The following is a 57,671-nucleotide window of genomic DNA, read 5'->3' on the forward strand; positions in this document are numbered from 1 at the left end:
AGGAAAAACAGGATATTGGGGAGGAAAAACAGGATATTGGGGAGGAAAAACAGGATATTGGGGAGGAAAAACAGGACATTGAAGAAGAAAAACAGGACAAAACAATTTACTTTGAGGTCTCTGCATTTTCAGAAAAAACCAAAAGACATATTCAAACGCTATATCAATGCGTTAAAGATAATGTTTTTTCACGTGCAGACGTGATCAAATATCTTTCACTCACCCCTTCCCCGGCCTCGGAATTGCTGCGCAAGATGCTGGCTAGCGGCATAATTAAAAAAGCCAACGGATTAGGAAAAGGGAAATATCGGTTTTAAACAAATTCCACTCAATTCGCCATTTTCAAAATCACTAAAATTTCAAACGCACTTACCGGTGCCCTCAAAAAATAGCACCGCATTGAAACGGCTTCAATGCGGTGCTATTTGAAGAGTTCAATGAGTCGGTGGGATTCGTAAAATCGTATCAGACGAATAATCGATATCAGTGAAAAATCGCTATCGTTTAACATTTCAAATTAAAAAAATTCATAAATTTTGTGAAAATAATGAATTTGCATAATGCGCTTAATTGACGCATTCTAAGTTCGCACGGACGTTTAGACGTCTAAATTATTTATCACCACATTTATGAGGAATTAACATGACAATATTTCATTTATCGGGTTTCCCACGTGTAGGAGCAAAACGTGAACTTAAATTTGCCCAAGAACGTTACTGGCGCGGTGAAATCGCTGAAGCTGATTTATTAGACATTGCAAAAAAATTGCGCGAAATTAACTGGCAACATCAAGCCAATGCGAATGCGGATTTCGTGGCGGTTGCTGATTTCACTTTCTACGATCACATTTTAGATTTACAAGTGGCAACAGGTGCCATTCCTGCACGCTTTGGTTTCGACAGCCAAAACTTAACCTTGGATCAATATTTCCAATTGGCGCGTGGCAACAAAACACAATTCGCCATTGAAATGACCAAATGGTTCGACACCAACTACCACTATCTTGTGCCGGAATTCCACAAGGACACCCAATTTAAAGCCAACCCGGCGCACTATGTGCAACAAATCCGCGAAGCTAAAGCCCTTGGTCACAAGGTAAAACCCACCCTCGTTGGCCCATTAACCTTCCTTTGGTTAGGGAAAGAAAAAGGTGCAGCATTTAATCGTTTTGATTTGTTAAACAAACTCGTGCCGGTTTATGTGGACATCTTAAACGCATTAACCGCTGAAGGTGTGGAATACATTCAAATTGATGAACCTGCTTTAACCCTTGATTTACCGGCAGAATGGATTGCCGCTTATAAAGCGGTTTATGCTACTTTTGCTGCACAAGTAAACGCCAAACTCTTACTTGCCACATATTTTGGCTCCGTGGCAGAACACGCTAATTTATTGAAAGCCTTACCGGTAGCCGGTCTCCACATTGATTTGGTGCGTGCACCGGAACAACTTTCCGCCTTTGCCGATTACGACAAAATCCTTTCTGTGGGCGTGATTGATGGACGTAATATCTGGCGTGCGAACTTAAACCAAGTGTTAGATGTGGTTGAACCACTAAAAGCGAAATTAGGTGAGCGTTTATGGATTGCACCAAGCTGTTCCCTACTCCATACACCTTATGATTTAGCGGTGGAAACCCAACTGCAAGCCAACAAGCCGGAACTTTATCAATGGTTGGCGTTCACCTTGCAAAAAATTCAAGAATTACGCGTAATTAAGACCGCACTTGAACAAGGTAGAACAGCTGTGCAAGCAGATCTTGATGCTAGCCAAGCAGCCGCTAACGCGCGTAAAAACTCTCGTGAAATCCACCGCACTTGTGTGGCGGAACGTTTGGCAAATCTGCCGAAAAATGCCGATCAACGTAAATCGCCATTTGCAGAACGGATTAAATTACAAAATGCGTGGTTAAATCTACCGTTGCTGCCAACCACCAATATTGGTTCCTTCCCGCAAACCACGGAAATTCGTCATGCCCGTGCCGCCTTCAAAAAAGGCGATCTCAGCTTGGCGGATTACGAAGCGGCAATGAAAAAAGAAATTGAATTTGTGGTACGCGAACAAGAAAAATTGGATTTAGACGTGTTAGTGCATGGCGAAGCGGAACGTAACGACATGGTGGAATACTTCGGCGAATTGCTTGATGGATTTGCGTTCACCAAATTCGGTTGGGTACAAAGTTACGGTTCCCGCTGCGTAAAACCACCGGTCATTTACGGCGATGTGACCCGTCCGGAACCGATGACCGTGCGTTGGTCACAATATGCCCAAAGCCTCACCAACAAAGTTATGAAAGGCATGTTGACCGGCCCGGTAACGATTTTACAATGGTCTTTCGTGCGTAACGACATTCCACGTTCCACGGTGTGTAAACAAATTGCTGTGGCGCTTTCTGATGAAGTGTTAGATTTAGAAAAAGTAGGCATCAAAGTGATTCAAATTGACGAACCGGCCATCCGCGAAGGTTTACCGCTTAAACGCGCCGATTGGGACGCTTACTTACAATGGGCGGGCGAAGCTTTCCGTTTAAGTTCAATGGGTTGCAAAGATGACACGCAAATTCATACACATATGTGTTATTCCGAATTTAACGACATTTTACCGGCAATCGCTGCCCTAGATGCCGACGTGATCACCATCGAAACTTCTCGTTCCGACATGGAATTACTTACCGCATTTGGTGATTTCAAATACCCGAACGACATCGGCCCGGGCGTGTACGACATCCACAGCCCACGTGTGCCGACCGCAGAAGAAATCGAACATCTTCTTCGCAAAGCATTACAAGTGGTGCCAAAAGAACGCTTATGGGTAAACCCGGACTGCGGCCTAAAAACCCGCGGCTGGCCGGAAACCATTGCCGCATTAAAAGTGATGGTAGATGTCACGAAGAAATTACGTGCGGAATTAGCCTAATTCACAGATAGTCGTTCACAAATAAAAGAAAAGCTGAATCTCAGAAGAAGTTCAGCTTTTTTGTTTTGCGGAAGAGAAAAGCGCTATTTTTTAAACATGTCGCTTCGCAGTGGAAGCAAAGGTAATTTTATCGGGACGATAACTAATGCTACCGAACTGAAATGGACGTCCGTCGGCTAAATAAGTGGTGCTGGTAACATTCACAACCATATTATATTCACCGAGGTCCATGGTGCTTTTTTCTTCTTCATTGGCATAACGAAACGCAATTTCACGCTGTGAATAACTAATTTTTAGACCTAGTTCACTTTCTAAATAGTGATAAATGGATTGCTCCGCAATCTCACGATTAATAAAAGGAACAATACGACGATCAAAGTAAGAGACTTCGTATTCGACCGCTTCCCCGTTAATTTCACGAACACGACCTATACGATAAAAATCAATTTGATCATTTACATTAAAGATCTGCATTAGTTCTTCTTCCCCTTGCACAATATATAAGCTGGTTAAAGTTGTTTTTACTTGATGGGTTAAAGGACGATTTAACTCGCCAACGGTTTTGATTTCGGAAAGCTGTTGAGGTGTAGATAAATTATGTTCGAGAACAATAGAAGTTCGCCCCTGTTGTTTCTGAATGTAACCATCCATTTCAAGCAGAGAAAGGGCTTTACGAATGGTATCTTTAGAAAAGCCATATTCTTGCATAAGCTCACTTTCACTGGGTAATTCTTGCTTTGGCAGTAAAATTCCATCGGTTATTTTGCTTTTTATATCGTTATAAACCGCTTTGTATTTACTCACTTTTTCACTCCATTTTTTACTTTTATTCCTTATTTAAACCTGCAATAGAATACCATAAAACCTCATAGTTATACGTATAGTTTTTGTGATTAAAATCACACTTTTACGAAAACATTTAAACTTTTACGTAAAAGTTATTGTGTAAAATAAAATTTAGATTAGAATCTCTACAACTTTTACTTCTGAAGGGAAAAATTATGCTTACTCGGTCAAGTGGTGTTTTAATGCATATCACCTCATTACCTAATGCATTTGGAATTGGTAGTTTTGGACAATCTGCTTATGATTTTGTGGATTTTTTAGTTGAAACGAAACAAACCTATTGGCAAATCCTTCCATTAACCACCACCAGCTACGGTGATTCTCCTTATCAATCCTTCTCTGCTATTGCAGGTAACACGCATTTAATTGATTTTGCTTTACTCACCCAAATGGGTTTATTGCAAGAAACGGATTATGCTTCGGTTAATTTTGGTGATGATCCGACAAAAGTAGATTACGAGCGCATTTTTCATGCACGTCGCCCGATCTTAGAAATTGCCGTCAAACATTTCCTCGCCGATAAAAAATACCAAGCAGCCTTCAAAAACTTTGAAAAAAGCAACCACACTTGGTTGGAAGACTATGCGGAATTTATGGCAATCAAAGAGCATTTCGGCAATAAGGCTCTACAAGAATGGGAAGATAAACAGATTGTTGCCCGTCAACCGAAGGCGCTTGCAAAATACCGTGCAATGCTGACGGAGCAAATTCAGTATTTCAAAGTAACGCAATATTTCTTTTTCCAACAATGGTTGGTATTGAAAAATTACGCTAATCAAAGAGGAATTAAAATTATCGGCGATATGCCAATTTATGTGGCAGCAGACAGCGTCGAAGTGTGGACAATGCCAGAACTCTTCCAATTAGATAAAGAACGCAATCCACTTTTCGTTGCCGGTGTTCCTGCCGATCAGTTTAGCGCCACCGGACAGCTTTGGGGCAATCCGCTTTATAACTGGGCTGAACATAAGAAACAAGGCTATGCTTGGTGGATTCATCGTATTGAGGAAAGCTTTAAAATTTATGATGTACTTCGTATCGATCATTTCAAAGGTTTCTCCGATTATTGGCAAGTGGATGGTAAAGCAGACATTGCCAAATATGGTAGCTGGCAGCCAGGCCCGGGATATGATTTGTTCAAAGCAGTAAAAGCACAGCTAGGTGATTTGCCGATTATTGCCGAAGATCTCGGGAATATTGATGAAAAAGCGAAGAAATTACTGGTTGATTGCGGTTATCCCGGTATGAAAATTTTGCAATTTGGTTTTGAGGATGTAAGTGGTGAAAGCCTGGATAGCCCACATTACTGCATTCCGCATTGCATCGCCTACACCGGCACGCACGATAATGATGTCACAAATGGTTGGTATGATGGCTTAACGTCGAAACAGCAACAATATATCAATGCTTATACCCATCGTGCTGTGGATGAATCTGTTTGTCAGGCAATGATTCGCCAATTATTTGCTACCGTAAGTAATACGGCGATTGCCACCATGCAAGATATTTTAGATTTGCCCGCCAGCTCAAGAATGAATATTCCTTCTACTATAGGTGGAAACTGGGAATGGCGAATGCAAGAAAGCGATTTAACCAACGCCAAAAAAGATTTCTTAACCCAAATAACCACGTTATATGGACGCGCCAATAAGGAAAAAAGAATGATTAAATTTAGTGAATTTGTACAGCAAACAACAAACAAAAAACTTGAAAAGTTAAGTGATCATGCCATTTACGTACAGTTATTAAACTATGTTAAAACCCTTGCTGAGAATAAAGGAAAAAATACGGCTAAACGTAAGGTTTACTATATTTCTGCGGAGTTTTTGATTGGTAAATTACTGTCTAACAATTTAATCAATCTTGGCGTATATCAAGAAATCAAAGATGAATTGGCGCAGGCAGGAAAATCACTAAGCCATATTGAAGATATTGAACCGGAACCGTCTTTAGGGAACGGTGGATTAGGTCGTTTAGCTTCCTGTTTTATTGATTCCATGTCCACACTCGGGCTAAATGCGGAAGGTGTAGGCTTGAATTACCATTGCGGTTTGTTTAAACAAGTCTTTAAAAACAATGAGCAACATGCTGAACCAAATGATTGGATTGAAAAAGAGTCTTGGTTAATCCCGACAAATATCCGTTATGAAGTACCATTTAAAGACTTCACTTTAACCTCTAAATTAGATCGAATTGATATTCTAGGTTACAAGAAAGACACCAAAAATTATCTCAACTTATTTGATATTGAGTCCATTAATCATAAATTGATTAAAAAAGGTATCACCTTTGATAAAACAAAAATCAAAGAAAATCTGACCTTATTCCTTTATCCGGATGACTCCGATAAAAACGGTGAATTATTACGTATTTATCAGCAATATTTTATGGTCTCCAATGCGGCGCAGTTATTAATTGATGAAGCCATTGAACGTGGCAGTAATTTACATGATTTAGCCGATTATGCCTATGTGCAAATTAATGACACGCACCCATCCATGGTAATTCCGGAATTGATTCGCTTATTAACGGAAAAACATCGTATTAAATTTGCAGAAGCGGTAGAAATCGTGCGCAATATGGTGGGCTACACAAACCATACGATTCTTGCCGAAGCCTTAGAAAAATGGCCTTTAGCTTATTTAGAAGAAGTGGTTCCACATTTAGTGAAGATCATCAAAAAACTGAATAAATTAGTGCAGAAAGAATATCCGAATCCTGATGTACAAATCATTGATAAGCAAAAACGCGTCCATATGGCGCATATGGATATTCATTTTTCAAACTCTGTGAACGGTGTGGCGGCATTACACACGGAGATTTTGAAAAATTCCGAACTCAAAGCGTTTTATGAAATATATCCTGAGAAGTTTAATAATAAAACTAACGGAATCACCTTCCGTCGTTGGTTAGAATTTTCTAACCAAGCGTTATCCGCTTATATTAAACAACTTATCGGCGATGAGTACTTACATGATGCAACACAATTAGAAAAACTGCTTGCCTTTAAAGATGACAAAAAAGTGCATCAAAAATTAGCTGAAATTAAATTCCAGAATAAATTGGCACTGAAAACCTACCTTAAAGAAAATAAAGGCATTGAATTAGATGAGAATTCCATTATCGATACGCAAATTAAGCGTTTCCATGAATATAAACGTCAACAAATGAATGCACTTTACGTGATTCATAAATACCTTGAAATCAAAGCAGGTAAACTGCCGAAACGTAAAATTACCGTGATTTTCGGCGGGAAAGCCGCACCGGCTTATGTGATTGCACAGGATATTATTCATTTAATTCTTTGCTTGTCTGAGTTAATCAATAACGATCCGGATGTGAATCAGTATTTAAACGTCTATTTAGTGGAAAACTACAATGTCAGTGTGGCGGAAAAATTAATTCCGGCAACAGATATTTCAGAGCAAATTTCCCTTGCCTCAAAAGAAGCTTCAGGAACGGGCAATATGAAATTTATGCTGAATGGCGCATTAACCTTGGGCACAATGGACGGTGCAAACGTGGAAATTGCAGAATTAGCCGGAGCGAAAAATATTTACACTTTCGGTAAAGATTCGGAAAGCATTATTAAACTGTATGAAACTGCCGGTTATGTTTCAAAAGATTACTATAAAAAGGATAAATACATTAAAAGAGCGGTCGATTTTATACTTGATTCTACGCTGGTAAAACTGGGCAATGAAGTGCGTTTAAAACGTCTATATGATGAATTGCTCAATAAAGACTGGTTTATGACCTTAATTGATTTTGATGCGTATGTGAAAGCAAAAGAACAAATTTTGGCGGATTATGAAGATCAAGATAGCTGGAACAAAAAAGTAATTCATAACATTGCCAAAGCCGGTTTCTTCTCATCGGATCGTACCATTGCGCAATATAATACCGATATTTGGCATTGTGAGGATTAAGGGGAACGTATGAAACTACTCACCCTCAACGTACACGCCTGGTTAGAAGATAACCAAGCGGAAAAAATCGACATTATTGCCGACACCATTCTTGAAAAGGGCTACGACATCGTTGCCCTACAAGAGGTGAATCAATTAATGTCAGCTCCCCTAATTTCACAAGCATTAAAGCAAGATAACTATGGCGTTGTGTTACTGAATAAAATCAATCAACGAGTGACACAAAAATATTCGCTATTTTGGAGCAATTCACATATTGGCTACGATAAATATGACGAAGGCATCGCCTTTTTAACCCGCTTGCCGGTTTATGACGTGGATGCTTTTTATTGCAGCCAACATCAGCGCCTCGATTCTATCCTCTCTCGCAAAATTATTGGCTTAACCGTGGAATATCAAGGCCAACTTGTAGATTGTTATTCCTGCCATATCAACTTGCCGAATTGCGCAGGTGAAAATCAACTGGACAACATTCGCAATATCCTAGAGCGCACCCAAAGCCGAAATCTTAAAATTTTGATGGGTGATTTCAATACGGATGCAATCAGCGCTCCAAACGCTTATCAGAAAATCAAATCTCTCGGTTTGCTTGATACTTTTGAGATTGCGGAACAGAAAGATAGCGGGATTACTGTTGAAAAAGCAATTGATGGCTGGAAAGGCCACAGCGAAGAAAAACGATTAGACTATATTTTTTTAAATCAAACAAAAAGGGTTTTATCGAGTCAGGTGGTTTTTAATGGCAAAAATAAACCGGTAGTTTCCGACCATTTCGGTTTGGAAGTCGAGCTTACATTGTAGGAGAACATACATGAAAAAATTGCTCAGTTTTGAATTTTGGCAAAAATTCGGCAAATGCCTGATGGTGGTAATTGCCGTGATGCCTGCTGCAGGTTTAATGGTGAGTATCGGTAACTCATTACCGTTAATTAGTGATGTCGAATGGCTGGCGCGTGTAGGTAATATCATCGCGCAAATCGGTTGGGGCATTATCGGTAACCTGCATTTGTTATTTGCTTTAGCCATTGGTGGCAGTTGGGCGAATGAGCGTGCAGGTGGTGCATTTGCCGCAGGCCTTGCCTTTATTTTAATCAACTTGATTACCGGTCATTTCTTCGGCGTAAAAATTGAAATGCTGACCGATCCGAATGCCCATGTCAGCACCATCTTGGCAGGTGACATTCCGGTAGCCAACTACTTTGTGAATATCCTTGGACAACCTGCATTAAATATGGGTGTATTTGTAGGGATCATCGCCGGTTTTGTAGGGGCTACCACCTTTAACAGCTACTACAATTTCCGCAAACTGCCTGAAGTACTTACCTTCTTTAACGGTAAACGCTTTGTGCCATTCGTAGTGATTTACCGTTCCGTTTTAGTATCGTTAGTGTTGGCGGTATTTTGGCCGGTGGTACAAACCGGGATCAATCATTTCGGCGAATGGATTGCTAACTCACAAGACTCCGCGCCTATCCTTGCGCCTTTTGTTTACGGCACATTAGAACGTCTTTTACTACCTTTCGGTTTACACCATATGCTCACTATTCCGATGAATTATACGTCATTGGGTGGTACCTATGAATTCTTAACCGGTATGCAACAAGGCAAACAAGTATTTGGACAGGACCCGTTATGGCTCGCTTGGATCAGTGATTTAATCAACCTGAAAGACGCGGGCAATATGACGCAATATAACGAGCTCCTCTCAACAGTGACCCCGGCGCGCTTTAAAGTGGGTCAAATGATCGGTTCAAGCGGTATTCTAATGGGAATTACGCTCGCCATGTACGTGAACGTTGATCCGGATAAGAAAACCATCTACAAAGGGATTTTCCTTTCTTCTGCCCTTGCCGTGTTCTTAACCGGCGTAACAGAACCTATCGAGTATATGTTTATGTTCGTTGCACTACCGCTTTACCTTGTTTATGCGGTCATCCAAGGTTGCGCATTTGCCATGGCAGATATTGTGAACTTACGCGTTCACTCATTCGGTAACATTGAGTTTTTAACCCGTACGCCAATGGCGATTAAAGCGGGCATCGGCATGGATCTTATCAACTTCATTTGGGTATCCGGTGTGTTTGCGGTCGCTGCCTTCTTAATTGCGAATTTCATGATTAAGAAACTCAACTTAGCCACCGCCGGTCGCAACGGCAACTACGATGCGAAAGGCACTGATGAAGCCCCTATTGAGGAGAAAAAAGTCGCTAATGCCAGTGCACAAGTGGTGCAAATCATCAACCTTCTTGGTGGACGCAACAATATTGCCGAGGTAGATGCTTGTATGACCCGTTTACGTATCACAGTGCATAATCCTGAATTAGTGGGCGATGTAGCAGCTTGGAAACAAGCAGGCGCAATGGGTTTTATTGTTAAAGGCACAGGCATTCAAGCCATTTATGGACCAAAAGCCGATGTACTGAAATCGGATATTCAAGACCTACTCTCTTCCGGAGTTGAAATTCCGAAAATGTAACAATATTTCAGTGCAGATAAACAAAAAGTAGGGTTAAAATGATCTGACCCTAAAAATCTAGACTATTAATTTAAGGGCGGAGTTCTATAATCTATAGAACTCCGCCCTTTCTATTTATCTTAAATATTTCACGGTGATAGTAATAAATTGTAGAAAATCAAACCTGATCTGACACTCCCCCATTTAAAAATTCGTGCCTCTCAGATTAATTTGAGCTTAAATTTGATAGTTATAATATAACAACGTTTAAATACAAAACCCCGCGTTGAGTTACGCGGGGCTTTGTTTAATGATTTGGTGCCTAGGGTCGGACTCGAACCGACACGGTTATTCACCGGCGGATTTTGAATCCGCTGCGTCTACCAATTTCGCCACCCAGGCTTGGGAACGCGGAGATTATACGTATATCGAAACACGTAGCAAGTAAAAATTTCAGGATTTTGATTGATTGATTTAAATTTAAACAAAACAGTTTATTTAAGATAAAAAATATCGCCAAATAAAAGCACCGATTAAAATACATAACATGATTAAAATTTGTACTAGTCTTTTCTTCGTTAATTTTTCCGTTGCCATCTTCTTAAAATGCCTATTTAGTGTTAAAATTCTTGCGTTAGATCAATTTTACATTATTTTTTAAATAAAATCTGAGGGCTAAATGAAAAATTTCGTTTCAGAAACTAAGGCAGGACGCCGAGTTCAATCGGGAGGTTGTGCTATCCATTGCCAGGATTGCAGTATTAGCCAACTATGTATTCCTTTCACATTAAATGAACACGAACTTGATCAACTCGATAATATTATCGAACGTAAAAAACCCATCCAAAAATCCCAAGTCTTATTTAAAGCCGGCGACTCGCTTAATTCAATTTATGCCATTCGTTCCGGCACCATTAAAAGCTACACAATCAGTGAAGCCGGCGAAGAACAAATCACTTCTTTCCATTTACCGGGAGATCTCGTGGGCTTTGATGCCATCAACAATATGCAGCATCCAAGCTTTGCCCAGGCTTTAGAAACGGCAATGGTGTGTGAAATTCCTTTCGATATTTTAGATGACTTGGCGGGCAAAATGCCTAAACTACGCCAACAAATTATTCGTTTAATGAGTAGCGAAATTAAAAGTGATCAAGAAATGATTTTGTTGCTTTCCAAAATGAATGCTGAAGAACGCTTGGCTGCATTTATTTATAATCTGTCCAAGCGCTACTCTGCCCGCGGTTTCTCAGCCAAAGAATTCCGACTAACTATGACACGTAGCGATATCGGCAATTACCTCGGTTTAACCGTGGAAACAATCAGCCGTCTTTTAGGTCGTTTTCAAAAACTTGGCGTACTTTCTGTACAAGGTAAATACATTATCATCAATGATATCAATGCCTTAGTTGAACTTACCGGCACCAACAAAACTAAAATTACCATGGCGGAATAGGAAAAAGCGTGAAACTTTCACGCTTTTTTATATCAACTTTCCGGGCTCATTCCTTGTTATCGAATCCATTTTTTCTTATGCTATCTGCGTCCATCACGGAGGTTATATGAAATTTAAAAATATCTTAGTCGTTCTCAATCCCGACAATGAAAAACAATACGCTCTCGCCCGCGCCGTACGTTTGGTAAAAGAGCAAGAAAATGTTGATAAAGTGAAAATCACGACGCTTCTCGCCGTTTACGATTTATCTTACGAAATGTCCGCCCTGCTTTCTTCCGAAGAACGTGAAGAAATGCATAAAACCGCCATTGAACAACATCGTCAAGCGGTGCAATTTTATTTGGATAAATACGCCGATCCCCAAATTGAATTTGAATCTCACATTGTTTGGAACAGCAATGAAGCAGAAGGCATTCGTGAAGATGTAGAAAAAAACGACTACGATCTCGTTGTGAAATATACTAAAAACGAAGAAAGTTTTACCTCGCTGATTTTCACGCCGGTGGATTGGCAATTATTGCGTAAATGCCCGGTGCCTGTGCTTATCGTGCGTGACGGCGACTGGAAACACCAACGTCGAATTCTCATTGCGGTAAACGTATCCGGTGAACAAGAATACCAAGACAAATTTAACCAAGAATTAGTCGAAACCGGTATGTCATTGGCCGAAAATCTCAACCGTGGTAACGTTCACCTTGTTGCAGCCTACCCCGTTACGCCAATTAATATGGCGATTGATTTACCGGAATTTAACACTTCGGGTTATGAAAACGGCATTCGCGGTCAGCATTTAATCAATATGAAAGCGCTTCGCCAAAAATTCGCGATCGATGAAGATCACACCCATGTACGCGAGGGTTTCCCTGAAGAGGTCATTCCCGAAGTCGCAAAAGAAATTGAAGCAGAACTTGTCATTCTCGGTACCGTCGGGCGCACGGGGTTATCCGCAGCGCTTTTAGGTAACACAGCTGAACACGTCATCAGCAAATTAAGCTGTAATTTGCTTGCGATTAAACCGTCCAAAAAAGAAGATTAATTGCCCGATAGATTATTGCATCAACTTGAAATGACGCAGGTTGAGCGAGTCTGAACCAAATTTGCTCTTCCCGATTCTTTACTCAAAATAGCACCGCATTGGAAGTAGTCCAATGCGGTGCTATTTTTACACTCCAACTTTTTACATCTCAATTTAGCGAGACAATGCGCAACAAGATGAACGGTTCTTTGGTTAAAAATGTATGAAAAACCCACTGCGCTTTTGTGATCATCCTCACAAATTTAATTATTCCTTGAAATAGTATTTTAATGTACGCACGCTTTTCCCTATACTTTTACGCCTACTCTCCAAGATTTACTTTCTACCATTTATTTCAACGTATTTTTAAAAGGAAAGAACACATGAAAAAAACATTTATTGCGGGATTATTACTCCTTGCCGGCACAGCTCAAGCGCATGAAGTTTGGGTTGCCGCACCATCGCAATTAAAAGCGGATACGGTTTTAAAAGCAGAACTGGCTTATGGCGATTATCCCTATGTAGAGAAAATTCCGGAAGCGCGTTTGCACATTTTTGCGCCACTGAAGATGATTAATCAAGATGGCGAACAACAAACTTTGCTACAAACCGGCGAGAATTATCAATATCAATCCGAAAAACCGTTAAAAGCGGGTTCTTATTGGGTAACTGCAACTTATCAACCGACCTTTTGGTCGCAAAATGCCGAAGGTTGGAAAATGGATAATTTACCAAATACACCGAACGCGGTTTATTGCGAACAAACCCAAATGTTCGGCAAAGGCTTAGTGAATGTTGGAAAACAGCCTGTAAATGCTGATATGGCGATGACCCGTGTGGGATTGCCGCTTGAAATCGTGCCGTTGAAAGATCCGAGTAAAGTCAAAGTGGGCGAGCCTTTCCCTGTTCAAATTTTTTATAACGATATGCCTCTTGCCGGCGAAACAGTAATCGCAACGGCGGATACGGTGGTTGTAAAAGATTTGGAGGCGTCAACCGGGCATCGCGAACCACAAGGTTTTTCCGGTAAAACTGATAGCCAAGGCCGCGTGAATATTATTCCGTTAATTGAAGGAATCTGGAAAATCAAAGTGATTCATAAAACACCATTTGCCGATCAAGCGGTTTGCCAACAATCCGCAAGCTACTCCACCTTGATTTTGCCGGTGGGCAAAGGACTCGCCAAACTACCGCCGAAGCCTGAGCATCATCATTAAAAAAAACATTAAAGAAAAAAAGTGCGGCTGATTTGCTCAACCGCACTTTTTTAATTCCGATTAGATTCGTCTCACCTGCCAGAAGGTTTTCGACCAAAACGGTGAGTTCATGGAAGAATAAATTACCCCGCCTTTCGTTGAGGCATGCAAAAATTTATCCTCTTTCACATAAATCCCCACATGATAACCGTTCGGCCCGAGTCCAGTTTTAAAAAATACTAAATCGCCGGTCTGAATCTCTTCTTTATGCACTAATTTGCCGTGATGAGCTTGCTCTTTTGTGGTGCGTGGAAGCGCAATGTTAAAGCGATCCATAAAAGTTTTTTGTACAAATCCCGAACAATCAATTCCCTTACGCGACTGCCCGCCTAATACATAAGGCGTGCCCGCCCAATCATATTGCTGTTCGCTCAACAAGGTGATTGCCATAATCGGATCATTAATACTGCCTTTGTAATTAATGGCATAGTCCTCCCCGCCGAAACGGTTTGAGGAACAGGCGAATAACAGCATACTTATAAAAAAACATAAAAAGCTATTGATAAATTTCATTTTCTTATCTCGACATATAAATAAAAAAGTATGATCCAAATAACCGAAATATACAACGCGGAAATTACTCTCATAAAATAGCACCGCATTGGAGGCGGTTCCAATGCGGTGCTATTTGGGCACATCAATTTATGCTTCTAATCGCCAATCGTTTTATGCATTTAAATGCATAAGCCCCGCAGATAACCGCGCTTTTTCCGGCTATTTTATTGATTATTCTTAATCGCTTTTTCCACTCGAGCTCGTAGTTTTTGTCCCGGTTTGAATGCAACGACACGACGTGCTGAAATCGCTACGCTTTCACCGGTTTTGGGATTACGTCCCGGGCGGGAAGATTTGTCACGTAATTCAAAGCTACCGAAACCCGATAATTTCACTTTATTACCGGATTCAAGGGATAGACGAATTTCTTCAAAAAAGTTATCTACCAAACTTTTAGCTTCCGATTTTTGTAACTGATATTTCTCAATCAGATATTCCGTAATATCGATCTTTGTTAGCGTCATAAGTTAATCCCTTAATTCAGCGTTAAAACGTTGTTTAACTTCATTTAAGACGGCAGAAATAACGGCATTAATATCCTCGTCTTCTAAAGTTTTTTGATTGTCTTGTACGATTAAACTGATGGCAAGACTTTTCGCCCCGTTCGGTATGCCGACACCTTTATAAACGTCGAATAAATTAACCTGCGTCAGTTTCTCACCACCGGCCTGTTTACAAGCTTCAAGCACATCACCGGCGGCAACATCGTCTGCCACTACAAGCGCTAAATCTCGACGGTTGGCGGGGAATTTTGAAATTTCCTTGGCCTGTACCAGATTACGCTTCGCAATAGCGCGCCATAAAATTTCAAAGACAATCGCTTTACCGTTTAAACCTAATTTTTGTGCGATGAACGGATGAATTGTGCCGATAAAACCGATTTCTTCGCCGTTTAATTCAATTGCGGCGGATTGACCGGGATGCAACGCGTCAAAGGCTTTTGCCACAAAGCGAATGTCGTCACGTACACCGGTTAAAGAAAGCAAACTTTCCAAATCGCCTTTTAAATCAAAGAAATCAACCGATTCCGCTTTGCTGTTCCAGCTTTCGTTTTTGGCTGATCCGCTAATGACTGCACTTAACACGAATTCTTGACGCACGCCAAATTCTGCCTTCGCATCGGGAATAAAACGTAAGCCGGTTTCAAATAAACGCACACGATTTTGTTGACGATTTTGATTATATAGCACCGCATTGAGCAAGCCACTGAGCAAGGAAACACGCATAGCCGACATTTCTAGCGAAATCGGATTCGGCAATATTAATGCCGCTTGGTTCGGATGTAATAAAGTTTGAACTTTTGGATCAACGAAACTGTAAGTAATCGCCTCTTGATAATCGGCGTCCACCAATGCGGTCTTAATGCGCGCTAAGTCCAGCTCCGCTTCTTTGTGCTCACGCATACGTAAATGCGCTAGCGGGGCGTTATTCGGAATACTGTTATAGCCATAAATGCGCGCCACTTCTTCAATGAGATCTTCTTCAATTTCAATATCAAAGCGCCAGCTTGCTGAAGTTACGGTCCAAACATCATCAGCGAATTGAACGCTAAAACCTAAACGTTGGAAAATTTCCGTAACGGTTTCGGTTTCAATGCGGTGCCCGAGCAAAGCATCTAATTTTTCGCGACGAAGTCGTACGGTTTTTACTGTAGGTAAGAATTCCTGGCTGACGGCCTCGTTAATTTCCCCTGCTTCACCGCCGCAAATCTCAAGCAATAAGGCCGTTGCGCGTTCCATGGCGTTACGCGCCAACTCAAAATCTACGCCGCGTTCAAAGCGGTGTGACGCATCGGTGTGTAAGCCATATTGTCTTGCGCGGCCGATAATGGCCAAGGGGGCAAAAAATGCAGCTTCTAAAATCACATCTTGGGTTTCGGCAGTAACGCCGCTCGCTTGTCCACCAAAAATCCCCGCCATGGCTAGCGGACCGTTTTGGTCTGCAATAAGCAAAGTATTCGGTCGTAATTTTGCGGTTGTGCCGTCGAGCAATACTAATTCTTCCCCTTCTTTAGCCAAGCGCACTTGAACCGGTTGAACCACTTTTGCCGCATCAAATGCGTGCATCGGCTGGCCTAACTCAAGCAAAATATAGTTAGTGATATCCACTACCGGATCAATTGAGCGAATGCCGCAGCGGCGTAATTTTTCTTGCAACCAAATCGGTGATGCGGCTTTTACGTTTACCTTTTTCACCACGCGTAATAAATAACGCGGACAGGCTTGTGGCGCCTGCAATTCAATTGCTACTTTAGCGGACGTCGCCACGGGCACCGCATTGAAAGATGGCGGATTGACAGGTTGTTTATTCGCAACGCCGATTTCACGTGCAATGCCGGCGATGCTTAAGCAATCCGCGCGATTCGGCGTTAAACTGATTTCAATCGCTTTATCATCTAAACTTAAATATTCGCGAAGGTTCGCGCCGATCGGCGCATCTTGCGGCAATTCGATGATACCATCAGCTTCAACATCAATGCCTAATTCGGAGAAAGAGCAAAGCATCCCTTCCGAAGGCTGGCCGCGTAATTTGGTTTTCTTGATTTTAAAATCACCCGGCAACACGGCTCCTTCGGTGGCACATGCCACTTTTAAACCTTGACGACAGTTCGGTGCACCACATACGATGTCCAATAAACGTTCGCCGCCCACATTAACTTTGGTAACGCGTAATTTATCTGCATCAGGATGCTGCGCGCATTCGACCACTTCGCCGACAACCACGCCAGTAAAATCGCCCGCCACCTTTTCCACGCCGTCCACTTCTAGACCGAGCATGGTAATTTGTTCGCATAATTGTTCGGTCGAAATTGCCGGATTAACCCATTCTCTTACCCACTGTTCGCTAAATTTCATTATTCTTTATCCTTCAAAATTGTGATTTCTATCGCTTTTGGCCGAAGTCATTATTTAAATTGTTTTAAGAAACGGAGATCGTTCTCAAAGAATGAACGCAAATCTGTGACGTTGTAGCGTAACATGGTTAAACGCTCTACACCCATACCGACGGCAAAGCCAGAATATTCATTCGGATCGATGCCTACGTTACGCAACACATTCGGGTGCACCATACCGCAACCTAACACTTCAAGCCATTTACCGTTTTTGCCCATGACATCCACTTCCGCAGAAGGCTCAGTGAACGGGAAATAAGACGGACGGAAACGCACTTGCAAATCTTCTTCAAAAAATGCGCGTAGGAAATCGTGTAACAAGCCTTTTAATTCGGTGAAATTAGCATTTTTATCTACATACAATAATTCAATTTGGTGGAACATCGGCGTGTGGGTTTGATCGTAGTCGTTACGATATACGCGTCCCGGCACCATAATGCGAATTGGCGGACGCATTTTTTCCATCGCGCGGATTTGTACGCCGGAAGTTTGCGTACGAAGCAATAATTCGGGATTAAACCAGAAAGTATCATGATCGGCACGCGCCGGGTGATGTTTCGGAATATTTAACGCATCAAAATTATAATAATCACTCTCGATTTCCGGCCCGTTTTCTACGGAAAAACCTAACTCAGAAAAGAATTGCGTCACACGATTAATTGTTATCGTTACCGGGTGTAAACCGCCTTTTTCCACTTTCTTACCCGGTAAAGTGACGTCTACACGCTCTTTTTCTAATTTTGCATTAAGTTCGGCTTGCTCCCACTCCGCTTTCTTGGCATTTAAAAAATCGAGTGCGATTTGTTTTGCTTCATTAATTTTAGCCCCTAATGCCGGACGTTCTTCTGCCGCAACGTTGCGAAGTTCTTGCATTAATTGAGTAAAATGACCTTTTTTACCAAAGTATTCAACGCGAATTTCATCTAACGCTGCTAAACTTTTGTTCTCAATCATATCAATCGCCGATTTTGCTTTTTCAACAAGATCTTTCAGATGTTGCATAATTTCCTCTGACTAATTTCCATTGCTTAAAATGGCGCTAATAATAATACCTATACATTAAAAAATCACGTTTTTATTTGAATTCCTTGGATTTAATCCGAGTCAATAAATAATGAAAATTTTGACCTTCATCACAGAAATCTTTATTAATTTCAATAGAATAAAAACGGAATTGTTGTATTTAGGAGGTAGCTATGTGGAAATCGATCTCTCAAGTCTTAGCGGATCAATTCGGTGCTTATTACTTGATTAAAGAAAAAGAATGCGTTCACCGCGGCGAAATTCATGAAGCTTGGATTATTAGCGACGGTATTCAAGCGGTATTCGTCAAAGCCAATGAGCGGTCCTATCGTTCCATGTTTCGAGCCGAGGCCGACCAACTTGAGATGTTACGAAAAATAAACGCATTTCGACTTCCTATGGTTTATGGCGTCGGGTGTTCGTCAAATCACAGTTTTCTTCTTCTTGAAGCACTTCCTATTTCGCAACAATCTTCATTAATCGAAGATTTCGGTACTCAGTTAGCCCGGTTGCATCAGGTTTCCGGTACAAAATATTATGGATTGGATTTTGATACTTGGTTAGGTTCCGTTCATCAGCCAAATAAGTGGCATGCCAGCTGGGCAAAATTTTTTAGTGAACAACGTATTGGTTGGCAATTGCAGCTTTGTAAAGATAAAGGTTTGGATTTCGGCAATATCGATCAAATCGTTCAATCGGTAGCTAAAAAACTAGCCAAACATAATCCGAAGCCATCTCTTTTACACGGCAATTTATGGATTGAAAATGTTTGTATTGTAAATGGCGAAACCGCTACTTATGATCCGGCTTGTTATTGGGGCGATAGAGAATGCGATCTCGCGTTCAGTGAACTTTTTGAACCATTCCCGATAAAATTCTACGAAAATTATGATCGCGCTTTCCCGATAGACCGAGAAGGTTACGCAGAAAGAAAACACATTTATCAACTTTATTATTTATTGAATTTCAGCCAACGTTTTTTAGGAAACTATGTTCATCTCACGCAAAAAACATTAGATAAGCTGCTAGAACGCTAATTAATTTGCAGATAAAAAATAGCACCGCATTGGAATGGGTTTCAATGCGGTGCTATTTTTGAGTTGGAATTATTTTTGATAGAGCAGACTCGGACCGCGTAATCCGCCGTTTACATTTGCCCCTTCTTGTTGCAATTTCAGAGAAGAACCGCTTGAAGTAATTTCTACGCGGCGATTAGGACGCAAGCAGTCTTTTTCTTCTTGGCTTAAATGCGCATATCCGTTGCAAACTTTCACTTGATAATTTTTACCGTAACCGATAGCTGTGATTTGTGCAACCACACCATCCTCTACCAAACGAGCTTTAACACGGTTTGCACGACGTTGCGAAAGCTCCATGTTATAGGCATCAGAACCTAAATGATCGGTAAACCCCGCAACCTTAACATCTTTTACATTTGATGTTTTCAATTGCTGCGCAATGTTATCAACCATTTCTTTACCTTGAGGGGTAAGACTATCCTCATTAAAATTGAATAAGAAATCACCACTCAAAGTAAATGAGGTGTTATCGTTACAGCCGTTTGGATACCAGAAGAAGCTTTGTGCCTGGTAATTTTTGTCAAATAAGATTTTATATTGACAGATTTTGTGTGCACCGTTTTCACGATAGTTAAATACGTAATTCCATTCTCTTACATTGTATAATCCTTCGGAGAAATGCGGTTGACCGATTAGCGCGTACAATTGTTTTTTGTTCATACCGCGTTCGATCATCCGAACATTATCCCAATTCGGCCAGGTACCGGATTGACCGCCATTAATTTTCGGCCATACCAACTGAGGAACCTCAACGCCATTAACATTTTTGTACTCCGGTATCCCTTCCGCAGTGACTTCACTTAAATTACCACAAGCCGCTAAACTCGCTATTGCCGCAGCAGATAATAAAATACGAGACAATTTCATGTTTTTACCTTCTATTTAACGATTAAAGTGTAATCCCTAATATTAAGGAAAACACCATTCAAGCTATTGAATTAGAATAAAGAAACTATAAAAGTTTCGGCGCTTATACTAATCATAAAAACTGATTTTGTAAATAAAAGCCTCATCTAACGCACTTCATTTACAATATTTTTGCAAAATTAACGCATAAAATCCTGTGTATTTTTGTGCATATAACGTTGAATCAACGCATCGGCACTTTCTTCTACTTGACGTCCGAGTTTCTGCAATAACGGTTTTTTCACTTTGTAAGCGATGCCAATCACAGATTTATCTTTCATCGCTTCTAACAAAATATCATCACCGGTCGAAATCTCGTCCACCAGTCCTAATTCCAAAGCTTGCGAACCAAACCAATGCTCACCCGTGGCCACGTGATCAATATTCAATTTTGGTCGATATTGACTAACAAATTGCTTAAACAATTGGTGTGTTTCTTCTAGTTCTTGCTGGAATTTTCGTTTACCTTTTTCGGTATTTTCACCAAGCATTGTCACCGTGCGCTTAAATTCCCCTGCCGTCATCACGTCAACATCCACATCATGTTTTTTTAATAAACGATGAATATTCGGTATCTGTGCCACCACGCCAATTGAGCCGATCACCGCAAAGGGGGCGGCAATGATTTTGTCCGCCACACAGGCCATCATATAACCGCCGCTGGCGGCCACTTTATCCACCGAAACGGTTAATTTAATCCCCTTTTGTTTTAAACGCGCCAATTGCGAAGCGGCCAAGCCGTAACCATAAACGATGCCGCCCGCACTTTCCAGACGCAGTAAAACTTCATCTTGCGGTTTTGCTACGCTGACAATCGCCGAAATTTCTGCTCTCAATGCGGTGCTCTGGGAGGCGTTCAGATCGCCTTTAAAATCTAAAACATAAAGACAGGGTTTTGTCTCATCAAGCACTTCGCCTTTTTTCAGTTTATCTTTTAATGCCTTATGTTTTTGTTTTTCCGCTTTCTTTTCGGCTTTTTCTTGCTGCTTTAATTCTTCTTCGGATAACTGAAAATCACGCAACTGTTTTACCGTATCTTGTAAATGCGCCGATAAGTCCGTTATAACTAATTCGCCTTGCTCATTGGCTCTGTGTCGACGTGCGGAAATAATAAACGCCGTAATCACCGCGATAACAACAAATAGCGTCAAAATTTCCAAAATAAAAATGCCGTAACCGACTAAAATTTCCGACCACATAAAAACTCCCTACAGATTGTTATTGATTATAGGCGCGCTATTCTACTTAAGTTGGTCATGAAGGCCATAAGTTTTTATGGAAAATTTTGCGATTTAAGGTAAACTAGGCGCATTTTTTTACGCCCTAATGAGTTGAGGTTTATATGTCTAAAGTTGCATCCGTTGTCGATGTGTTACAAGGAAACGTGGCGATTGGTGAAACCGTCACTGTGCGTGGTTGGGTGCGCACTCGTCGCGATTCTAAAGCCGGTTTATCCTTCTTAGCCGTGTATGACGGTTCATGTTTTGATCCGATTCAAGCGATCGTCAACAATGATATTGAAAATTACGAAAGTGAAATTTTACGCCTAACTACGGGCTGTTCCGTAATTGTTACCGGTCAAGTCGTGGAATCGCCGGCCGAAGGTCAAGCGGTCGAATTGCAAGCACAAAACGTCGAAGTAACAGGATTTGTTGAAGATCCCGACACTTACCCGATGGCAGCGAAGCGTCATTCTATCGAATATTTACGCGAAGTAGCTCATTTACGCCCACGTACCAATATCATCGGTGCCGTTGCCCGCGTTCGCCATTGTTTAGCGCAAGCGATTCATCGTTTCTTCCACGAACAAGGTTTTTATTGGGTGGCAACGCCGCTCATCACCGCATCGGATACGGAAGGCGCCGGTGAAATGTTTCGGGTTTCAACCTTAGATTTAGAAAACTTGCCTCGCGACGAAAAAGGCAAAGTAGATTTCAGTCAAGATTTTTTTGGCAAAGAATCTTTCTTAACGGTTTCAGGGCAATTAAATGGCGAAACTTACGCTTGCGCCTTAAGCAAAATTTATACATTTGGCCCGACTTTCCGTGCCGAAAACTCCAACACCACACGCCACTTGGCGGAATTCTGGATGATTGAGCCAGAAGTAGCTTTCGCAACACTCGCCGATAACGCCAAACTGGCCGAGGATATGTTGAAATACGTATTCCGCGCGGTTCTTAATGAACGCCGAGACGATTTAAAATTCTTTGAAAAACACGTCGATAAAGACGTGATTACGCGTTTGGAAAACTTTATTAATGCCGATTTTGCTCAAATCGACTACACCGATGCGATCGAGATATTATTAAAATCCGGTAAAAAATTCGAATTCCCGGTGTCATGGGGCATTGATCTTTCTTCCGAACACGAACGCTACTTGGCGGAAGAATACTTCAAATCGCCAGTAGTGGTAAAAAACTATCCGAAAGACATTAAAGCGTTCTATATGCGTTTAAATGACGACGGCAAAACTGTGGCCGCAATGGACGTTTTAGCGCCGGGTATCGGCGAAATTATCGGCGGTTCGCAACGTGAAGAACGTTTAGAAGTCCTTGATAAACGTATGGAAGAAATGGGATTAAACCCGGAAGATTACTGGTGGTATCGTGATCTGCGCAAATACGGTACCGTACCACATTCTGGTTTTGGTCTTGGTTTTGAACGTTTAATCGTTTATGTAACCGGCGTACAAAATATTCGCGATGTCATCCCGTTCCCACGCGCACCGAGAAACGCGAATTTTTAATTTTAAAACAGACCTAATTCTGACCGCACTTGTAATAAAGTGCGGTCAATTTTTTTCATGATTTTTAAGGAAAGCACCATGAACAAAATCGAGCAACTTTTCGCCAACAATTTAAGCTGGGCGCAACGTATGAAAGAGGAAAATTCCACCTATTTCAAAGAACTTGCCGATCACCAAACACCGCATTATCTCTGGATCGGTTGTTCCGATAGCCGAGTGCCGGCGGAAAAACTCACTAATCTCGAACCGGGCGAGCTTTTTGTTCATCGCAATGTGGCAAACCAAGTAATTCACACGGATCTAAATTGTCTTTCCGTGGTGCAATATGCGGTAGATGTGCTGAATATCGAGCATATTATCATTTGCGGACATACGAATTGCGGCGGTATTAAAGCGGCGATGGCGGATCAAGATCTCGGTTTAATTAACAACTGGCTATTGCATATTCGCGATATTTGGTTCAAACACGGGCATTTGCTCGGTAAACTGTCGCCGGAAAAACGTGCGGATATGTTGACCAAAATTAACGTAGCAGAACAAGTTTATAATCTCGGTCGCTCGTCCATCGTGAAAAGCGCATGGGAGCGCGGTCAAAAATTATCGTTGCACGGTTGGGTTTATGATGTGAATGACGGATTTTTAGTCGATCAAGGCGTAATGGCGACCAGTCGCGAATCCCTAGAGATTTCTTATCGCAATGCTATCGCGCGTTTATTAACGCTGGAAGAAGAGGATATTTTGAAAAAAGCACATAATGTTGAATAAAAAAAGTGCGGTAAATTTACCGCACTTCTTTTTTACTTAGTTTTTTACTTGCTTTTTCTACTTGACCTGTTCCGTTTGCATGTACAGTAAACGCTCAATATTGGTTAAATAATGTCCGAGCTCTTGAGTTTCCGGGCGATGAACGTAAGGAATTTTACCTAATAGCGGTGCATCAATATGATTTTCAAGAAATTCTACGATTTCCGCATAATGACTTAATAACGGATTAATACGATTTGCCACCCAGCCTAATAATGGTACGCCTAGATTCTGAATGGCTTGCACAGTTAATAATGCGTGGTTAATACAACCATCTTTAATGCCAACTACAAGCACCACGGGCATTTTGCGGGATTTCACCCAATCGGCAAAAGTTTTACCTTCAGCCATCGGCGTCAACAAACCAAACGACCCTTCCACCGCAACTGATTGATATTTTTGAGTTAATTCATCAAGCATTTGATTGATTTTAGCCAACTTTATACGTTCTTTGGCTTCAACCAACATTGGCAAAGTGTGATCAAAAGTATAAGCGTTAATTTCTTCGTAACTTACCGCCTGTTTGGTTGAATCCATCAAGGTCAGTACATCGTAATTTTCTTTATTATCGTAATCCGACGTGAAAGTTTGCTCGACAGGATAAACGCTCTCTTCCGAACTACAAGCAATCGGTTTAAAACCGACAATATTCACGCCTTTATTTTGCAAAGCTTGAATAATCGCGCGACAAGCCGTCGTTTTACCGACATTGGTATCAATCCCGGTAATAAAAAAGCTGCTCATTTTCCTCTCCTTTAAATTTTATTAGGCTTAAACTATGGCCTAAAAGAGCGCCGATTCTAAAAGAGTTTTTTTACGAGAAATTTGAGCTAACGCAAAATTTCGCGCCTTTCAGACAAGAATTAATCGATTATTTGATCTCACTCAAACTATTAAATAATCCGTCGTCTTGCTTAGGCACTTGTAAATAAAACCCTTGTGCCTCAAGTTTCTTGCAAACTTCCGCTTTATCGGCATTGTGAAGCGGTTTATTGCCGGCAAGATTAAACATCATAAGCAATTCGGGTTTACCGAAATGGCTTAGTAATGCATCCGGCACGGCGGAAAAATCATCACGCATCGGCACATAAAGATAATTTCCCGGTTTTTTGGGACTTTTATAAATACTACACAACATTTTGTTTTCCCTTTTCAACATCTCTACTGTTCGTTATAAAAATTCGCCGATATTACGCTAAAAACTAAAACTACTGTGCATTAGCGCGTCTATCGAAGTATCAAAATAGCACCGCATTGGAGCGGCTTCCAATGCGGTGCTATTTAGCAAGTTCAAATTCGACGCCAAGAGCAAGCCAAAACCGCTTGCCGCCTCAGAGTATTTTGTGCATTTTCGCCATTATTGCGTATCGATTTACAATATCTCCGTCGGGTAGTGATAATTTAAAATTTCACCCTTTCCGTCTTTATAATTGATTTGCGCGAGCGTCGCCGGATAAAAACTAATTGGATTACGCTTGCCGTAAAGCTCGGCGACGATCTCGCCGACTAAAGGCAAATGAGAAATGAGCAAAATATTTTTCATTCCCTCGTTTTCCAATACGGAAAGATAATCCGCCACCGATTCTGCGTTGCCGTAAGGCGTAATACCTTCCCAAATTTCTTGTAGCGACGAGAGTTCGCCGGCAAAAGCGCGATTAACTTGCTCGAAGGTTTCCTGCGCCCGCTGATAAGGGCTGACCAACACGCGTTCCAATGCGGTCGCGTTTAACTGCTTCGCAAGCCAAAGCCCTTGCGTAAAGGCTTGTTTTTTACCGTATTCCGTTAAACGACGCGCTTTGTCCGTTTTCGCCATTACTTCGGCTTCACCGTGACGCATAATAAAAATTTTCACGTAGCTTTCCTAACTTTAACCAAAAAATCGACCGCACCTTAAAGATGCGGTCAAAATGTATTAATTTGCTTTTACGGCTTCGGCGATTTGTTCCGCGCATTGTTGCGCTAATTCGCCGTCTTGGCATTCCACCATTACGCGAATCAACGGTTCAGTACCGGATTTGCGCAACAAAATTCGGCCTTTACCGGCCAAACGTTTTTCCGCATCGGCCGCCGCCACTTTCACCGCATTGCTGTCAAGTGGATTCGCACCGCCGGCAAAACGCACGTTAATTAATACTTGTGGGAATAATTTCACCGCGCCGGCCAATTCGTTTAACGAAAGTTTATGTTTTGCCATCGCCGCTAACACGGCTAGGGAGGCGACAATACCATCGCCGGTGGTATTTTTATCGGAAATAATGATATGGCCGGAATTTTCCCCTCCCAAGGTCCAATCGTTTTCCTGCATTTTTTCAAGCACATAACGATCGCCTACATTCGCGCGGAGAAAAGGCACACCAAGCATTTTAAGCGCGATTTCAAGGCTCATATTGCTCATTAAGGTGCCGACTACACCACCTTTTAATTGACCGGATCGCAAAGCTTCACGGGCAATGATGAAGAGAATTTGGTCACCATCCACTTTGTTGCCGAGGTGATCCACCATCATAATGCGGTCGCCGTCGCCATCGTAGGCCAAGCCGAGATCCGCTTTGGTTTCCAATACTTTTTCTTGCAATGCACGTACATCGGTCGCACCGCATCGTTCATTGATATTCACACCGTTCGGTTCACAGCCAATTTCGATAACATCCGCGCCTAATTCGCGCAATACATTCGGTGCGATATGATAAGTAGCACCATTTGCGCAATCTACCACGATTTTATAACCTTCCAAGCCTAAATGTGCCGGAAAAGTGCTTTTACAAAATTCGATATAACGTCCTGCCGCGTCATTAATGCGGCTGGCTTTCCCCAGCTCTGCCGACTCAACGCAATCCATCGGTTGTTCAAGCATGCTTTCAATTGCTTCTTCGATTTCATCCGGCAACTTTGTGCCTTGTGCAGAAAAGAACTTAATTCCGTTGTCGTAATAAGGATTATGCGAAGCAGAAATCACAATGCCTGCCTCTGCTCGAAAAGTACGGGTTAAATAAGCAATGGCTGGTGTCGGCATCGGGCCGGTGAATGCCGCGGATAACCCTGCTGCAGCTAACCCTGCTTCCAATGCGGATTCCAACATATAACCGGAAATACGCGTATCTTTTCCGATTAACACGGTTTTTGATCCTTGCGAAGCTAACACTTTGCCCGCTGCCCAGCCGAGTTTAAGCGCGAAATCAGGTGTGATGGGATAACTGCCGACTTTACCGCGTACGCCGTCAGTACCGAAATATTTGCGATTTGCCATAATGAAATTCCTTTAATTTCTTCTCTTTTCTAAATAATTAAGCATTTATTGTTGCCTGCCAAACTTTAAGCGCGTCCGCCGTAGCCGCCACATCATGCACGCGCAAAATTCTCGCACCGTTTTGTGCCGCAATTAACGCGCCAACCGCACTGCCGATAAGACGTTCTTCAACCGGTTTATCCAGCACCGCACCAATCATTGATTTACGCGATAATCCTACCAATAGTGGATAACCGTCTTCACAAAAAGTGGTTAATCGCTGCAATAATTGATAATTGTGTTGCACGGTTTTACCAAATCCGAAGCCTACGTCCCAAATTAAATTTTCTTTACGTACACCTGCCGCAATGCATTCTGCCGAACGGTTCCGCAAAAATGCCAACACATCTTGCACGACATCCGTATATTTTGGATTTGCTTGCATGGTGCGCGGTTGGCCTTGCATATGCATAATGCAAACAGGCAAGCCAAGCTCTGCGACGGCTTGCAAGGAATTCGGTTGTTGCAATGCACGAATATCATTAATTAAATCCATACCGACTTTTGCCGCTTCGCGCATCACAAGGGCTTTGGAAGAATCTACCGAAATCCAACAATCAAAACGCTGGCGCACCGCTTCCACTAAAGGCACGACACGCTGCAATTCTTCTTGCTCGGAGACCTCTTCCGCCATAGGACGAGTAGATTCGCCGCCAATATCAATAATTGCAGCACCCTCATTAAGCATTTTTTCCGCTTGGAAAAGCGCTTTGTCGAGACGAAAAAATCGCCCACTGTCCGAAAATGAATCAGGGGTGAAATTTAAAATTCCCATAATTTGAGGTGCGGATAAGTCCAGACATTTGCCATTGGCGTAAATTTTCATAAAAACGGTGATTTTCTAAGGTGAATTTGAGGTGCGGAATTATAACGAAATCAAGGAGGGAAAAAAACAATAAGAAAAAATAAAGCCTTTCCGTTTGGAAAGGCTTTGTTTGATTATTCGGAATCTTTTGAATTTTCAAGCGGCGTTTCTTCTGATTTTATTTCAGTTGTTGTGCTTGCATAAGCCGCTTGCGACGTTTTCGGTTCTTCCCAACCTGACGGTGGAGTCACCGGCTCACGCTTCATCAATTGCTTGATTTGCGCTTCTTCAATAGTTTCATATTTTACCAACGCATCTTTCATCGCGTGTAAGATATCCATATTGTCGATAAGCAGCTGTTTCGCACGTTGATAATTGCGATTCACAATCGCACGAACTTCTTCGTCAATCACATGAGCGGTTTCATCAGACATATGTTTGGCTTTCGCCATGGAACGCCCTAAGAACACCTCGCCTTCATCTTCGGAATAAAGAATCGGCCCGAGTTTGTCGGAGAAGCCCCATTGCGTCACCATATTACGGGCAATATTAGTCGCCACTTTAATATCGTTAGACGCACCGGTAGAAATATTTTCTTCACCGTAAATCAACTCCTCCGCCAAACGCCCCGCATATAGCGTAGAAAGTTTGCTTTCCAACTGTTTTTGGCTAATGCTGATTTGATCGCCTTCCGGCAAGAAAAAAGTAACACCTAAAGCACGACCGCGTGGAATGATCGTTACTTTATGCACCGGATCATGTTCCGGCACCAAATAACCGACGATCGCATGACCGGCCTCGTGATAAGCAGTGGATTCTTTTTGCTTGTCGGTCATGATCATGGTGCGGCGCTCCGGCCCCATATTGATTTTGTCTTTCGCTTTTTCAAACTCAAGCATCCCGACAGTACGTTTGTTCATACGTGCAGCAAACAACGCCGCTTCGTTCACCAAGTTTGCCAAATCTGCACCGGAATAGCCCGGCGTACCGCGCGCCAATGTCATCGCATCAACATCATCGGCTACCGGTACTTTACGCATATGAACTTTTAAAATTTGCTCGCGTCCTCGTACATCCGGCAAGCCTACAACTACTTGGCGGTCAAAACGTCCCGGTCGGGTTAATGCCGGATCAAGCACATCCGGACGGTTGGTCGCCGCAATAACGATGACGCCATCATTGCCACCAAACCCATCCATTTCCACCAACATCTGATTTAGGGTTTGTTCGCGTTCATCATGACCACCGCCTAAACCGGCACCGCGTTGACGTCCCACCGCATCGATTTCATCAATAAAAATCAAGCAAGGCGCGTTTTTCTTCGCCTGTTCGAACATATCACGCACGCGGGACGCCCCGACACCAACGAACATTTCAACGAAATCGGAACCGGAAATGGTAAAGAACGGCACTTTCGCTTCGCCGGCAATGGCTTTGGCAAGCAAGGTTTTACCGGTCCCCGGAGGTCCCACCATTAAAATTCCTTTTGGAATTTTACCGCCTAAATTTTGAAATTTATTCGGATCGCGTAAGAAATCAACTACTTCGCCCACTTCTTCTTTCGCTTCGTCACAACCTGCCACATCGGCAAAAGTCACTTTAATCTGATCTTGATTAAGCATTTTCGCACGGCTTTTACCAAAGCTCATGGCTTTCCCGCCACCGCCCTGCATTTGGCGCATAAAGAAAATCCAAACGCCTACAAGGAATAGCATCGGGAACCAAGAAATTAAGATTTGTGAAAGGAAACTGCGTTTCTCAAAGGGTGTGCCTTCCACTTTAACTTTCTTGCTAAGTAAGTCATCTAATAATTTCTTATCTTCCAACGGTGGCATAACGGTCATATATTTAGAACCGTCATTTTTGGTTACCGTAATTTCGTTCGTATCAAAACGCGCTTCTCTTACCTGACCATTACTTACGTCATAAACAAAAGTCGTATAATCGGTAGAACTCTCTGCCGAAGAGCCGTTGAAGCTTTGGTATGCTGTCATCATGACGACCGCAACCACAATCCAAAGGACTAAATTTTTGACCATATCGTTCAAAGTTTAACCTGCCTTTCCTTAAGTTAATAAATTCGACACAAGATACTATATATTGCCAACGCTGAAAAGCTATCGGAGCGATTAGCCTTTATACCCCATCGCCACAATATAAACTTCACGCGAACGCCCGCGCGACGCTTCTGGTTTACGGACTTTCACGATATTAAAAAGAGCGCGTATCTCTTTTAAATATTCGTCAAAACCTTCACCTTGGAATACCTTTACCACAAAACTGCCTTTGCTTGCCAACACTTGTTTGCACATATCCAAGGCGAGTTCCACCAAATACATCGCTCGCGGAATATCTACCGACGGCATTCCGCTGAAATTCGGTGCCATATCGGACAGCACCGCATCCACTTTGTCTTTACCGACGCGCTCTAACAAGGCATTCAATACTTTCTCATCACGAAAGTCGCCCTGTAAAAAATCCACCCCGACTATCGGATCCATTTCTAAAATATCGCAAGCAATCACTCTGCCCTTACCGCCGATTTGGCTCACCGCATATTGCGACCAACCACCCGGCGCAGCACCGAGATCAACCACCGTCATACCCGGCTTAAATAAATGATCCGTTTGTTGAATTTCATCAAGCTTAAAATAAGCACGCGAACGCAGTTTTTGTTTATGAGCTTTCTGCACAAACGGATCTTTAAAATGTTCATTTAGCCAGCGAGAAGAACTCGCCGAACGTTTTTTCTTTCCCATAATTTCTGTTTTTATATCATTTTTGTAGTAGTTTCGCCTATATTTGGATACAATCTGCCGAATTCAAGACCTGAGGAGTTTAAAAGTGCGGAAAGCACCGCATTGATAGCTCCTCATTATTTATTGCTATAGGATTCCTTATGACAACCTTATCAACCAAACAAAAACAATTTCTTAAAGGCCTTGCGCACCATCTTAATCCGGTGGTTATGCTCGGCAACAACGGTTTGACCGAAGGCGTGTTGGCCGAAATTGACAATGCGCTTGATTATCATGAACTTATCAAAATAAAAATCGCCGGTGCCGAGCGCGAAACCAAACAATTAATTATCAATGCAATTGTACGTGAAACAAAAGCCTCAAAGGTGCAAACCATCGGCCATATTTTGGTCCTTTATCGCCCGAGCGAAGAGGCTAAAATTCAGCTTCCGCGTAAATAATCATTATCGTTGTAGGGGCAAATACATGCGCCCCTACCGTTTAACTATTCGTAATTCACTTCAATAATTTCAAATTCCACCGTGCCGCCCGGTGTAACGATATTCACGGTATCATCCAGTTCTTTTCCGATCAAACCGCGTGCAATCGGCGAATTCACCGAAATTAAGCCGGCCTTAATATCCGCTTCGTCATCTCCCACGATTTGATAAGTCACCTCATCATCAGTATCGGTATTCACTAAAACCACCGTTGCACCGAAAATCACCTTGCCGTTATTTGGTAACCTAGTCACATCAATTACTTGCGCATTACCGAGTTTACCTTCAATTTCTTGAATACGTCCTTCACAGAAACCTTGTTGCTCGCGTGCTGCGTGATATTCCGCGTTTTCCTTTAAATCACCGTGTTCACGGGCTTCCGCAATGGCCTTAATAATTTCCGGACGACGTACATTTTTCAAAAAATCTAATTCCTTTCTTAACAATTCAGCACCACGAACGGTCATCGGGATTTGTTTCATAGCCTGTTTCCTTAAAATTTAGTCAAAAAGAAAACCACGGCAAAATCCGAGAATTTTGCCGCAGTCCACTAAAGTGTTAAACAAAATCGATAAAATGGGTAAATCAGGTTTACACTCATTCGTTCGGTGGCTATTATTGTTCGCCTAAAAAAAAATAGCAACCAAAACCCGCAAATATGACTCGATTACCTTTAATTTCAACCCTATTTCGTACCCTTTTTATTTCCTTTGGCCTTTCTTTTAACGCCGTCGCAGAAGTGAACGTCGCCCCCTTGATCGCGAATTTGCCGGAAGGCGCCAGCACTGCAGTTATCGCAAAAAATATCGATCAAAATAAAATTGTCGCTGATTACAATGGTTCCACCTTTATGTTGCCGGCAAGTACCCAAAAAGTATTTACCGCCGTGGCGGCAAAATTAGTATTAGGCGACGAATTCAAATTCGATACTGCATTACTCACTAATGGAAAAATCCAAAACGGTGATTTGGATGGCAACTTAATCGTCCGCTTTACCGGCGATCCCGATCTCACTAGCGGACAACTTTACGACTTACTCGCCGAATTGAAAAAACAAGGCGTGAATAAAATTAACGGCGATTTAGTGTTAGATACATCGGTTTTCTCCAGTCACGACCGTGGCTTAGGTTGGATTTGGAATGATCTCACGATGTGTTTCAACTCACCGCCTTCCGCCGCCAATATCGATAACAACTGTTTCTACGCAGAACTTGATGCCAATCAAGCACCGGGTGAAACTGTTAAAATTAATGTACCGGCGCAATTCCCCATTCAAGTGTTCGGGCAAGTTTATATCGCGGATAGCAACGAAGCGCCTTATTGCCAATTGGATGTGGTGGTGCACGACAATAATCGCTACCAAGTAAAAGGCTGTTTAGCGCGTCAAACCAAACCCTTTGGCTTAAGCTTTGCCGTGCAAGATCCCGATGCTTATGCCGCGGCCATTATTCAACGTCAATTAAAACGTCTTGGCATTGAATTTAATGGCAAAGTTTTGCAACCGCAAAAAATGCAGCAAGGTCAATTGCTCGTGCAACATTTTTCCAAACCGCTACCGGATTTACTGAAAAAAATGATGAAAAAATCCGATAATCAAATCGCCGACTCGCTATTCCGCGCAGTCGCCTACCATTACTACAAACGCCCCGCCTCCTTCCAACTCGGCACCCTCGCAGTAAAATCCATATTACAAAAACAAGGCATCAAATTCGGCAACAGCATCTTAGCCGACGGCTCCGGCCTTTCGCGCCACAATCTTGTTGCGCCGAAAACCATGCTTGCCGTGCTGGAATACATCGCCCGCAACGAAGACAAACTTCATTTAATGGAAACCTTTCCCATCGCCGGAGTGGACGGTACCATCAGCGGTCGTGGCGGTTTAATTAATCCGCCGTTAGTAAAAAACGTTATCGCTAAAACCGGTTCGCTGAAAGGCGTATATAACTTAGCCGGTTTTATGAACAACGCCCGAGGTGAAAAAGTCGCTTTCGTTCAATTTATTAACGGCTACTCTACCGGTGAACTCGAAAGCAAAACGAAACGCGGCCCGTTAGTACAATTTGAAAGCGCACTTTATAACGCGCTCTACAAAGACTAAACGTCTAAAAATGACTTATTAAAATAGCACCGCATTGAAGCCTTCTCCCACAAGCTTTCAATGCGGTGCTATTTTTACCTTCCGTTTTCAGGCCGGTATTCGAATTTAACCGTAACAGGAAAAGCGGCTTAGTCCGCGCCAAAACAAAATAAAAATGATTCATTCATCGGGCAATGCCATATGAGTTTAGAAAAAAAACATCAAAATCCTGCCCAAACAGGTTTTACACCTTCCGGCAATGCCAAATTCTTGCCTAATTCCACCCAACCGCAAGGGAAATGAAAATCCGATCCGACAGAACCCAACAAATCAAATTCATTCGCCCAACGCGCCAATATCTGGCGTTGGTCCTTCGTTTGACCGCAATCCGCTATTTCCACACCGTCACCGCCCCAGGTTTTAAAATCCGCCATTAGTCGGCGCACCCACTTTCCCGTCATGTTATAACGTAACGGATGGGCAATAACCGCTATTCCTCCGGCGGCATGAATAGTTTCGATAGTCGTGGGAATATTCGTCCATTCAGCTTTCACGAAAGCGGATTTGCCCGGTCCTAAATAGCGTTTAAATGCCTGGCCGTCATTTGAAACTTTGCCGATTTGTACCAAATATCGGGCATAATGAGCGCGCGTAACTTCGCCATCTGCAAGGGTTTTGGCGCCTTCATAGGCATTAGAAATACCCACTTTTTCCAATTTTGCACCAATTTCTAACGCCCTTTTTTCGCGTAGTATTTTTTGGTTTTCCAAAAGGGCGAGCATTTTCGGATGCATTTTATCGAAATTCAGTCCAACAATATGAATGCCACGCCCTTCCCAATCTGTCGAGATTTCTACACCACTAATCAGCGCTATGCCAATTTCATCGGCAGTTTGTTTAGCCTCATCAATACCCGCAACGGTATCGTGATCGCATAACGCCAGCACATTGACGCCCTGTTCAAATGCACGCAGCACCACTTCTCGCGGTGAAAGTACGCCGTCCGATGCGGTGCTGTGGCAATGTAAATCGTATTTTTTCGTCATTATTTAATTGCGTTTACTAATTCTTTGACCAATTTCGGGCCTTGATAAATTAAGCCGGAATACACTTGCAATAGCTCGGCTCCCGCGGCAATTTTTTCTTGCGCGTTTGACACGCCGTCGATGCCACCACTGCCGATAATTGGAATCTGCCCCTTCAATTCTTTGTGCAAACGCTTGATAACCGCTGTGCTTTTGTGTTGTAACGGCTTGCCGCTTAAGCCGCCTTGTTGCTCGGCATTGTTTAATCCCGCGACAGTGTCACGTGAAATAGTGGTATTGGTCGCAATGACGCCGTCCATTTTATAACGCACCAAGGCATCGGCAATTTGCACCAATTCGCTTTCCGATAAATCCGGCGCAATTTTCACCGTAATCGGTACGTATTTGTTATATTGCTCCGCCAAAATTGCCTGACGCGCCTTAATGCTTTGTAGTAAATCATCGAAATAATCGCCGTATTGCAACCGGCGCAAATCCGGCGTATTCGGCGATGAAATATTCACGGTAATATAGCCCGCGTAGTTATAGGCTTTATTCAAGCAAAAAATATAATCGTCTTTACCGTGCTCCAACGGCGTTTGCTTATTTTTGCCGATATTAACGCCGATTACGCCTTTATAACGGGCGTTTTTTACATTTTCGACTAAATAATCAATGCCCTTATTATTGAAACCGTTGCGGTTGATAATACCTTCTGCTTCGATCAAACGAAACTGGCGCGGTTTGGCATTGCCGTCTTGCGCAAGGGGCGTTACCGTGCCCACTTCAATAAAACCGAACCCCAACGCACCAAAGCCGTCAATCGCCTCACCGTCTTTATCGGCACCCGCTGCCAACCCGATCGGATTCGGAAAAAGCACGCCCATCACCGTTTTTGGCGAACCTTTCGGCGTACCGATTAAGGATTTTAAAAGCGACTGGAACCAAGGCTTTCCTGCCAGTTTCAAACATTGAATAGTAAAATTATGCGCCTTTTCCGCATCCATTTGGAAAATCGCCTGACGAAATAACTGATACATACTTGTTTATCTCTTGAGACAGGTATAAAACCTGTCCTAATGTGACCCTTTGACTTATTGCAACGCTTTTTCAATCTTCTCAAATAAATCTTTAGAAAGATTTTCCACCGTACTTAATCGCTCTAACGCACGTTTCATTAAAGTTTGGCGTTGTGCATCGTAGCGGGCAAAGTGAATTAACGGCTCAATTAAACGCGCAGCCACTTGCGGATTGCTGTCATTTAATTTGATTAAAATATCCGTTAGGAAGCGATATCCTGAACCGCCTATTTTATGGAAAGCCTTGAGATTTCGATTAACAAAGCTCCCCACCAATGCACGTAAACGATTTGGGTTGTTGAAATTAAAACTTGGATGATCCATCAAACGGTTCACAACCTCTAATACATTTTCGTCCGGTCGGGTGGCTTGCAAAGCGAACCATTTATCCATGACCAAGCCATCGTGTTGCCATTTTTGCTCAAAATCGGCAAGCAACGCATCGCGACAAGCCAATGCGGTGCTGGTGGCGGCACTCAACGCGGCAAGCTTGTCTGTCATATTGTCGGCAGAATTGTAATGTTTTTGCACAATATTATTACCAAGTGACGTATATGCCAAATAGCTTAAACACAAGTTACGCATAGCACGAAGGGCTATATCTTGCTGTGTGACACGGTAGTCTTCTAAGCGGATGTAATTATAGGTTTTGAGCAACGGCTCTTTCAAATATTCCGCTATCGCGCGCAACATAAACTCACGCGCTACCGTAATACCGTCCGGATCAATGGTTTTGAAATTTTCGGCAAATTCAAGATTACTCGGTAAAGTTAAAATTAACGCAGCGAGTTCAACATTTTCTTCGTAATGTTCTAACACTTGGGAGAGTGCCACTAAAATTTGCGGAGAAATTTCAAATTCTTCGTTTTGTTGAAAATGCGCTACGTTACGTCGTAATTCATTCACAAATAATATTTGTGCTGCATCCCATCGAACGAAAGAATTTTCGGCAAATTTCAATAAAACAAGAAGCTGCTCCGTGGTGAAAGCGTAATCTAATTTCACCGGTGCGGAAAAATCCGCCAACAAGGCAGGCATCGGACGACCGTATATGCCGTGAAATTCGAATATTTGCTCTTTTTCAGTAACGTTTAATACTTCACTCAACGGTTCGCCATTACATTGCAACATTTGTTTAGTGCCGTCTTGCGCATACAAAGCGATTTTAACCGGAATATGCAAATTTACTTTTTCCATTTGATCGGCGGTCGGCGGTGTAAATTGAGATACCTTCAGACGATAGCTGTGCGTTTGTTCGTCGTAAGCATCGCTAATGAATAATTCCGGCGTACCGGATTGACTGTACCAACGGCGAAATTGGGTTAAATCAAAATCGTTTGCACGTTCCATTGCGGAAATAAAATCTTCGCAAGTCGCCGCTTTACCGTCATTTTCGGCGATATAAAGCGCCATACCTTTTTGGAAGCCTTGCTCACCTAATAAGGTGTGCAACATACGAATCACTTCCGCGCCTTTTTCATACACCGTTACAGTATAGAAATTATTCATTTCAATCACTTTTTCAGGACGAATCGGGTGCGCCATCGGCCCTGCATCTTCGGCAAATTGCGTGGTACGTAGGAATTTTACATTGTTAATACGATTTACCGCACGAGAACCTGTATCGGAGGAAAATTCTTGATCACGAAAAACCGTTAAGCCTTCTTTTAAGCTTAGTTGGAACCAGTCACGGCAAGTTACGCGGTTACCCGTCCAGTTATGAAAATATTCGTGCGCAATGACGCTTTCAATGGCGAGATAATCATCGTCCGTCGCGGTTTGTGGATTGGCGAGCACAAATTTCGAGTTGAAAATATTTAAGCCTTTATTTTCCATTGCGCCCATGTTGAAGAAATCCACGGCGACAATCATATAAATGTCTAAGTCGTATTCCAAATTGAAGCGTTCTTCGTCCCATTTCATCGCTTTCTTCAAACTTTCCATCGCCCAATCGGCACGATCGAGATTGCCACGATCCACATAAAGTTCCAGTGTCACTTCTCTGCCGCTTTGAGTAACGAATTTGTCTTGCAATAAATCAAAATTGCCCGCCACTAAAGCAAATAAATAGCTTGGTTTCGGAAACGGGTCATTCCATTCCACCCAGTGACGACCATCGGCTAAATCACCGGTCTCAATGCGGTTCCCATTGGAAAGTAGAAACGGGTATTTGGTTTTATCGGCCGTGATTTTGGTCGTGTAGCGCGCCAATACGTCAGGACGATCCAGCATATAAGTGATTTGACGGAAGCCTTCCGCTTCGCATTGAGTACAAATGCCTTCGCCGGATTGGTATAAACCTTGTAATGAGGTATTTTCGGCAGGAACAAGAATCGTCACAATTTCCAACTCAAATTCGTCCACATTTTTGCCTGTTAAATTAAGCGTTAAACCTTCACCATCTTGTTGATAAGCGGTGAAAGGTTTGCCGTTAAATTTAATCGAGGCGAATTGGAAACTATGACCGTCTAAGCGAAGGGTTGTCGCATTTTTATTTAAACGTTTGAATTTTGTGGTCGCCGTGACAACGGTATGTCTTGGATCTAGTTGAAAGTCCAAATAAATATCCGTTACGGTGAAATCAGGTTGTTTATAATCTTTTCTATATTTTGCCTTGGCTAACATAATCTGCTCTTTTCTAACAAAAAACCGCGCCTAGAATAAAATTTTACGACTCAACTTGCAATGAGATTTTCCATCCCCAAGCGGAAGCAAACGTTTGCTCAAAGTAGCGAAATTATGCTATTCTACGCCCGTTTTTTCTTTATATTGAGAGCAAATCAATGTCAGCCAATCAACCACAAATCGCCATCGTTATGGGCTCCCAAAGCGACTGGGCGACCATGCAGGAAGCCACGCAAATTTTAGATACGCTTCAACTGCCTTATCACGTGGAAATCGTTTCCGCCCACCGCACGCCGGACAAACTCTTTACGTTCGCCGAAAATGCGCAGCAAAACGGCTATAAAGTCATCATTGCCGGCGCCGGCGGTGCCGCGCATTTACCGGGAATGATTGCCGCAAAAACCCTCGTCCCCGTTTTGGGCGTGCCGGTCAAAAGTTCCATGCTAAGCGGCGTGGACAGCCTGTATTCCATCGTGCAAATGCCGAAAGGCATTCCGGTCGGCACACTAGCCATCGGCCCGGCGGGCGCCGCCAATGCGGGTCTGTTAGCGGCACAAATTTTAGCGACTTGGGATGGCGAATTGCGTTCGCGCTTGCAGACATTCCGCGAAAATCAAACCAATGCGGTGCTGGATAACCCGGATCCGCGCGTTTAAAAACATTTAGAAAACTGACCGCACTTTCAAAGTGCGGTTGTTTTTTCATTCATTTTCATAAGAAGAAACCTCATGCAAAAATCCTCTCTCTATCCCCCTGTTTACGTACTCGGCAATGGTCAATTAGGTCGCATGTTGCGCTACGCCGGCGCGCCGTTGGATATTCAAGTCGAGCCTCTGGCATTCGATGCACCACTGTTTGATTTACCGCCGAATGCGGTGCTCACGGCGGAGATCGAACGTTGGGAAAAAACGCCGTTAACCGAACTCCTCGGCAATCATAAAAATTTTGTGAATCAAAACGTGTTCGGTTTATTAGCCGATCGTCTCACGCAAAAATCGCTGCTGGACGAATTGATACTTCCCACTTCGCCTTGGTGTTTATTAAAAGACAACCATCAATGGCCGGACGTATTCCAAACTATCGGCGAAAAAGTCGTAGTAAAACGCCGTACGGGCGGTTATGACGGTCGCGGGCAGTGGATTATCGATGATGAAAATAAAAATGAAATTAGCGACGAGCTTTTCGGCGAAGTAATTGCGGAGAAATTTATTCCCTTCGATTACGAAGTGTCGATTGTCGGCGCGCGTTTCAAAAACGGCGAAAAACGTTTTTATCCGGTCACGCACAATTTGCAGCAAAACGGTATTTTGCGCTATAGCGTTGTGAGCACCGCATTGACGCAACAGTTTGCTCAACAACCCGCGCAGCAAAAACAAGCGGAAGCCATGCTAGGCAAAATTATGGATAAGCTTAATTATATCGGGGTGATGGCGATGGAATGTTTTGTGGTTGGCGATCAATTGCTGATTAATGAACTGGCGCCGCGCGTGCATAACAGTGGTCACTGGACGCTGCTCGGTTGTTCCATAAGCCAATTTGAATTGCATTTACGTGCTCTGCTCGATTTGCCTACGCCGCAATTACAAATTTTCGCGCCGAGCGTGATGGTCAATTTAATCGGCACGGAACACAACGCACAATGGCTCAACACGCCGTTCGCACAGCTGCATTGGTACGGCAAAGAAGTACGCCCGGGGCGCAAAGTCGGTCATATTAATTTGACGCATCCGGATAAAACCATTTTGATTCGGCTATTGGAAAAACTGCGCGGCGAATTACCGGACGATTATCAATCGGGCTTAAACTGGGCAATTGAGCAATTAAAATAAATTCATTTTTAACCGCACTTTTTTAAGGCGGATTAACCTCCTTAAAGTGCGGTTAAATTTTGCGGCGTTTTTGCTTGCTAAAGGCAAAAGGTTGCAGTATAAGAACAGCAAATAAATTTCCATAACACACATCAAAAGAAGGAAAACGCTATGTTTGAAAATATCAAAGCCGCGCCGGCGGATCCGATTTTAGGCTTAGGCGAAGCATTCAAATCAGAAACTCGTGCAAATAAAATCAATTTAGGTATCGGCATATATAAAGATGCACAAGGCGCAACGCCGATTATGCGCGCCGTGAAAGAAGCCGAAACGCGTTTATTGGCGAAAGAAAACAGCAAAAATTACCTCGGCATTGATGGTATCGCCGATTACAATCAACGCACCAAAGCACTTCTTTTCGGCGCAGATAGCCCAATTATTGCGCAAGATCGCGCCAGAACCGTGCAAAGTTTAGGCGGTACGGGCGCACTTCGCATTGCGGCAGAATTTATCAAACGCCAAACCAAAGCACAAAATGTGTGGATCAGCACGCCGACCTGGCCGAACCATAATGCGATTTTCAATGCGGTGGGCATGACGATTCGCGAATATCGTTATTACGACGCCGAACGTAAAGCATTGGATTGGGACAACTTAATCGCCGATTTAAGCAATGCCAATGAAGGCGATGTAGTGCTTTTCCACGGCTGCTGCCATAACCCGACAGGGATCGATCCGACGCCGGAGCAGTGGAAACAATTGGCCGAACTTTCCGTAAAAAACGGCTGGTTGCCCTTATTCGACTTTGCTTATCAAGGCTTAGCCAACGGCTTAAATGAAGACGCGGTCGGTTTACGCACATTTGCCGCCAATCACAAAGAATTATTGGTCGCCAGTTCGTTCTCGAAAAATTTCGGTTTATACAACGAACGCGTCGGCGCCTTCACTTTAGTGGCGGAAAATTCAGACATTGCTGCAACCGCATTAACTCAAGTGAAATCCATTATCCGCACGCTCTACTCCAACCCGGCATCACACGGTGGCGCAACGGTCGCGACCGTATTAAACGATCCGCAACTTCGCCAAGAATGGGAAAATGAACTGACTGAGATGCGCGAACGTATCAAAAAAATGCGCCATTTATTTGTGCAACTTCTGAAAGAATACGGCGCAAAACAGGATTTCGGTTTTATTATGGAACAAAACGGCATGTTTTCCTTCAGTGGTTTAACGCCGGAACAAGTCGATCGCCTCAGAGAAGAATTCGCCATTTATGCGGTTCGATCCGGGCGTATCAACGTGGCGGGCATTACGGAAGACAATATCCGTTACTTGTGTGAAAGTATTGTGAAAGTGCTTTAATCTAAGCAAAACATACATAAAAGCGCATCTCGGTATGCGCTTTTTGTTTTTAAGGAAAAATTAGCAGGGTACGATGTTATCAATACGAATCTAAAAATAAATTAATATTTTTAGATAAAATCTAAATTAAATCTTCTTTCTTTAGAATTTTAACTATAAACACTTTGAGTTTTAATGAAATCTCCCTAAACTTCAAAAGCATTACTTTTTAGGAGGCATTTTTGTGCGGTTTATAAAAATCGTCCTTGTCGGAATCGGACAAATCTTTTTACAAGAAAACGGTTTATCGGGACTTATCATCGCTATCGCCATGTTTTTTAGTCACTGGGCGCTAGGCTTAAGTTGTTTACTCGGCTCGCTCATCGGCACCGCATCGGCTATCCTATTGCACTATCCACAAAAGGAAATTAAACAAGGTTTATACGGCTTCAACGCCAGCCTTGCTTTTATGTGCACAATCTTCACTTTCGGACTAACCGGCTTATCGCCCTTAATCCTTGCGCTAGGCGCCTTCAATGCGGTGCTCTCCACGCTTCTCATGCATGAATTCACCAAACGAAACCTCACCGCTTACACATTTCCTTTTGTTGCGACTTGTTGGCTATTTTGCCAAGGTATAGCGCACTTTGGTTTGTTCGGTTTATCGCAAACTACACCAAATTTAGCGGATCACACCACAACGCTAGATGCCATCAAGCAACCCTTTTATGCTTGGGCGGAAGTTAATTTTGGCGCCGATTTAATTACCGGCTTGCTGCTATTTCTTGCCATCGCAATCAATTCTCCCCGGGCGGCAATGTGGGGCATGACGGCAGCTGTTTTCAGCTCGTTCTTTGCCACTTGCTTGTTCGACATTGAACCAAATCGACTAGCAAACGGCATCTATGGCTTTTCCGCGATTTTATTGGCGTGTGCCTTTGCCGGCAAACGGTTACGAGATTTTGTTTATGTGCTCACCGGCACCGCATTGACCGTAGTGATTCAATTTGGCGTAGCGAAAATGGGCCTCGCCCCTTATACTATCGGGTTTATTGTGGCGGCTTGGCTAATGTTATGGTTTAAAAATAAAGTCGATCACAGTACCTTAAGTTCACAAAAACTCAGCAATTTTTTTAATCCGTAAAATCAATAAAAGGACGGCAAACATGCATCTAACATCCAGAGAACAAGAAAAGCTGATGCTTTTCCTCGCGGGCGAACTGGCGGCAAAACGCAAAGCGCGCGGGCTGAAATTAAATTATCCGGAAGCCATCGCCTACATTGCCAGCCATTTGCAAGAAGCGGCACGCGATGGCATGAGCGTGGCGGAGGTAATGCAATATGGCGCAACATTATTAAGTGTTGAAGATGTTATGGAAGGCGTGCCGGAAATGGTGCACGAAGTGCAGATTGAAGCGACCTTTCCGGATGGTACGAAGTTGGTAACGGTACATAACCCAATTAGATAAAAATAAGTTCCCTCTTAGCGAAGAGAGAGCATTTCGTGCAAATTTAAAAATAGAAGGATTTAAACAATATGATCCCAGGCGAATACAAACTAGCCGAAGGCAACATTCATGCCAATGCGGGGCGAAAGACTGTGAAAATTGATGTGGTGAACAAGGGCGATCGTCCGATCCAAGTCGGTTCACACTATCACTTTTTTGAAACCAACCATGCCCTTGAATTTGACCGCTCATTGGCGCGCGGTATGCGTTTAAACGTACTGTCCGGCAATGCGGTGCGTTTTGAACCGGGCGAGGTCAAAACAGTGGAACTGGTTGCCTTTGGCGGAAACCAAGTGATTTATGGTTTCCATAATGAAATTAGCGGTAAATTATAGGGGGCGATGATGGCATTAACGATTTCAAGAAGCCAATATGTGGCGACTTACGGGCCGACCGTGGGCGATAGCGTGCGTTTGGGCGACACTGATTTATGGGCAACTATTGAGCAAGATTTATTGACCAAAGGCGACGAATGTAAATTTGGCGGCGGCAAAAGCGTGCGTGACGGTATGGCGCAATCCGGCACGGCAACGCGCGACAATCCGAGCGTGTTGGATTTGGCAATCACCAACGTGATGATTATTGATGCCAAACTCGGCATCATCAAAGCAGACATCGGTATTCGCGACGGACGTATTGTCGGCATCGGTCAAGCCGGTAATCCTGATACGATGGACGGCGTAACCCCGAATATGATTATTGGCGCGAGTACCGAAGTACATAATGGCGCACATTTAATCGCCACTGCGGGCGGGATTGACACCCATATCCATTGGATCTGTCCGCAACAGGCACAGCACGCCATTGAAAACGGCATCACTACGATGATCGGCGGCGGCACGGGTCCGGCGGACGGCACCCACGCCACCACTTGCACTCCGGGAGCATGGAACTTACAACGCATGTTCCAAGCGGCAGAAGCCTTGCCAGTGAATGTCGGCTTTTTCGGCAAAGGTAACTGTTCCACCCTTGAACCGCTGCGCGAGCAAATTCGTGCAGGCGCATTGGGCTTGAAAATTCACGAAGACTGGGGCGCAACGCCGGCAGTAATTGATGCAGCATTAAAAGTGGCCGATGAAATGGATGTGCAAGTGGCAATCCACACCGACACGCTGAACGAAAGCGGTTTCTTAGAAGACACGATGAAAGCGATTAACGGACGCGTGATCCATACCTTCCACACCGAAGGTGCTGGCGGCGGACACGCACCAGACATTATCAAGGCAGCGATGTATCCAAACGTACTCCCCGCTTCCACCAACCCGACTCGCCCCTTCACGGTAAACACGATTGACGAGCATTTGGATATGTTGATGGTCTGCCACCATTTGGATAAACGCGTGCCTGAAGACGTGGCGTTCGCCGACAGCCGTATCCGCCCTGAAACCATCGCTGCGGAAGATATTTTGCATGATATCGGCGTATTCTCGATTATGAGTTCTGACTCGCAAGCCATGGGGCGCGTGGGCGAGGTGGTAACACGAACATGGCAAACCGCCGACAAAATGAAAGCGCAACGCGGCAAACTCGGCAATGAAGGCAACGACAACTTCCGCATCAAACGCTACATTGCAAAATACACCATCAACCCAGCGATTGCACACGGTATAGCCGATCACGTTGGTTCATTAGAAGTGGGTAAAATCGCCGACATTGTACTCTGGAAACCGATGTTCTTCGGTGTAAAACCAGAAACCGTAATCAAAAAAGGCTTCATCAGTTTTTCAAAAATGGGTGATCCAAACGCCTCTATCCCAACCCCGCAACCAGTACTCTACCGCCCAATGTTCGGTAACCAAGGGAAAGCTACCGCCCAAACCGCCGTGTTTTTCGTTTCCGAAGCCGGCAAACAAGCGAATATTCAAGCCCAATACGGCTTAGAAAAAGAGCTCATTGCCGTTAAAGGCTGCCGTAATGTAGGCAAAAAAGACTTGGTGCTAAACAACGCTACGCCTGAAATTACTGTCGATCCTGAGCGTTACGAAGTGCAGGTAGATGGCGAGTTAATCACCTGTGAACCCGCGAAAAAAGTGCCACTGGCGCAGCGGTATTTTATGTTCTAGCAATAGGTACTGTTTTGCGATTATTGACCAATCGACCAATCACTTAATATCCAATTTGGATACGTGATGCTCCGAGCTTTCGTAAAATTAAAGAAATAATATGAAAATCATCAAGCCAATTCTGCCTGTTATAGAAAATATCTTGGGCAATTTAACCGCACTTCGTACCGAAGGCAAAATCACTACTCAAACCATTGAACGCGTGCCGTTACAGTGGTATGAAAGTGAACGTAACATCTTACGTAAAACGACTGAAACGGGGCGCGAGGTGGCGTTGCGTTTGCTTAAAGAAGGGCAACGTTTACAACATGATGACGTGGTGTTTCTTAACGATGACTTGGCGATCGTAATCGATATTCAGCCAAGCGAAGTGATTGTGCTTTCGCCGAAAACCCTGCCTGAAATGGCTCGTGCTTGTTATGAAATCGGCAATAAACATTCGCCGCTCTTTTTAGATGGCAATGAAGTCACATTGCCATATGACAAACCGATGTTCGAATGGCTACAAGCAACGGGATTAGCGCCACAAAAAGCAGAACGCCGTTTAAGCCAAGCGTTGCGGGCGAACTCGGCGCAAGGTCACGGGCATTCTCACAGCCATTCGCACGATCATCACGGCTATCACCACCATGGAGACGGAAATTGGCACCGGCATTAAATCGCTCATTGACGGATCTCGGCGCATTATTGCACTTAGTCGATCCTACCCTGCCAATTGGCGGTTTTAATCACTCCAACGGCTTGGAAACCTTTGTTCAACAACGTATGGTGGCAAGCAAAGCTACACTTGAAGAATATGTGCAAACCCAGCTATTACAAAACTGGATTTACAATGACGGCGCCTATTTATCACTCGCGTTTGATGCAATGAACGAAGGTAATTTCAACCGATTATGTGAGCTGGATTGGCAACTTTCTGCCACCAAAGTCGCACGCGAAAGTCGTGAAGGCAGCTTTAAACTTGGCATTCGATTACTGAAAATTTTTATCCGCTATGAAACGAACTCACTACTCACCGCATACCAACAAGCGATTACAGAAAAACGCGTGCAGGGCTACTTCCCGATCGTGTTTGCCATGGTTGCCCAAGCGATGGGCTTAAGCAAAGCCGATACGCTCTACGCGTTCTACTACAATGCAGCCGTCAGCGCGATTACCAACGGCGTAAAATTAATTCCACTCAGCCAAATGGACGGACAGGATATTCTATTTAATTTGCGTGATTCACTGGTGCAAGCGGTGGAATTAAGCCTTGAACCCGACGAAGAATGGCTTGGTGCAGCAACGCTTGCGAATGATATTCGGGCAATGCAGCACGAACAACTTTATACCAGATTATATATGTCATAACCTGTAGGCGATGTGTACCTGGTTCACGCACGGAATTGATTTTCGTACGTAGATTACAAAATCCATCCACACATCCTACGTAAACTAAAGGAAATAAAAACAAATGCGTAACTACATCAAAATCGGCGTGGCGGGTCCTGTTGGCGCGGGCAAAACAGCGTTAATTGAAAAACTCACCCGAGAAATCGCGTCAAAATATAGCGTGGCGGTAATTACCAACGACATCTACACCCAAGAAGATGCGGAATTTCTAACCAAAAACAGTTTGCTTCCACCGGAACGCATTATGGGCGTGGAAACGGGTGGTTGTCCGCACACGGCGATCCGTGAAGATGCATCGATGAATTTAGAAGCGGTGGATGAAATGGCGACGCGTTTTCCTGATGTGGAAATCATATTTATTGAGTCAGGCGGCGACAACCTTTCGGCCACTTTCAGTCCCGATTTAGCGGATGTGACAATTTTCGTAATCGACGTAGCACAAGGTGAAAAAATCCCACGTAAAGGCGGACCGGGTATCACCCGTTCGGATTTACTCGTTATCAACAAAACTGATCTCGCCCCGTTCGTAGGCGCAGATTTAAGCGTAATGGAAAGTGACGCCCGCCGTATGCGTAATGGTCAGCCGTTTATCTTTACCAATTTAATGAAAAAAGAAAATTTGGACGGCGTGATCGGCTGGATTGAAAAATACGCGTTGTTAAAGAATGTGGAAGAACCGCAGTCGTTAGTTCGATAAATAGGTTCCCTCCGTAAGCGGAGGGAAGGACAGGATTAACCATTTGTGCAAAATGCAATGAACAGTAAGCTCAAACTTTCTACCAAACTCTCCGCCAACGGCAAAACCCAACTTGCCGAGTGTTTCGCCACGCCACCGTTTAAACTCATGACGTTGCCAAACTACGGCGAATATTGGAGTGACGGATTGAATGCGGTGCTGATGTCGTCGTCCCCCGGCTTATTAGGCGGCGATCGATTGGATATTCAAATTCAGCTTACAAAGGCAAGCGCACTTTCGTTGAACACACAGGCGTTTACCCGCGTGCAGGCAATGAATGAAGGCGATCTTGCCGAGCAAATTACGCAGATTCAATTAGCCGAAAACAGCCGATTGTTCTATTTACCGCATCCGTTAGTGCTACACAAAGATTCGGCATTCAAACAAAAAACTCAAATTGAAATGAGCGAAAACAGTGAATTAATTTACGGCGAAATCGTGGCAATCGGACGAGTGTTAACTCATGAGCGCTTTGCTTTTCGTCAATTTTCTTCCCATTTAAAAATTGTAGCGTGGCAAAATAACGGCCAAAAACGCCCGCTGGTAAGCGATTGTATTCAGTGGCTACCGGCTCAAATGAATTTGACCGCCTTAAGCCAAATGGAAAATTATTCTCACCAAGGCACGCTGATTTATTTGAACTTAGCGAAAAACGCGGCAGACTTAAAAGACCGATTACAAGAAATTCATGCCATTATCGGAAATCAAAAAAACATGTTGATCGGCGCGTCGTTGCTTCATCAAGCCGGCATAACAGTACGAGCGCTGGGACATCGCGCCGAACAAATTCAGCAACTTTTTGGCACACTTGCCAACTATCTGCAAGTAAAAAAAGCCTAAAGCGCCTACTTAAATTGCGTCTATTGCTGAACATTAAAAATAGCACCGCATTGAAAGCCGCATATACAGGGTTTCAATGCGGTGCTATTTTGCGGGATCGCAGTATAGCTGTAACAAGCGGCAATCGATAATAAATGCAACCCGCAGTTTTACCGGCATCAAATCGAAATCTTGGCAAAGTTCGGTGACTTGTCGAGACTTTAAAAAGTAACGTAATAAGCTCGCTCTCGTTGTCGTGAGTCTAAAATTCGTGAATTGAATTCTATCCTTGAATATCAATCAATCGTTAAAATTTAAAAAATTTTAATAATTCAATATAAATCACCTATTGATTCTATCCAGTAAAGCCATTTTACCCCACATAATTCCTACGTATAATGTGCCCCATCGAAAGCAAAGACGCTTAGAGCAAAATTAATCAACTAAATATGGAGGAAAATACAATGCCAAAAACATCTATCGGACTAGATAAAGCACAATCTGCAGAACTTGCGGGCAAATTAAACGATCTTCTTGCAACTTACCAAGTTTTCTACACCAACGTGCGCGGTTATCACTGGAACATTAAAGGCGTAAACTTTTTTGAATTACACGCAAAATTTGCCGAAATCTACACGGATTTAATCAATAAAGTGGATGAAGTGGCTGAACGTATCTTAACCTTAGGTTACACGCCAAATAATGCTTACAGCCAATATTTAAAAGCATCGCGTATTAAAGAAGAAATCGCGGTAAGTAGCGCACAGGACTGTTTATCGGGCACCTTAGCGGGCTTAAAAGTATTACTTGAACAACAACGTGAAATTCTTGAACTTGCCGGTGAAGCAGGCGATGAAGGGACGAACTCTCAAATGAGCGACTACATTAAAGAACAAGAAAAACTCGTCTGGATGTTCCAAGCCGCTTGTCAAACTTGCCACGCTTAATGCTTGTTAAATAAAAAAAACCTACCGGCCGGTAGGTTTTTTATCGCTTCTGTTTAAGTTCTATCACTTCCTTTCAGAATCTATGGATGCGTTCTCTCGTCAAGTAAAACAACGCTGAAGAATCAGATTAAACCGGCTAATCCTTTTATTTGCCTCCGCCCGCGTAGATATCGAGTTAAACACAAAACGAATTGAAGTCTCCTAACAGCACTGCATTGAAAGCCGCCATATACGGAGTTCCAATGCGGTGCTATTTTAATCATCCATTGAGATTAAACGTTCTAATAATTTTCCTAATCCGCTTTGCCGTTTTACCGTTTGACGCAGCGCCGTTTTCCAGATTTTTTCGTCGGCGAAAACGGTGAGGCGTTGTTTCGCGCGAGTCACGCCGGTAAACACCAATTCGCGCGATAATACAGGATTCGGTTCCGTCGGCAGCACCATTAACGCGTGCTCAAATTCCGAACCCTGGGATTTATGAATCGTCATCATAAACGCCGGTTCATGCGCCGGAATGCGGCTGGTCGGCACTTCGCGCTTGCCAAACCACACTTTGCCATGCGCCAAACACAAGCCAATATCGCCGTTATACAAGCGCACATTATGATCGTTTTGCGTAATCATAATCGGCTTGCCGATATACCAATCTTGTTCGTGGCGAAATCGCAATAAATTTTCGCCACGCAACGCCAGTGCGATTTCCCGATTAAGATTTTCTACGCCCAATGCGGTGCTGCGCAGCGCAGTCAAAAATCTTGTCGAATTAAACAGCGCTTGAATCGCTTCCGCATAACTTTCGCCTTCCTGATTAAGTGCATTAAAGTCCCGTTTTTCGAATTGTAAACGACGCAATTGCGTTAAAAAAACACGATAATTTTGCACCGCACTTTGCACCACCCGCCGCACCAATTCGGCCTCATTTTCCGTATTATTGAAAGCCTGAAAATGCAATTCCGGATATTGTCCGAATAATTCGAGGCTTTCTTCTGCTGCGCCGCGTTGAATCTGCTCGGCCAATTTGCCGATGCCGGAATTTTCATCAAAACGGCGACTAAACGTGAGATGGCATAAAGCGTCGCGCAACGGATTCGCATTTTCCGTGTTTGGCACCGTATAACCGCTGGTTTCGCGCAAATAATCCGCCTGCGCACGGCTGTAAGGTTGATGACGCCACTGCGCCAATTCGCCGAGCACCGCACCGGCTTCTACGGAAGCTAATTGCGCTTGGTCGCCCAATAAAATTAAGCGTGTTTCGGGTTTTAATGCGTTAATCAATTTCGCCATTAACGGCAAATCAATCATCGAAGTTTCGTCCACCACCAACACATCTAATTGCAACGGATTACGCGCGTTATGATGCGTATTGTCGTTAAATGCATTAATGCCGAGCAAACTGTGTAAAGTCGATGCGTTTTGCGGTACAGATTGCACTAACGCCTCAGGCAACGCCATTTGGCGGCTTAAAAAACGTAAGGCATTTTGCACTGATTCTTCCAAACGCGAGGCTGCTTTGCCCGTCGGTGCCACCAATTTGATATGCAATTGATGTTGATACAATTCCTGCAACACCAACAACAAACGGGTTACCGTGGTCGTTTTACCGGTGCCCGGGCCGCCGGTAATTACGCAAAACAGGCTTTTAATCGCCGTAGCCACCGCGACTTTTTGCCAATCAATAATATTTGTTGTTGCGGAAAAATCAGATTGCGGGAAATAAGCCGCTAATTTTTCGCGAATTTGCGGTACAGAAAAAGGCAAACGGGGCTCGCTTTTCAAGGCGTTTTTTATATATTGCGCGATGCGATATTCATCTTGCCAAGCGCGATAAAAATACAACGCGTCGAATTGAAACGCCAAGGGCGCAGCATTCACAAGAGGATCTTCAGTAAACGCCGGATGACCACGCAGCCGCTTTTGCCATTGCTCAACCGGCAAGGCTTCAATGCGGTGCCAAATGCGATGCTGAATATCGAGCAGATAATTCCGTTCCGTAACGCGATAGGCCAAACCGAACAAATTGCCCGCTAACGCCGGTTCCAACAGGATACAGGTATTGCCTTGCGCATAATGCCAACTGCACAGGGCAGCGAGTAAAATCGCCAAATTTTTTACCGGTTCCGGTAAGTCCGTCGGTTGTTTATCGGCAATCAATTTGGCGAAATAATAATCGCCGTGACTGATAATGTTCCGTTCGTTCAGTTCTTTTAACAGGCTTAACATTAAAACGCCTCCTCTATAGCTTGCATCAATTGCACGCTCGGGCGATCAAAAAACACGCCGGATTGAGCTTCGCCATTCATACCGCGCAAGAACAAATAAAATACGCCGCCAAAATCGCGTTCGTAATCATAATCACGATCGACACGTTTCAAATAACGGTGTAACGCCAAGCAATACAGCAAATATTGCCAATCGTAATGATGATGCAACATGGCTTTTTGCAATGCCGATGGCGCGTAATCCGCCGTATTTTCACCGAGGAAATTAGATTTGTAATCCAGCAAATAATATTTGCCTTGATGACGAAAAACCAAATCGATGGTGCCACGCAACATGCCTTGAATATCGTCAAATCGCAATGGTTCGCTTGGCAAATGGTGATGGGCTTGCAGCGCTCGGTTAAAATCGGCAACCTTAAAACGCTCACGAATCGCCAAATAAAATGGCATTTCTTTAATACAATCTTGCGCGGCCAAAGCGGCAAGATAGAGCGTCGGATCCGTCGAAAAAGGCGTGTATGCAATTTGCTCAACCCATTTTTGTAACGGTGTCACAAAAGCTTCATCCAACTGCAAATCTTGGCAAAGTTTTTCAAGCGCAGTTTTATCAGCTAACGCACCAAAATCATTTTTTTCCAAATAACGATGCAATAACGTGCCGGTTTGCGTGCCGTGCGGTAAATCTAAACCGCTCGGTTCCGTTCTTGCTTCAGAAGAGACCGCAATTGAATTCGGCAAAGTTTCCGATTCAATTTGCCCGTCGTAATCTTTTGCCTCATCAAAAACGATAGTGCTTTTCGATGTATTTTCATCCAGCACGTTACTTTCAGCAAAGTCATTTTGCCAACGATGAGCCCGTTCAATAGCGGTGAAACTGGTGACGTGCCAATTTTGCTCGATTTCACCGTGAAATTGCGCCACGCACAACGTTTCTTGTTGTTCGGATAAGGCTAACGGTGGCAGTTTTACTAAACTTTCAGCCGCACTAATTTGCACGCTTGGCATCCGAGCTTTAAACGCCTCAAGCAACGGCTCAGCGGCATATGCTTGCGGTAAATCCGAAGCCTCGCCGATTTCACCTTGTGTTAACACATAAAGCAACGGGTTCCATTTTTTCTCAAACTGCGTCGGCAAGGCAAACGCCATTTGATATTTCGCACGGGTCAACGCCACATACAGCAAACGCAGTTCTTCGGCGAAAGATTCGCGGTACAATTCCGATGAATGGCGATTTTGCATATCCCACAAAATCGCGTCTTGCGTTGCGGAATAATAAAGATTGAAGTCTTTGGTTTTATTGTTCGCTTTGCCCGGATCACGGCTCGGTACAGCCAGAAACGGCAACCATACCAAATCGTATTCCAACCCTTTGGATTTATGAATTGTCACAATTTTGATCAATTGACGTTCGCTTTCTAACCGAATTTGCGCTTCCTGTCTGCCCTCGCCTTGAATTTGTCGTTCGAGCCAATTAATTAGCGCAGCTTCACTGTCATTTAAGATTGCTGCTTGTTGTAAAATTTCTGCCAAATGTAAAAAATCCGTTAAATCCCGTTCGCCCGTTGGCCGACTTAACAAACGTTCGGCAATACTTTGTTCCAATAACAATCGATGCAACATCGGCAACACGCCCTGATATTGCCAAGTTTGTTGATACCGGGCAAAACTATCCGCCCAGCGTTGCCAATCTTGTTCCGAATGTCGAATTTGGTGAATTTCCGCCGCATTTAGGCCGAATAATGCCGTGGCGATGGCATTTAAAATCGATCGTTCGGTGACTTGCAAACAGGCTTTCAACACAAATACTAATTCCTTCGCTACGAGGCTATCAAATACGCTACTTTGATCTGATAAATAAACGGAGGCAATGCCTAATTGCTGCAATTCGTTTTTCACTAAGGCCGCTTCGTTTTTATCTCGCACTAACACGGCAATATCTGCCGCTTGCAAAGGTTTAACATCGTCGCCGCATTGAAAAAACGCTTGCTTTTGCGCCGCACTTTTCAACCAATGCTGAATCGAAACAGCACAGCTGCGCGCCAATGCGGTGCTATCGAGGGAGTCCGAGGTTAAATAAAATCGATACGCAGGCTCACGTTCGCCGTGCAAATAAAATCGACGATGATCTTCGCGCGCATCCACCGGCGAAAACTCGATATCGTCATAAATAAAAGGCGACGACGAAAAACCAAATAGCGCGTTTACACCGTTCACTACATTTTGTTCGGAACGATAATTTTTAGTTAAATTAAACCGTTCGTCCGCCTGCTCGGCGGCTTTGAAATAAGTGAAAATATCTGCGCCGCGAAAACGATAAATCGCCTGCTTCGGATCGCCAATCATAATGAAGCCGCTGTTTTCCGCTGAATTTTCACGATAGATTTTAGAAAAAATGGCGTACTGTTGCGCATCCGTATCCTGAAATTCGTCGATCATGGCAAAAGGATATTGAAACCGGATCATTTCCGCCAATTGTTCCCCCCGTTCACTTTGCAAAGCCTCAAACAACAAACGTAGCAAATCATCGAAAGATTTTTCTTGATGATTGCGCTTGTGTTCGAACAGTTTTTGTCGAATGCCTTGGCGATAATGATAAAGGAGCAATTTGCGCAATAAATCAGGCTCAAGCAGTGCCTTTACGCGCGTTTCCAGTTCGCTGAAAATCGGTGCAGTCAAAGGCATCGCGCCTTCTTCTGCATGTTGTGCGAAAGCGGATTGCACGAAATAGCCGCGCAGTTTATCGTGCACGACATAATCGTGTGGATTTTCCGCCCATTGATTAATTTGCGTGAGCCAATTTTGCGTGCGCTTGGCTTGATAAATTTTACGATTAAGCGATTTTTTTACGCCTTTGGAATAATTTTTATTGAGTTCGGCAAAAATGAGATCGCCGATGAGCACCGCATTGGAAGCCCATAATTGCTTGATTTCTTGCACGGCGGCAAGTTCTCCGCCAAGATATTGGCGCAAAAATTCATCGGTCGATAAGGATAAGGCTTCGTGATAATCCGTATCCACCCATACATCCCGCCCCAAATCTGACGTCAACAGCGCCAGCACCACATCGGGTGAACCCAATTCGGCGGCGATAAAATTCGCAATGGCAAACGGTTGCGGATAAAAATGCTCGCGCCAAAATTCGTTAGCAAATTGTTTAAGCAAATCCGACTGATCTTTGACTAATTCTAAATTGAAATGCACACCGGAATTGAATGCATATTGCATTAGCATACGACGACAGAAACCGTGAATGGTAAAAATTGCGGCAAGATCCATATTTTGTTCGGCAAGTTTTAAACGTCGAATGGCAAGCGGTAGATCATCGAGGGTTTTATGCAAATCGGCAAGAAACGCGTCATTGGCAAAGACGGATTCGTCCTTGTCTTGCGCATAAGCGGAAAGTTTCCGAATGGTATCGGTAAGGCGTTCGCGGATTTTTTGTTTTAATTCTTCCGTCGCCATTTCCGTAAAGGTCACCACCAAAATTTCTTCCACGTTTAATGGACGAGCAAAGCGAGGCTCGCCGGCTTGCAACAAAAGTCGAAGATAAAGCGAACCGATAGTGTAGGTTTTTCCTGTGCCGGCTGAGGCTTCAATTAAATTTACTTGATTTAATGGTAATGTGACAGGGTTAAGCGGAATGGGATTTGTCATGATTTTTGGGGTTAGAAAATAAGTGCGTTTATTTTAGAAGTTAACGGCTATTTTAGCTATGTACTAAAGTGATTTTTTTACCGAGCCTTATTTCATTGGCACAGGCTACTATAAAGAAGCAGAATGAAGATATTCAGAAAAAATAATGGCTTACGTTGCGTAAGCCATTTTTGTTTATTAAAAGTTAATTACCTTATCCGCTTCCACCGTCCAATCGGCAAGTTCAATCAGCGTGCCGATTTCGACACCTTCCGCTAACGGCAATTCGGTGAGACCGCGTGCATTGGTGCAGGTTTTGCAAAGTTTCACCGCGGCCCCTTGCGCCGTTAAAATTTCCAACATTTGCTGTAAATGATAACCTTCGCCGGGATTTTGTTTTGCTAGTCCGCCGAGCACCGCATCGGACATTAAAAAGAGCTTCAAATTAACCGCATTTTTGTGTTGCTCTTGAATTTGTAGCGCAAGACGTAATGCGCTAAAAAAATGTTCGTCACCATAAGGCGCGGAATGAATGATAAATAGAATATTTTGCATTGGATCTCCTTATTGGTTCTGTAAAAACGGTGAAAGTCTAACACAAACAAAAGCCAATAAAAAAGGAAAGCCCGCAAACTTTCCTTTATTCTGAATTTAAATCCGTTTTAACCAACCCAAACAAATTTCGCAATAAATAAAATCGACACGACCCAAACCGGGGCATTGATTTCTTTGATGCGGCCGGTGCAAATTTTCATAATGCAGTAGCTGATAAAACCAAACGCGATGCCTTCCGTAATGGAATAAGTAAACGGCATCATAGCGGCGGTGATAAACGCTGGCGTGGCTTCGGTTAAATCGTCCCATTGCACGCGGATCAGGCTGGATGCCATTAAAATCCCTACATAAACCAATGCGCCGGCGGTGGCGTAAGCCGGAACCACACCGGCAAGCGGCGAGAAGAAAATAGTAAGCAAAAATAACACGCCGACGGTAACTGCCGTTAAACCGGTGCGCCCGCCGACAGAAACACCGGCGCCGCTTTCGATGTAAGTGCTGATGGCGGATGTGCCAATATACGAACCGCCCACGGCACTAATGCTATCCACGAAAAGCGCTTGTTTCATTTTTGGGAAACGTCCTTTTTCGTCACTGATGCCCGCTTTGTCCGTTACGCCAAGCAAGGTGCCGGAAGAGTCGAACAGGTTAACCAGCAAGAAAGAGAAAATAATACCGAGTAAAGCGGTATCTAACGCGCCGGCGATGTCCACCTTACCGAGCACCGCATCCAATGCCGGCGGCATCGAAATGACGCCATGGAACGTAACTGTATCGTCCAACCATAAAGCTAAACCGGTGACGACGGCGATTGAAATCAATACACCGGAGAAAATATTACGCGCGGCAAGCACCACGATAATGAAAAATCCCAATATACCAAGCAGTACTTTCGGATCATGCAAATCGCCGAGTGCAACTAAAGTAGCCGGGTTAGCTACTACAAGCCCCATATTTTTAAAACCGATCAGCGCGATAAAAAAACCGATCCCCGCGCCGATACCTACGCGTAACGCCAACGGAATGGACGCCATTAACCAATAACGAATTTGGAACAACGTTAATACGAATAAGCCGACTGAGCCCCAAAAAATTGTACCCATACCGATTTGCCACGAATAACCGAGCTTGCCCACCACCACATAAGCAAAAAATGCGTTTAAGCCCATGGCCGGCGCTAACGCAATCGGCAAATTACTGAACAGCCCCATGGCGATAGTACCGAGTCCGGCAATCAAGCAAGTGGTGACGAAGACGACTTGCTTATCCATACCCGCGTCTCCCAATACGGACGGGTTGACAAAAACAATGTAAACCATGGTAAAAAAGGTCGTAATACCCGCAATAATTTCTGTCTTGGTGCTTGAGCCTTTTGCATGCAATTTAAAAAGTCGTTCTAACATAATGATTCCTTAAAAATTAATAGCCCTAAATTAATAACCTTTGCGATAAATCGCTTCCAATAATTTCACCGAAAGCGATGCCAAGTTAAAACGTTGTTCGTCGGCGACCGTCCAAAATTCCATGCCGTTTTCCAACGCACTCATCTGGCTAACATGTAATTTTGCTCGCTCTTCCACACTTTCGATTTCACCATTCGTTACCGGCGTCACAAGATCTTCATGATACTGTAAAAACGCGTTATCTTGCGGTTTAAAATCGATTACATAATCGGAAACTATTGTCACTTTCTGAGCTAACCCGTAAAACACCGGAACATTCACTGCGTGAAACAGCACCGCATTCAATTGAGGAAAAATCTTTTGCAGTTGCTGCGGCAAAGCCCGCACATTTTGTGGCTGCACGTCAAAGGCTAAGCGTGTTTCGCCTTCGTCTAACGGAATACCGTTAAGCAAACGTGCGGTTTGACCGGCAAGCCGATTCACAATTTCGCCGTTTTGATAAGAAGCCGGCAGCAAGGAAGTAACAAAAACCTCACCGATATTCGCACTTTGCAACACCGGATAAATCGCCAAAGCAAGCTGACTGACTTGCGGATCCGGCAAACTCACGATATTACGCTGTCTCAATTCCACTAAGTCTGCTTCATTTATGCCCGGCACCACTGTCGGAACGTCGGAAAGTACGGCGCATACACCTTTCATATCGATCACCACACAACCGTTTTCTGCCGCGGCAGCAATATGAGGTGCAGATTCGATATCGCCTGCAAACAATAAATAATTGACCCTTGACCAGTCCATTTCTTGCAAAGAATATTGCATCACGCTTTGATTGTTAAAACGAACGCCCTGTTCTTCTTCAAAAGGGTAAATTTCGACGATCGCTAGCGTACCGATATTTAATTCGCTTTGTTCAAGGCTTTCGACGATTTTTTCTGCCAATTCAAACTCCGCTGCAATGGCAATATTTAGACTTGCGTCCATTTTTTTCTCCGCTGTAAAATAAAACGCGTTATTCTACAAAATACCGATAGGAAATTAAATGACACCCGCAATTGATTTACTTAAAAAACAAAAAGTTCCTTTTATTCCGCATACTTACGATCATGATCCGCATAACACGCATTTCGGTGACGAAGCGGCGGAAAAATTAGGCATCGATCCCCATCGTTCTTTTAAAACCTTACTTGTCGCGGAAAATGGCGACCAGAAAAAACTCGCCTGTTTCGTGTTGCC

At 43.5% G+C, this 57,671-nt stretch carries 48 protein-coding genes, 1 tRNA gene and 1 pseudogene (1 of these 50 running past the window's edge); 26 read left to right on the top strand and 24 right to left on the bottom strand.

The window, feature by feature from the left end; all coding sequences use genetic code 11:
• Positions 1–317, top strand: a pseudogene (locus ACO59Y_RS02590) (Fic family protein); the annotation flags it as partial.
• 325 nt (positions 318–642) lie between these two features.
• Positions 643–2,916, top strand: a complete 2,274-nt coding sequence (metE, locus tag ACO59Y_RS02595) for a 5-methyltetrahydropteroyltriglutamate--homocysteine S-methyltransferase (protein ID WP_486130377.1) — start codon at positions 643–645, stop codon at positions 2,914–2,916.
• A 90-nt stretch (positions 2,917–3,006) separates the two neighbouring features.
• Here the strand turns inward: metE and ACO59Y_RS02600 are convergent, their stop codons facing one another.
• Positions 3,007–3,720, bottom strand: a complete 714-nt coding sequence (locus ACO59Y_RS02600) for a UTRA domain-containing protein (RefSeq protein ID WP_486130379.1) — start codon at positions 3,718–3,720, stop codon at positions 3,007–3,009.
• A gap of 197 nt (positions 3,721–3,917) precedes the next feature.
• Here ACO59Y_RS02600 and malQ point away from each other — a divergent pair, with 197 nt between their 5' ends.
• Genes malQ through ACO59Y_RS02615 form a run of 3 tightly spaced genes read left to right on the top strand, consistent with a single transcriptional unit; the run spans position 3,918 to position 10,167 of the window.
• Complete coding sequence (gene malQ / locus ACO59Y_RS02605) at positions 3,918–7,691, top strand: 4-alpha-glucanotransferase (RefSeq protein WP_486130381.1); 3,774 nt, start codon at positions 3,918–3,920, stop codon at positions 7,689–7,691.
• A gap of 9 nt (positions 7,692–7,700) precedes the next feature.
• A complete protein-coding gene (locus ACO59Y_RS02610; protein WP_486130383.1) occupies positions 7,701–8,492 on the top strand; it encodes an endonuclease/exonuclease/phosphatase family protein in 792 nt (263 codons plus the stop codon).
• Between the two features lie 10 nt (positions 8,493–8,502).
• Positions 8,503–10,167 (top strand): PTS transporter subunit IIBC, encoded by a 1,665-nt coding sequence (locus tag ACO59Y_RS02615; protein ID WP_486130385.1) that lies wholly within the window; start codon positions 8,503–8,505, stop codon positions 10,165–10,167.
• 295 nt (positions 10,168–10,462) lie between these two features.
• Here ACO59Y_RS02615 and ACO59Y_RS02620 read toward each other — a convergent pair.
• Positions 10,463–10,548, bottom strand: a tRNA-Leu gene (locus tag ACO59Y_RS02620).
• A gap of 277 nt (positions 10,549–10,825) precedes the next feature.
• Between ACO59Y_RS02620 and fnr the strand changes: the two genes are divergently transcribed.
• From fnr to ACO59Y_RS02635, 3 genes are all read left to right on the top strand, one after another.
• Positions 10,826–11,599: a fumarate/nitrate reduction transcriptional regulator Fnr gene (gene fnr / locus ACO59Y_RS02625; protein ID WP_373602733.1), complete on the top strand. Its 774-nt coding sequence runs from the start codon at positions 10,826–10,828 to the stop codon at positions 11,597–11,599.
• A 106-nt stretch (positions 11,600–11,705) separates the two neighbouring features.
• Positions 11,706–12,635 (top strand): universal stress protein UspE, encoded by a 930-nt coding sequence (gene uspE / locus ACO59Y_RS02630; RefSeq protein ID WP_486130387.1) that lies wholly within the window; start codon positions 11,706–11,708, stop codon positions 12,633–12,635.
• A 362-nt stretch (positions 12,636–12,997) separates the two neighbouring features.
• Positions 12,998–13,831, top strand: a complete 834-nt coding sequence (locus ACO59Y_RS02635) for a DUF4198 domain-containing protein (RefSeq protein WP_373602735.1) — start codon at positions 12,998–13,000, stop codon at positions 13,829–13,831.
• Between the two features lie 60 nt (positions 13,832–13,891).
• Here the strand turns inward: ACO59Y_RS02635 and ACO59Y_RS02640 are convergent, their stop codons facing one another.
• From ACO59Y_RS02640 to pheS, 4 genes are all read right to left on the bottom strand, one after another.
• Complete coding sequence (locus tag ACO59Y_RS02640) at positions 13,892–14,383, bottom strand: C40 family peptidase (RefSeq protein ID WP_486130390.1); 492 nt, start codon at positions 14,381–14,383, stop codon at positions 13,892–13,894.
• 206 nt (positions 14,384–14,589) lie between these two features.
• Positions 14,590–14,889 carry an integration host factor subunit alpha gene (locus tag ACO59Y_RS02645; RefSeq protein ID WP_373602737.1) on the bottom strand — a complete coding sequence of 100 codons (300 nt, stop codon included), beginning with the start codon at positions 14,887–14,889 and terminating at the stop codon, positions 14,590–14,592.
• Between the two features lie 3 nt (positions 14,890–14,892).
• Complete coding sequence (gene pheT / locus ACO59Y_RS02650) at positions 14,893–17,280, bottom strand: phenylalanine--tRNA ligase subunit beta (protein WP_486130392.1); 2,388 nt, start codon at positions 17,278–17,280, stop codon at positions 14,893–14,895.
• A 50-nt stretch (positions 17,281–17,330) separates the two neighbouring features.
• Entirely contained in the window at positions 17,331–18,320 is a 990-nt protein-coding gene (gene pheS, locus ACO59Y_RS02655) for a phenylalanine--tRNA ligase subunit alpha (RefSeq protein WP_486130394.1), read from the bottom strand.
• A 194-nt stretch (positions 18,321–18,514) separates the two neighbouring features.
• Between pheS and ACO59Y_RS02660 the strand changes: the two genes are divergently transcribed.
• Positions 18,515–19,378: a fructosamine kinase family protein gene (locus tag ACO59Y_RS02660; RefSeq protein ID WP_486130396.1), complete on the top strand. Its 864-nt coding sequence runs from the start codon at positions 18,515–18,517 to the stop codon at positions 19,376–19,378.
• Between the two features lie 69 nt (positions 19,379–19,447).
• Here the strand turns inward: ACO59Y_RS02660 and ACO59Y_RS02665 are convergent, their stop codons facing one another.
• Positions 19,448–20,287 carry an OmpA family protein gene (locus ACO59Y_RS02665; RefSeq protein ID WP_486130398.1) on the bottom strand — a complete coding sequence of 280 codons (840 nt, stop codon included), beginning with the start codon at positions 20,285–20,287 and terminating at the stop codon, positions 19,448–19,450.
• A 179-nt stretch (positions 20,288–20,466) separates the two neighbouring features.
• Entirely contained in the window at positions 20,467–21,525 is a 1,059-nt protein-coding gene (gene sohB, locus ACO59Y_RS02670; protein ID WP_486130399.1) for a protease SohB, read from the bottom strand.
• 143 nt (positions 21,526–21,668) lie between these two features.
• Here sohB and asnS point away from each other — a divergent pair, with 143 nt between their 5' ends.
• Entirely contained in the window at positions 21,669–23,072 is a 1,404-nt protein-coding gene (gene asnS, locus ACO59Y_RS02675; RefSeq protein WP_486130401.1) for an asparagine--tRNA ligase, read from the top strand.
• 78 nt (positions 23,073–23,150) lie between these two features.
• Positions 23,151–23,837: a carbonate dehydratase gene (can, locus tag ACO59Y_RS02680; protein WP_373602744.1), complete on the top strand. Its 687-nt coding sequence runs from the start codon at positions 23,151–23,153 to the stop codon at positions 23,835–23,837.
• 57 nt (positions 23,838–23,894) lie between these two features.
• Here can and bioD read toward each other — a convergent pair whose 3' ends face one another.
• From bioD to rlmE, 7 genes are all read right to left on the bottom strand, one after another.
• On the bottom strand, positions 23,895–24,620 hold the full coding sequence (gene bioD / locus ACO59Y_RS02685) for a dethiobiotin synthase (protein ID WP_486130403.1): 726 nt from the start codon (positions 24,618–24,620) through the stop codon (positions 23,895–23,897).
• A 127-nt stretch (positions 24,621–24,747) separates the two neighbouring features.
• The gene (locus tag ACO59Y_RS02690) at positions 24,748–25,014 is read right to left on the bottom strand and encodes a YcgL domain-containing protein (protein WP_486130405.1); all 267 of its coding nucleotides are present in this window, start codon (positions 25,012–25,014) and stop codon (positions 24,748–24,750) included.
• Positions 25,015–25,248: 234 nt separating this feature from the next.
• Complete coding sequence (gene sixA, locus ACO59Y_RS02695) at positions 25,249–25,728, bottom strand: phosphohistidine phosphatase SixA (protein WP_486130407.1); 480 nt, start codon at positions 25,726–25,728, stop codon at positions 25,249–25,251.
• A 60-nt stretch (positions 25,729–25,788) separates the two neighbouring features.
• Positions 25,789–27,123, bottom strand: coding sequence for a phosphoglucosamine mutase (glmM, locus tag ACO59Y_RS02700; RefSeq protein WP_373602748.1), 1,335 nt, complete (start codon positions 27,121–27,123; stop codon positions 25,789–25,791).
• A 37-nt stretch (positions 27,124–27,160) separates the two neighbouring features.
• A complete protein-coding gene (folP, locus tag ACO59Y_RS02705; protein ID WP_486130409.1) occupies positions 27,161–27,988 on the bottom strand; it encodes a dihydropteroate synthase in 828 nt (275 codons plus the stop codon).
• Positions 27,989–28,101: 113 nt separating this feature from the next.
• The gene (gene ftsH / locus ACO59Y_RS02710; RefSeq protein WP_373604329.1) at positions 28,102–30,006 is read right to left on the bottom strand and encodes an ATP-dependent zinc metalloprotease FtsH; all 1,905 of its coding nucleotides are present in this window, start codon (positions 30,004–30,006) and stop codon (positions 28,102–28,104) included.
• 90 nt (positions 30,007–30,096) lie between these two features.
• The gene (gene rlmE / locus ACO59Y_RS02715; protein WP_373602750.1) at positions 30,097–30,726 is read right to left on the bottom strand and encodes a 23S rRNA (uridine(2552)-2'-O)-methyltransferase RlmE; all 630 of its coding nucleotides are present in this window, start codon (positions 30,724–30,726) and stop codon (positions 30,097–30,099) included.
• Between the two features lie 140 nt (positions 30,727–30,866).
• Between rlmE and yhbY the strand changes: the two genes are divergently transcribed.
• Positions 30,867–31,166: a ribosome assembly RNA-binding protein YhbY gene (yhbY, locus tag ACO59Y_RS02720; protein WP_373602751.1), complete on the top strand. Its 300-nt coding sequence runs from the start codon at positions 30,867–30,869 to the stop codon at positions 31,164–31,166.
• Positions 31,167–31,210: 44 nt separating this feature from the next.
• On the opposite strand, the gene greA is transcribed toward yhbY, so the two are convergent.
• Positions 31,211–31,687 carry a transcription elongation factor GreA gene (gene greA, locus ACO59Y_RS02725; protein WP_373602752.1) on the bottom strand — a complete coding sequence of 159 codons (477 nt, stop codon included), beginning with the start codon at positions 31,685–31,687 and terminating at the stop codon, positions 31,211–31,213.
• Between the two features lie 176 nt (positions 31,688–31,863).
• On the opposite strand from greA, the gene dacB reads away from it, so the two are divergent.
• Positions 31,864–33,303 carry a serine-type D-Ala-D-Ala carboxypeptidase gene (dacB, locus tag ACO59Y_RS02730; protein WP_486130412.1) on the top strand — a complete coding sequence of 480 codons (1,440 nt, stop codon included), beginning with the start codon at positions 31,864–31,866 and terminating at the stop codon, positions 33,301–33,303.
• A 200-nt stretch (positions 33,304–33,503) separates the two neighbouring features.
• On the opposite strand, the gene ACO59Y_RS02735 is transcribed toward dacB, so the two are convergent.
• Genes ACO59Y_RS02735 through pepN form a run of 3 tightly spaced genes read right to left on the bottom strand, consistent with a single transcriptional unit; the run spans position 33,504 to position 38,011 of the window.
• Entirely contained in the window at positions 33,504–34,328 is an 825-nt protein-coding gene (locus tag ACO59Y_RS02735; protein WP_486130414.1) for a PHP domain-containing protein, read from the bottom strand.
• Positions 34,328–35,347, bottom strand: coding sequence for a quinone-dependent dihydroorotate dehydrogenase (gene pyrD, locus ACO59Y_RS02740; RefSeq protein WP_373602755.1), 1,020 nt, complete (start codon positions 35,345–35,347; stop codon positions 34,328–34,330). Before pyrD ends, ACO59Y_RS02735 begins: the two co-directional genes overlap by 1 nt.
• A 54-nt stretch (positions 35,348–35,401) precedes the next feature.
• Positions 35,402–38,011 (bottom strand): aminopeptidase N, encoded by a 2,610-nt coding sequence (pepN, locus tag ACO59Y_RS02745; RefSeq protein ID WP_486130416.1) that lies wholly within the window; start codon positions 38,009–38,011, stop codon positions 35,402–35,404.
• A 158-nt stretch (positions 38,012–38,169) separates the two neighbouring features.
• Here pepN and purE point away from each other — a divergent pair, with 158 nt between their 5' ends.
• From purE to ACO59Y_RS02805, 12 genes are all read left to right on the top strand, one after another.
• A complete protein-coding gene (gene purE, locus ACO59Y_RS02750) occupies positions 38,170–38,667 on the top strand; it encodes a 5-(carboxyamino)imidazole ribonucleotide mutase (RefSeq protein WP_486130419.1) in 498 nt (165 codons plus the stop codon).
• A 72-nt stretch (positions 38,668–38,739) separates the two neighbouring features.
• Entirely contained in the window at positions 38,740–39,840 is a 1,101-nt protein-coding gene (gene purK, locus ACO59Y_RS02755) for a 5-(carboxyamino)imidazole ribonucleotide synthase (RefSeq protein ID WP_486130421.1), read from the top strand.
• A 150-nt stretch (positions 39,841–39,990) separates the two neighbouring features.
• Positions 39,991–41,181: an amino acid aminotransferase gene (locus ACO59Y_RS02760; RefSeq protein ID WP_486130423.1), complete on the top strand. Its 1,191-nt coding sequence runs from the start codon at positions 39,991–39,993 to the stop codon at positions 41,179–41,181.
• Between the two features lie 223 nt (positions 41,182–41,404).
• On the top strand, positions 41,405–42,304 hold the full coding sequence (locus ACO59Y_RS02765; RefSeq protein WP_486130425.1) for an urea transporter: 900 nt from the start codon (positions 41,405–41,407) through the stop codon (positions 42,302–42,304).
• Positions 42,305–42,326: 22 nt separating this feature from the next.
• Positions 42,327–42,629, top strand: coding sequence for an urease subunit gamma (ureA, locus tag ACO59Y_RS02770; protein ID WP_373602761.1), 303 nt, complete (start codon positions 42,327–42,329; stop codon positions 42,627–42,629).
• Between the two features lie 68 nt (positions 42,630–42,697).
• Positions 42,698–43,003 (top strand): urease subunit beta, encoded by a 306-nt coding sequence (ureB, locus tag ACO59Y_RS02775; RefSeq protein ID WP_486130428.1) that lies wholly within the window; start codon positions 42,698–42,700, stop codon positions 43,001–43,003.
• Between the two features lie 9 nt (positions 43,004–43,012).
• Positions 43,013–44,731, top strand: coding sequence for an urease subunit alpha (ureC, locus tag ACO59Y_RS02780; RefSeq protein ID WP_486130430.1), 1,719 nt, complete (start codon positions 43,013–43,015; stop codon positions 44,729–44,731).
• Positions 44,732–44,831: 100 nt separating this feature from the next.
• A complete protein-coding gene (gene ureE, locus ACO59Y_RS02785; RefSeq protein WP_486130432.1) occupies positions 44,832–45,389 on the top strand; it encodes an urease accessory protein UreE in 558 nt (185 codons plus the stop codon).
• Complete coding sequence (locus ACO59Y_RS02790) at positions 45,374–46,081, top strand: urease accessory protein UreF (RefSeq protein ID WP_486130434.1); 708 nt, start codon at positions 45,374–45,376, stop codon at positions 46,079–46,081. The genes ureE and ACO59Y_RS02790 overlap by 16 nt, the downstream gene beginning before the upstream one ends.
• 103 nt (positions 46,082–46,184) lie before the next feature.
• A complete protein-coding gene (ureG, locus tag ACO59Y_RS02795) occupies positions 46,185–46,820 on the top strand; it encodes an urease accessory protein UreG (protein ID WP_486130436.1) in 636 nt (211 codons plus the stop codon).
• A gap of 57 nt (positions 46,821–46,877) precedes the next feature.
• The gene (locus ACO59Y_RS02800) at positions 46,878–47,699 is read left to right on the top strand and encodes an urease accessory protein UreD (protein WP_486130438.1); all 822 of its coding nucleotides are present in this window, start codon (positions 46,878–46,880) and stop codon (positions 47,697–47,699) included.
• A 443-nt stretch (positions 47,700–48,142) separates the two neighbouring features.
• Positions 48,143–48,625 (top strand): Dps family protein, encoded by a 483-nt coding sequence (locus tag ACO59Y_RS02805; protein ID WP_486130440.1) that lies wholly within the window; start codon positions 48,143–48,145, stop codon positions 48,623–48,625.
• Between the two features lie 255 nt (positions 48,626–48,880).
• Here the strand turns inward: ACO59Y_RS02805 and recD are convergent, their stop codons facing one another.
• The 5 genes from recD to ACO59Y_RS02830 form a co-directional block, all read right to left on the bottom strand.
• Positions 48,881–50,845 carry an exodeoxyribonuclease V subunit alpha gene (gene recD, locus ACO59Y_RS02810; RefSeq protein ID WP_486130442.1) on the bottom strand — a complete coding sequence of 655 codons (1,965 nt, stop codon included), beginning with the start codon at positions 50,843–50,845 and terminating at the stop codon, positions 48,881–48,883.
• The gene (gene recB, locus ACO59Y_RS02815; protein WP_486130444.1) at positions 50,845–54,498 is read right to left on the bottom strand and encodes an exodeoxyribonuclease V subunit beta; all 3,654 of its coding nucleotides are present in this window, start codon (positions 54,496–54,498) and stop codon (positions 50,845–50,847) included. Before recB ends, recD begins: the two co-directional genes overlap by 1 nt.
• A gap of 177 nt (positions 54,499–54,675) precedes the next feature.
• Positions 54,676–55,032 carry a DsrE/DsrF/TusD sulfur relay family protein gene (locus ACO59Y_RS02820; protein WP_373602771.1) on the bottom strand — a complete coding sequence of 119 codons (357 nt, stop codon included), beginning with the start codon at positions 55,030–55,032 and terminating at the stop codon, positions 54,676–54,678.
• Positions 55,033–55,139: 107 nt separating this feature from the next.
• Positions 55,140–56,435 carry an NCS2 family permease gene (locus ACO59Y_RS02825; RefSeq protein WP_486130446.1) on the bottom strand — a complete coding sequence of 432 codons (1,296 nt, stop codon included), beginning with the start codon at positions 56,433–56,435 and terminating at the stop codon, positions 55,140–55,142.
• Positions 56,436–56,465: 30 nt separating this feature from the next.
• The gene (locus ACO59Y_RS02830) at positions 56,466–57,419 is read right to left on the bottom strand and encodes an oxidoreductase (protein ID WP_486130449.1); all 954 of its coding nucleotides are present in this window, start codon (positions 57,417–57,419) and stop codon (positions 56,466–56,468) included.
• 58 nt (positions 57,420–57,477) lie between these two features.
• On the opposite strand from ACO59Y_RS02830, the gene ybaK reads away from it, so the two are divergent.
• A protein-coding gene (ybaK, locus tag ACO59Y_RS02835) for a Cys-tRNA(Pro) deacylase (RefSeq protein ID WP_486130451.1) crosses the window boundary here: on the top strand, positions 57,478–57,671 show its start. It continues 286 nt past the right edge of the window; 194 of the gene's 480 nt are visible here — the first part of the coding sequence; its start codon is at positions 57,478–57,480; its stop codon lies off the right edge, out of view.

This window comes from Rodentibacter sp., assembly GCF_057314195.1.

Excerpts from the sequence above, each read along its gene's own strand:
- metE (WP_486130377.1), top strand. The coding sequence starts at position 643 with ATGACAATATTTCATTTATCGGGTTTCCCACGTGTAGGAGCAAAACGT.
- malQ (WP_486130381.1), top strand. The coding sequence starts at position 3,918 with ATGCTTACTCGGTCAAGTGGTGTTTTAATGCATATCACCTCATTACCT.
- ACO59Y_RS02610 (WP_486130383.1), top strand. The coding sequence starts at position 7,701 with ATGAAACTACTCACCCTCAACGTACACGCCTGGTTAGAAGATAACCAA.
- ACO59Y_RS02615 (WP_486130385.1), top strand. The coding sequence starts at position 8,503 with ATGAAAAAATTGCTCAGTTTTGAATTTTGGCAAAAATTCGGCAAATGC.
- fnr (WP_373602733.1), top strand. The coding sequence starts at position 10,826 with ATGAAAAATTTCGTTTCAGAAACTAAGGCAGGACGCCGAGTTCAATCG.
- uspE (WP_486130387.1), top strand. The coding sequence starts at position 11,706 with ATGAAATTTAAAAATATCTTAGTCGTTCTCAATCCCGACAATGAAAAA.
- ACO59Y_RS02635 (WP_373602735.1), top strand. The coding sequence starts at position 12,998 with ATGAAAAAAACATTTATTGCGGGATTATTACTCCTTGCCGGCACAGCT.
- ACO59Y_RS02640 (WP_486130390.1), bottom strand. The coding sequence starts at position 14,383 with ATGAAATTTATCAATAGCTTTTTATGTTTTTTTATAAGTATGCTGTTA.
- ACO59Y_RS02645 (WP_373602737.1), bottom strand. The coding sequence starts at position 14,889 with ATGACGCTAACAAAGATCGATATTACGGAATATCTGATTGAGAAATAT.
- pheT (WP_486130392.1), bottom strand. The coding sequence starts at position 17,280 with ATGAAATTTAGCGAACAGTGGGTAAGAGAATGGGTTAATCCGGCAATT.
- pheS (WP_486130394.1), bottom strand. The coding sequence starts at position 18,320 with ATGCAACATCTGAAAGATCTTGTTGAAAAAGCAAAATCGGCGATTGAT.
- ACO59Y_RS02660 (WP_486130396.1), top strand. The coding sequence starts at position 18,515 with ATGTGGAAATCGATCTCTCAAGTCTTAGCGGATCAATTCGGTGCTTAT.
- ACO59Y_RS02665 (WP_486130398.1), bottom strand. The coding sequence starts at position 20,287 with ATGAAATTGTCTCGTATTTTATTATCTGCTGCGGCAATAGCGAGTTTA.
- sohB (WP_486130399.1), bottom strand. The coding sequence starts at position 21,525 with ATGTGGTCGGAAATTTTAGTCGGTTACGGCATTTTTATTTTGGAAATT.
- asnS (WP_486130401.1), top strand. The coding sequence starts at position 21,669 with ATGTCTAAAGTTGCATCCGTTGTCGATGTGTTACAAGGAAACGTGGCG.
- can (WP_373602744.1), top strand. The coding sequence starts at position 23,151 with ATGAACAAAATCGAGCAACTTTTCGCCAACAATTTAAGCTGGGCGCAA.
- bioD (WP_486130403.1), bottom strand. The coding sequence starts at position 24,620 with ATGAGCAGCTTTTTTATTACCGGGATTGATACCAATGTCGGTAAAACG.
- ACO59Y_RS02690 (WP_486130405.1), bottom strand. The coding sequence starts at position 25,014 with ATGTTGTGTAGTATTTATAAAAGTCCCAAAAAACCGGGAAATTATCTT.
- glmM (WP_373602748.1), bottom strand. The coding sequence starts at position 27,123 with ATGGCAAATCGCAAATATTTCGGTACTGACGGCGTACGCGGTAAAGTC.
- folP (WP_486130409.1), bottom strand. The coding sequence starts at position 27,988 with ATGAAAATTTACGCCAATGGCAAATGTCTGGACTTATCCGCACCTCAA.
- ftsH (WP_373604329.1), bottom strand. The coding sequence starts at position 30,006 with ATGGTCAAAAATTTAGTCCTTTGGATTGTGGTTGCGGTCGTCATGATG.
- rlmE (WP_373602750.1), bottom strand. The coding sequence starts at position 30,726 with ATGGGAAAGAAAAAACGTTCGGCGAGTTCTTCTCGCTGGCTAAATGAA.
- yhbY (WP_373602751.1), top strand. The coding sequence starts at position 30,867 with ATGACAACCTTATCAACCAAACAAAAACAATTTCTTAAAGGCCTTGCG.
- greA (WP_373602752.1), bottom strand. The coding sequence starts at position 31,687 with ATGAAACAAATCCCGATGACCGTTCGTGGTGCTGAATTGTTAAGAAAG.
- dacB (WP_486130412.1), top strand. The coding sequence starts at position 31,864 with ATGACTCGATTACCTTTAATTTCAACCCTATTTCGTACCCTTTTTATT.
- ACO59Y_RS02735 (WP_486130414.1), bottom strand. The coding sequence starts at position 34,328 with ATGACGAAAAAATACGATTTACATTGCCACAGCACCGCATCGGACGGC.
- pyrD (WP_373602755.1), bottom strand. The coding sequence starts at position 35,347 with ATGTATCAGTTATTTCGTCAGGCGATTTTCCAAATGGATGCGGAAAAG.
- pepN (WP_486130416.1), bottom strand. The coding sequence starts at position 38,011 with ATGTTAGCCAAGGCAAAATATAGAAAAGATTATAAACAACCTGATTTC.
- purE (WP_486130419.1), top strand. The coding sequence starts at position 38,170 with ATGTCAGCCAATCAACCACAAATCGCCATCGTTATGGGCTCCCAAAGC.
- purK (WP_486130421.1), top strand. The coding sequence starts at position 38,740 with ATGCAAAAATCCTCTCTCTATCCCCCTGTTTACGTACTCGGCAATGGT.
- ACO59Y_RS02760 (WP_486130423.1), top strand. The coding sequence starts at position 39,991 with ATGTTTGAAAATATCAAAGCCGCGCCGGCGGATCCGATTTTAGGCTTA.
- ureA (WP_373602761.1), top strand. The coding sequence starts at position 42,327 with ATGCATCTAACATCCAGAGAACAAGAAAAGCTGATGCTTTTCCTCGCG.
- ureB (WP_486130428.1), top strand. The coding sequence starts at position 42,698 with ATGATCCCAGGCGAATACAAACTAGCCGAAGGCAACATTCATGCCAAT.
- ureC (WP_486130430.1), top strand. The coding sequence starts at position 43,013 with ATGGCATTAACGATTTCAAGAAGCCAATATGTGGCGACTTACGGGCCG.
- ureE (WP_486130432.1), top strand. The coding sequence starts at position 44,832 with ATGAAAATCATCAAGCCAATTCTGCCTGTTATAGAAAATATCTTGGGC.
- ureG (WP_486130436.1), top strand. The coding sequence starts at position 46,185 with ATGCGTAACTACATCAAAATCGGCGTGGCGGGTCCTGTTGGCGCGGGC.
- ACO59Y_RS02800 (WP_486130438.1), top strand. The coding sequence starts at position 46,878 with ATGAACAGTAAGCTCAAACTTTCTACCAAACTCTCCGCCAACGGCAAA.
- ACO59Y_RS02805 (WP_486130440.1), top strand. The coding sequence starts at position 48,143 with ATGCCAAAAACATCTATCGGACTAGATAAAGCACAATCTGCAGAACTT.
- recD (WP_486130442.1), bottom strand. The coding sequence starts at position 50,845 with ATGTTAAGCCTGTTAAAAGAACTGAACGAACGGAACATTATCAGTCAC.
- recB (WP_486130444.1), bottom strand. The coding sequence starts at position 54,498 with ATGACAAATCCCATTCCGCTTAACCCTGTCACATTACCATTAAATCAA.
- ACO59Y_RS02820 (WP_373602771.1), bottom strand. The coding sequence starts at position 55,032 with ATGCAAAATATTCTATTTATCATTCATTCCGCGCCTTATGGTGACGAA.
- ACO59Y_RS02825 (WP_486130446.1), bottom strand. The coding sequence starts at position 56,435 with ATGTTAGAACGACTTTTTAAATTGCATGCAAAAGGCTCAAGCACCAAG.
- ACO59Y_RS02830 (WP_486130449.1), bottom strand. The coding sequence starts at position 57,419 with ATGGACGCAAGTCTAAATATTGCCATTGCAGCGGAGTTTGAATTGGCA.